The sequence below is a fragment of the Janthinobacterium sp. FW305-129 genome (assembly GCF_020858115.1).
Classification (GTDB): domain Bacteria; phylum Pseudomonadota; class Gammaproteobacteria; order Burkholderiales; family Burkholderiaceae_D; genus Janthinobacterium.
This window is the reverse complement of the sequence record NZ_JACYMM010000013.1, coordinates 1-55,855: the sequence shown is the minus strand read 5'-3', so window position 1 is coordinate 55,855 and position 55,855 is coordinate 1. Positions and strand designations below refer to the sequence as shown.

The 55,855-nt window shown below is 64.7% G+C and carries 54 protein-coding genes (1 of these 54 cut by a window edge); 32 read left to right on the top strand and 22 right to left on the bottom strand.

What is annotated here, in order from left to right:
- From fliS to IGS61_RS23850, 10 genes are all read left to right on the top strand, one after another.
- Nucleotides 1–136 carry the 3' portion of a flagellar export chaperone FliS gene (fliS, locus tag IGS61_RS23895; protein ID WP_072454561.1) on the top strand. It extends 254 nt beyond the left edge of the window, so 136 of the gene's 390 nt are visible here — the last part of the coding sequence; its start codon lies off the left edge, out of view; its stop codon occupies nucleotides 134–136.
- Nucleotides 137–203: 67 nt separating this feature from the next.
- On the top strand, nucleotides 204–446 hold the full coding sequence (locus tag IGS61_RS23890) for a hypothetical protein (protein ID WP_230541895.1): 243 nt from the start codon (nucleotides 204–206) through the stop codon (nucleotides 444–446).
- Nucleotides 443–1,585, top strand: a complete 1,143-nt coding sequence (locus IGS61_RS23885; protein ID WP_230541894.1) for a flagellar hook-length control protein FliK — start codon at nucleotides 443–445, stop codon at nucleotides 1,583–1,585. The genes IGS61_RS23890 and IGS61_RS23885 overlap by 4 nt, the downstream gene beginning before the upstream one ends.
- Nucleotides 1,585–2,061, top strand: coding sequence for a flagellar basal body-associated FliL family protein (locus tag IGS61_RS23880; protein ID WP_230541893.1), 477 nt, complete (start codon nucleotides 1,585–1,587; stop codon nucleotides 2,059–2,061). Before IGS61_RS23885 ends, IGS61_RS23880 begins: the two co-directional genes overlap by 1 nt.
- Before the next feature lie 33 nt (nucleotides 2,062–2,094).
- Nucleotides 2,095–2,838: a FliA/WhiG family RNA polymerase sigma factor gene (locus IGS61_RS23875; RefSeq protein ID WP_230541892.1), complete on the top strand. Its 744-nt coding sequence runs from the start codon at nucleotides 2,095–2,097 to the stop codon at nucleotides 2,836–2,838.
- A 56-nt stretch (nucleotides 2,839–2,894) separates the two neighbouring features.
- Nucleotides 2,895–3,809 carry a flagellar motor stator protein MotA gene (gene motA, locus IGS61_RS23870; RefSeq protein ID WP_034757817.1) on the top strand — a complete coding sequence of 305 codons (915 nt, stop codon included), beginning with the start codon at nucleotides 2,895–2,897 and terminating at the stop codon, nucleotides 3,807–3,809.
- Complete coding sequence (locus tag IGS61_RS23865; RefSeq protein ID WP_230541891.1) at nucleotides 3,736–4,797, top strand: flagellar motor protein MotB; 1,062 nt, start codon at nucleotides 3,736–3,738, stop codon at nucleotides 4,795–4,797. Before motA ends, IGS61_RS23865 begins: the two co-directional genes overlap by 74 nt.
- 13 nt (nucleotides 4,798–4,810) lie before the next feature.
- Entirely contained in the window at nucleotides 4,811–5,101 is a 291-nt protein-coding gene (gene flgM, locus IGS61_RS23860) for a flagellar biosynthesis anti-sigma factor FlgM (protein WP_230541890.1), read from the top strand.
- Nucleotides 5,098–5,538, top strand: a complete 441-nt coding sequence (flgN, locus tag IGS61_RS23855; protein WP_230541889.1) for a flagellar export chaperone FlgN — start codon at nucleotides 5,098–5,100, stop codon at nucleotides 5,536–5,538. Before flgM ends, flgN begins: the two co-directional genes overlap by 4 nt.
- The gene (locus tag IGS61_RS23850; RefSeq protein WP_230541888.1) at nucleotides 5,525–6,286 is read left to right on the top strand and encodes a glycoside hydrolase family 73 protein; all 762 of its coding nucleotides are present in this window, start codon (nucleotides 5,525–5,527) and stop codon (nucleotides 6,284–6,286) included. The genes flgN and IGS61_RS23850 overlap by 14 nt, the downstream gene beginning before the upstream one ends.
- A 6-nt stretch (nucleotides 6,287–6,292) precedes the next feature.
- Here the strand turns inward: IGS61_RS23850 and flgA are convergent, their stop codons facing one another.
- Nucleotides 6,293–6,940 carry a flagellar basal body P-ring formation chaperone FlgA gene (flgA, locus tag IGS61_RS23845; RefSeq protein WP_230541887.1) on the bottom strand — a complete coding sequence of 216 codons (648 nt, stop codon included), beginning with the start codon at nucleotides 6,938–6,940 and terminating at the stop codon, nucleotides 6,293–6,295.
- A 254-nt stretch (nucleotides 6,941–7,194) separates the two neighbouring features.
- Between flgA and flgB the strand changes: the two genes are divergently transcribed.
- From flgB to IGS61_RS23780, 13 genes are all read left to right on the top strand, one after another.
- Complete coding sequence (gene flgB / locus IGS61_RS23840; RefSeq protein ID WP_034758109.1) at nucleotides 7,195–7,557, top strand: flagellar basal body rod protein FlgB; 363 nt, start codon at nucleotides 7,195–7,197, stop codon at nucleotides 7,555–7,557.
- A gap of 7 nt (nucleotides 7,558–7,564) precedes the next feature.
- Nucleotides 7,565–7,981 (top strand): flagellar basal body rod protein FlgC, encoded by a 417-nt coding sequence (gene flgC / locus IGS61_RS23835; RefSeq protein ID WP_034757795.1) that lies wholly within the window; start codon nucleotides 7,565–7,567, stop codon nucleotides 7,979–7,981.
- Between the two features lie 3 nt (nucleotides 7,982–7,984).
- Nucleotides 7,985–8,638 carry a flagellar hook capping FlgD N-terminal domain-containing protein gene (locus IGS61_RS23830; RefSeq protein WP_230541886.1) on the top strand — a complete coding sequence of 218 codons (654 nt, stop codon included), beginning with the start codon at nucleotides 7,985–7,987 and terminating at the stop codon, nucleotides 8,636–8,638.
- 57 nt (nucleotides 8,639–8,695) lie between these two features.
- Nucleotides 8,696–9,874, top strand: a complete 1,179-nt coding sequence (locus IGS61_RS23825) for a flagellar hook protein FlgE (RefSeq protein WP_230541885.1) — start codon at nucleotides 8,696–8,698, stop codon at nucleotides 9,872–9,874.
- 26 nt (nucleotides 9,875–9,900) lie between these two features.
- Nucleotides 9,901–10,629 (top strand): flagellar basal-body rod protein FlgF, encoded by a 729-nt coding sequence (flgF, locus tag IGS61_RS23820; RefSeq protein WP_230541884.1) that lies wholly within the window; start codon nucleotides 9,901–9,903, stop codon nucleotides 10,627–10,629.
- 32 nt (nucleotides 10,630–10,661) lie between these two features.
- Nucleotides 10,662–11,450 carry a flagellar basal-body rod protein FlgG gene (gene flgG / locus IGS61_RS23815; protein WP_170909686.1) on the top strand — a complete coding sequence of 263 codons (789 nt, stop codon included), beginning with the start codon at nucleotides 10,662–10,664 and terminating at the stop codon, nucleotides 11,448–11,450.
- Nucleotides 11,450–12,124 (top strand): flagellar basal body L-ring protein FlgH, encoded by a 675-nt coding sequence (gene flgH / locus IGS61_RS23810; RefSeq protein WP_230541883.1) that lies wholly within the window; start codon nucleotides 11,450–11,452, stop codon nucleotides 12,122–12,124. The genes flgG and flgH overlap by 1 nt, the downstream gene beginning before the upstream one ends.
- A gap of 9 nt (nucleotides 12,125–12,133) precedes the next feature.
- Nucleotides 12,134–13,246, top strand: a complete 1,113-nt coding sequence (locus IGS61_RS23805; protein WP_230541882.1) for a flagellar basal body P-ring protein FlgI — start codon at nucleotides 12,134–12,136, stop codon at nucleotides 13,244–13,246.
- Nucleotides 13,246–13,650, top strand: a complete 405-nt coding sequence (locus IGS61_RS23800; RefSeq protein WP_230541881.1) for a rod-binding protein — start codon at nucleotides 13,246–13,248, stop codon at nucleotides 13,648–13,650. The genes IGS61_RS23805 and IGS61_RS23800 overlap by 1 nt, the downstream gene beginning before the upstream one ends.
- A gap of 81 nt (nucleotides 13,651–13,731) precedes the next feature.
- Nucleotides 13,732–15,093, top strand: a complete 1,362-nt coding sequence (gene flgK, locus IGS61_RS23795) for a flagellar hook-associated protein FlgK (protein WP_230541880.1) — start codon at nucleotides 13,732–13,734, stop codon at nucleotides 15,091–15,093.
- Between the two features lie 10 nt (nucleotides 15,094–15,103).
- Nucleotides 15,104–16,015, top strand: a complete 912-nt coding sequence (gene flgL, locus IGS61_RS23790) for a flagellar hook-associated protein FlgL (RefSeq protein ID WP_230541879.1) — start codon at nucleotides 15,104–15,106, stop codon at nucleotides 16,013–16,015.
- 5 nt (nucleotides 16,016–16,020) lie between these two features.
- Nucleotides 16,021–17,064: a hypothetical protein gene (locus IGS61_RS23785; protein WP_230541878.1), complete on the top strand. Its 1,044-nt coding sequence runs from the start codon at nucleotides 16,021–16,023 to the stop codon at nucleotides 17,062–17,064.
- Nucleotides 17,065–17,183: 119 nt separating this feature from the next.
- Nucleotides 17,184–18,305 (top strand): glycosyltransferase family 2 protein, encoded by a 1,122-nt coding sequence (locus IGS61_RS23780; protein WP_230541877.1) that lies wholly within the window; start codon nucleotides 17,184–17,186, stop codon nucleotides 18,303–18,305.
- A gap of 28 nt (nucleotides 18,306–18,333) precedes the next feature.
- On the opposite strand, the gene IGS61_RS23775 is transcribed toward IGS61_RS23780, so the two are convergent.
- Both IGS61_RS23775 and IGS61_RS23770 read right to left on the bottom strand, forming a co-directional pair.
- The gene (locus IGS61_RS23775) at nucleotides 18,334–20,496 is read right to left on the bottom strand and encodes a putative bifunctional diguanylate cyclase/phosphodiesterase (protein WP_230541876.1); all 2,163 of its coding nucleotides are present in this window, start codon (nucleotides 20,494–20,496) and stop codon (nucleotides 18,334–18,336) included.
- 107 nt (nucleotides 20,497–20,603) lie between these two features.
- Complete coding sequence (locus tag IGS61_RS23770; RefSeq protein WP_230541875.1) at nucleotides 20,604–21,053, bottom strand: hypothetical protein; 450 nt, start codon at nucleotides 21,051–21,053, stop codon at nucleotides 20,604–20,606.
- 206 nt (nucleotides 21,054–21,259) lie between these two features.
- Between IGS61_RS23770 and IGS61_RS23765 the strand changes: the two genes are divergently transcribed.
- A complete protein-coding gene (locus IGS61_RS23765) occupies nucleotides 21,260–21,727 on the top strand; it encodes a PACE efflux transporter (protein ID WP_070291265.1) in 468 nt (155 codons plus the stop codon).
- Here the strand turns inward: IGS61_RS23765 and IGS61_RS23760 are convergent.
- Nucleotides 21,703–22,584 carry a LysR family transcriptional regulator gene (locus tag IGS61_RS23760; RefSeq protein WP_230541874.1) on the bottom strand — a complete coding sequence of 294 codons (882 nt, stop codon included), beginning with the start codon at nucleotides 22,582–22,584 and terminating at the stop codon, nucleotides 21,703–21,705. The two genes, IGS61_RS23765 and IGS61_RS23760, sit on opposite strands and share 25 nt — an antisense overlap.
- A gap of 68 nt (nucleotides 22,585–22,652) precedes the next feature.
- On the opposite strand from IGS61_RS23760, the gene IGS61_RS23755 reads away from it, so the two are divergent.
- Nucleotides 22,653–22,856: a DUF3460 family protein gene (locus IGS61_RS23755; protein WP_230541873.1), complete on the top strand. Its 204-nt coding sequence runs from the start codon at nucleotides 22,653–22,655 to the stop codon at nucleotides 22,854–22,856.
- Between the two features lie 124 nt (nucleotides 22,857–22,980).
- Here IGS61_RS23755 and IGS61_RS23750 read toward each other — a convergent pair whose 3' ends face one another.
- Both IGS61_RS23750 and IGS61_RS23745 read right to left on the bottom strand, forming a co-directional pair.
- Complete coding sequence (locus tag IGS61_RS23750; RefSeq protein ID WP_373633025.1) at nucleotides 22,981–23,730, bottom strand: YcbK family protein; 750 nt, start codon at nucleotides 23,728–23,730, stop codon at nucleotides 22,981–22,983.
- A gap of 99 nt (nucleotides 23,731–23,829) precedes the next feature.
- The gene (locus tag IGS61_RS23745; protein ID WP_230541872.1) at nucleotides 23,830–24,657 is read right to left on the bottom strand and encodes an EAL domain-containing protein; all 828 of its coding nucleotides are present in this window, start codon (nucleotides 24,655–24,657) and stop codon (nucleotides 23,830–23,832) included.
- 234 nt (nucleotides 24,658–24,891) lie between these two features.
- On the opposite strand from IGS61_RS23745, the gene IGS61_RS23740 reads away from it, so the two are divergent.
- Nucleotides 24,892–25,704: a class II glutamine amidotransferase gene (locus tag IGS61_RS23740; RefSeq protein ID WP_230541871.1), complete on the top strand. Its 813-nt coding sequence runs from the start codon at nucleotides 24,892–24,894 to the stop codon at nucleotides 25,702–25,704.
- Nucleotides 25,705–25,770: 66 nt separating this feature from the next.
- Here the strand turns inward: IGS61_RS23740 and IGS61_RS23735 are convergent, their stop codons facing one another.
- A complete protein-coding gene (locus tag IGS61_RS23735) occupies nucleotides 25,771–26,301 on the bottom strand; it encodes a GNAT family N-acetyltransferase (RefSeq protein WP_230541870.1) in 531 nt (176 codons plus the stop codon).
- Between the two features lie 302 nt (nucleotides 26,302–26,603).
- Between IGS61_RS23735 and IGS61_RS23730 the strand changes: the two genes are divergently transcribed.
- On the top strand, nucleotides 26,604–27,659 hold the full coding sequence (locus IGS61_RS23730; protein WP_329958088.1) for a sulfate ABC transporter substrate-binding protein: 1,056 nt from the start codon (nucleotides 26,604–26,606) through the stop codon (nucleotides 27,657–27,659).
- 57 nt (nucleotides 27,660–27,716) lie between these two features.
- Here IGS61_RS23730 and IGS61_RS23725 read toward each other — a convergent pair whose 3' ends face one another.
- On the bottom strand, nucleotides 27,717–28,202 hold the full coding sequence (locus IGS61_RS23725) for a hypothetical protein (protein ID WP_230541869.1): 486 nt from the start codon (nucleotides 28,200–28,202) through the stop codon (nucleotides 27,717–27,719).
- Between the two features lie 173 nt (nucleotides 28,203–28,375).
- On the opposite strand from IGS61_RS23725, the gene IGS61_RS23720 reads away from it, so the two are divergent.
- Entirely contained in the window at nucleotides 28,376–28,594 is a 219-nt protein-coding gene (locus tag IGS61_RS23720; RefSeq protein WP_034757699.1) for a TOBE domain-containing protein, read from the top strand.
- Between the two features lie 64 nt (nucleotides 28,595–28,658).
- Here IGS61_RS23720 and IGS61_RS23715 read toward each other — a convergent pair whose 3' ends face one another.
- Entirely contained in the window at nucleotides 28,659–29,408 is a 750-nt protein-coding gene (locus tag IGS61_RS23715) for a LytR/AlgR family response regulator transcription factor (protein ID WP_230541868.1), read from the bottom strand.
- Nucleotides 29,405–30,658: a sensor histidine kinase gene (locus tag IGS61_RS23710; protein WP_230541867.1), complete on the bottom strand. Its 1,254-nt coding sequence runs from the start codon at nucleotides 30,656–30,658 to the stop codon at nucleotides 29,405–29,407. The genes IGS61_RS23715 and IGS61_RS23710 overlap by 4 nt, the downstream gene beginning before the upstream one ends.
- Before the next feature lie 416 nt (nucleotides 30,659–31,074).
- Here IGS61_RS23710 and IGS61_RS23705 point away from each other — a divergent pair, with 416 nt between their 5' ends.
- Nucleotides 31,075–31,953, top strand: coding sequence for a serine hydrolase (locus IGS61_RS23705; RefSeq protein WP_230541866.1), 879 nt, complete (start codon nucleotides 31,075–31,077; stop codon nucleotides 31,951–31,953).
- On the opposite strand, the gene IGS61_RS23700 is transcribed toward IGS61_RS23705, so the two are convergent.
- Nucleotides 31,954–32,886, bottom strand: a complete 933-nt coding sequence (locus tag IGS61_RS23700; RefSeq protein WP_230541865.1) for a DMT family transporter — start codon at nucleotides 32,884–32,886, stop codon at nucleotides 31,954–31,956.
- A 110-nt stretch (nucleotides 32,887–32,996) separates the two neighbouring features.
- On the opposite strand from IGS61_RS23700, the gene IGS61_RS23695 reads away from it, so the two are divergent.
- Complete coding sequence (locus IGS61_RS23695; protein WP_230541864.1) at nucleotides 32,997–33,896, top strand: LysR family transcriptional regulator; 900 nt, start codon at nucleotides 32,997–32,999, stop codon at nucleotides 33,894–33,896.
- Between the two features lie 7 nt (nucleotides 33,897–33,903).
- On the opposite strand, the gene IGS61_RS23690 is transcribed toward IGS61_RS23695, so the two are convergent.
- Nucleotides 33,904–35,841, bottom strand: coding sequence for a methyl-accepting chemotaxis protein (locus tag IGS61_RS23690; RefSeq protein WP_230541863.1), 1,938 nt, complete (start codon nucleotides 35,839–35,841; stop codon nucleotides 33,904–33,906).
- A 199-nt stretch (nucleotides 35,842–36,040) separates the two neighbouring features.
- Here IGS61_RS23690 and IGS61_RS23685 point away from each other — a divergent pair, with 199 nt between their 5' ends.
- On the top strand, nucleotides 36,041–36,703 hold the full coding sequence (locus IGS61_RS23685) for a thiol:disulfide interchange protein DsbA/DsbL (protein ID WP_230541862.1): 663 nt from the start codon (nucleotides 36,041–36,043) through the stop codon (nucleotides 36,701–36,703).
- Nucleotide 36,704: 1 nt separating this feature from the next.
- Here the strand turns inward: IGS61_RS23685 and recD are convergent, their stop codons facing one another.
- The 5 genes from recD to IGS61_RS23660 all read right to left on the bottom strand — a co-directional run bounded on the left by recD (nucleotide 36,705) and on the right by IGS61_RS23660 (nucleotide 49,905).
- Nucleotides 36,705–38,663: an exodeoxyribonuclease V subunit alpha gene (recD, locus tag IGS61_RS23680; RefSeq protein WP_230541861.1), complete on the bottom strand. Its 1,959-nt coding sequence runs from the start codon at nucleotides 38,661–38,663 to the stop codon at nucleotides 36,705–36,707.
- A complete protein-coding gene (gene recB / locus IGS61_RS23675; protein ID WP_230541860.1) occupies nucleotides 38,653–42,336 on the bottom strand; it encodes an exodeoxyribonuclease V subunit beta in 3,684 nt (1,227 codons plus the stop codon). Before recB ends, recD begins: the two co-directional genes overlap by 11 nt.
- Entirely contained in the window at nucleotides 42,333–45,767 is a 3,435-nt protein-coding gene (gene recC / locus IGS61_RS23670; RefSeq protein WP_230541859.1) for an exodeoxyribonuclease V subunit gamma, read from the bottom strand. The genes recB and recC overlap by 4 nt, the downstream gene beginning before the upstream one ends.
- A gap of 75 nt (nucleotides 45,768–45,842) precedes the next feature.
- Complete coding sequence (locus IGS61_RS23665; protein WP_230541858.1) at nucleotides 45,843–48,872, bottom strand: CHASE domain-containing protein; 3,030 nt, start codon at nucleotides 48,870–48,872, stop codon at nucleotides 45,843–45,845.
- Between the two features lie 142 nt (nucleotides 48,873–49,014).
- Entirely contained in the window at nucleotides 49,015–49,905 is an 891-nt protein-coding gene (locus IGS61_RS23660; protein WP_230541986.1) for a LysR family transcriptional regulator, read from the bottom strand.
- Nucleotides 49,906–50,013: 108 nt separating this feature from the next.
- Here IGS61_RS23660 and IGS61_RS23655 point away from each other — a divergent pair, with 108 nt between their 5' ends.
- Nucleotides 50,014–50,994, top strand: a complete 981-nt coding sequence (locus IGS61_RS23655; RefSeq protein ID WP_230541857.1) for a cyclase family protein — start codon at nucleotides 50,014–50,016, stop codon at nucleotides 50,992–50,994.
- 1 nt (nucleotide 50,995) lies between these two features.
- Here IGS61_RS23655 and cobA read toward each other — a convergent pair whose 3' ends face one another.
- The 5 genes from cobA to iolB form a co-directional block, all read right to left on the bottom strand.
- A complete protein-coding gene (gene cobA / locus IGS61_RS23650; RefSeq protein ID WP_230541856.1) occupies nucleotides 50,996–51,760 on the bottom strand; it encodes a uroporphyrinogen-III C-methyltransferase in 765 nt (254 codons plus the stop codon).
- 14 nt (nucleotides 51,761–51,774) lie between these two features.
- A complete protein-coding gene (locus tag IGS61_RS23645; RefSeq protein ID WP_230541855.1) occupies nucleotides 51,775–52,965 on the bottom strand; it encodes a CmpA/NrtA family ABC transporter substrate-binding protein in 1,191 nt (396 codons plus the stop codon).
- A 157-nt stretch (nucleotides 52,966–53,122) separates the two neighbouring features.
- Complete coding sequence (locus IGS61_RS23640; protein ID WP_230541854.1) at nucleotides 53,123–53,761, bottom strand: ANTAR domain-containing response regulator; 639 nt, start codon at nucleotides 53,759–53,761, stop codon at nucleotides 53,123–53,125.
- 75 nt (nucleotides 53,762–53,836) lie between these two features.
- Complete coding sequence (locus IGS61_RS23635; RefSeq protein WP_329958087.1) at nucleotides 53,837–55,336, bottom strand: CoA-acylating methylmalonate-semialdehyde dehydrogenase; 1,500 nt, start codon at nucleotides 55,334–55,336, stop codon at nucleotides 53,837–53,839.
- A 14-nt stretch (nucleotides 55,337–55,350) separates the two neighbouring features.
- Nucleotides 55,351–55,855: 5-deoxy-glucuronate isomerase (gene iolB, locus IGS61_RS23630; protein ID WP_230541853.1), on the bottom strand; the 505-nt coding region annotated here is incomplete at its 5' end.

Below are 55,855 nucleotides of genomic sequence, written 5' to 3'. Positions count from 1 at the left end.
GCGCCTGTACGACTATTGCGTGGCGCGCCTGTACACGGCCGGCATCAAGCTCGACCCGACGCTGATCGATGAAGTGACTACCTTGATGACCACCATCAAGCGCGGCTGGGTGGGCGTCCAGGCCAATAATGCCTAGGCGCGCTGCGCTGCAGCAGCTGAGCCGGCATTTGAGCGCGGCTGTCGCCCAGGCAGACTGGGAGGCGATGGAACAAATCTCGGCCAGCCTGGCGAAAAACATCCCGCTGCTGGCCGAACGCGGCGCATGGAATGCGCTGGAACAAACAGAATTGTTGCAATTGCGCAAAATTCACGCGCAAGCGGTTAAAATTTGCTCTGCGGAAAAAGAACGCCTGGGTCAACACCTGGGTGCATTACAGGCAAATAAGGAAGGTTGGGTCGCCTACGCCGCACTCGGCGAATACGACTCGGACGGGAATCAAGCATGATCATGAACTTCAACAAGGCGCCGGCCGCTCCGGCAGCGACGGCCAATGCGGCACCGGCACCAGCCTCGGCGCCAGCGCCGGCACAGGCGGCCGCCTTGCCCGGCACGCCAGGCTATGGCAGCAACGGTGCCGCGCCCTCCGCCCTGCCCCTGTTTGCGCAGGTGCTCGATGTGACAGGCACGCAGACGGCCGATGGCGATACGCCCGCGCCCGCCAAGGATGGCGACAGCGACAGCCAGGCCGACAGCGGCCTGCCCGCCATGGCCGCCCCTGTCATCGGCTTGCCGCTGACGATGCTGCCGCAAACGGACGCGGCCGCAGCCGAGGCGCGCGCCGCCGCGCAGGCACAGGCACAGACACCCGCGCAGGCGAATGTGGCGCAAGCCAACCCGGCACTCAACATCAGCCTGCATCCGGCGGCGATCAGCCTCAGCGCACAGGGAACGGCGCAGCCGGCAGGCCGCGATACGCGCGAACCGCTGGCAGCAGCCATCCCGGCGAGCGCCGCCAAGGGCAGCGCGCCGGCCCAGCCTTTCGAGTCGCTATTGCAGCAAGGCACGCCGGTGACGGCCGCCACTCCTGCCGCTGCGGCGCGCGAAGGCGAACGCGGCGCTGCAACGCCAACGCCACCCAATCTGGGCCTGGCGGGCGCGGTCGGCAATGCCGCCACGGCGGCCCCGGCCGGCGATACCATCAAGCTCAACGGCCCTGCCCAGCAATGGCAGGAACCGCTGCGCGAAGCGCTGGGCGAACGCCTGCAGACGCAGCTCGGCCGCAACAGCGAACACGCGACGATCCGCCTCGACCCGCCCATGCTGGGCCGCATTGAGATCTCCATCCGCCATACGGCCGGCGCGCTGCAGGTGAACGTCACGGCATCGAACTCGGAAGTGTTGCGCCAGTTGCAAGGCATCGGCGAAAACATGCGCAGCGACCTGGCGCAGCGCCAGTACACCGAGGTGGCCGTCAATATCAGCGCCACCCCGCGCAGCCCCGCCGCCCAGGCATTTGCCGAAGGCGATGCGCGCGGCCAGCGTCAACCGGGCCGCCAGCAGGACGATGCCGAACCGGGCCGCGCCCTGTCCGATGGCACAGCCTCCAGCACCACGTACGCCATGCATGAGCGAGAAACCACCTGATGACTATGAAAATGAAACTGATAGGCGGCTTTATCGCCGTGGCGGTGCTGGCCGCCGGCGCGGCAGGCGGCGCCATGTGGTACCTGGCCAAGCCGGTCGCCGGCCATGCCGATGTTGCCGAAGCGAAAGCCCCGCCACCGCCCGCCACGGGCAAGAAGGCGCGCAAATTCATTACGCTTGACAAGGTCATCGTGATGCTGCGCCGCGCTCCCGGCGAAGGCGAAACGCATTACCTGTCGGCCGACCTGGTGATCGCCACCACCGAAGAAAAGGAAAAGCTGACCAAGGACCACTTGCCGCTGATGCGCTCGATCGCCGTCAGCACCCTGTCGAGCTTTCCACTGGACAAGGCGCAAACCATGACCGTGGACCAGTATGCCGAGCAGATCAACAAGGCATTCAATGTCAGCTATGAACGCGAGCAGATGGAAAAGCCGTTCACCGAAGTCATGGTCGGCAAGCTGATCATTGAATAAGCCAACACGCCAGCCGACCTAGTGGGAGACCCTGTGGCTTATGCAGAGCAATACCAGGAAGCGTATGGCGCCGGAGAATATGCGGCCGCCAGCGCTTGCGCGGCCGTGCTCAGCGTTGCTGAAGAGCAACAACATCTGGTGGCGTACGCCCCTTTGGTGAAACGCATCGTGCGCCAGCTCAATTCGCAGGTATCGGGCGCCATCGACCGCGACGACATGGAGCAGATTGGCCTGATGGGTTTGCTCGAAGCCTTGCGCCGCTACGGCGTGCCGGATCAGTCTTTCGGCAGCTATGCCAGCCTGCGCATCCGTGGCGCCATCCTCGATGAACTGCGGCGCCAGGACTGGCGCCCGCGCGCCGTGCGCCAGGAAAGCCACCGCCTGCGCGACAGCGTGCGCGCCCTGACCCGGCGCCTGGGACGCGAGCCGCAGGAGGCGGAAATCATGGCGGCCCTGAAGCTGACGCCGGAAGCCTTCCAGGAATATCAATTGGCTGAAAACGCCGAGCTGATCGCCAGTTTCGACGAAGTGCTGCAGGAAAGCCTGGGACAGGCCGACAGCGCACCGAGCCCGGAAGAGCAATTGATGGTGCGCCGCAGCCTGGAGCAAGCGTTGCGCGCGCTGGACGAACGCGAGCAGCGCGTGATCCAGATGTATTACGAATTCGAACTGAGCTACAAAGAAATAGCCGCCGTGCTTGACCTGAGCGACGCCCGCGTCTGCCAGCTCAACAAGACGGCACTGGGCAAGATGAAAGCCATGCTGCAAGACGCATAAGTTTCAGCACTATCCATCAAATTGACGCAGCACAATGACGCAGAAAGGCAGTTGACATGGTAATTATCGGTATCTTAATCGTGATGGGGTGTGTATTCGGAGGCTTCGCCCTGATGGGCGGCACCGTCCACGCGATCTGGCAACCGGTCGAGTTGATCATCATCATCGGCGCCGCCGTCGGCGCCCTGGTGCTGGGCAACCCCAAGCATGTACTCGGTGAAATGCTGCACCAGATGCGCAAGATCGTCACGCACAAGAAGCAAGGCTCGGAATTCCAGCGCCAGTTGCTGCTGCTGATGTACGAACTGCTGCAAACGGCCGCCGGCGGCCTGAAGGCGCTCGATGCCCACGTCGAGGCACCGCGCGAAAGCGCCCTGTTCCAGCGCTATCCGCTGGTGCTGGAAGAGCCGAAGCTGCTCGCTTTCATCGTCGACAACTTCCGTTTGATGGCGATGGGCAAGATCAACGCGCATGAGCTCGAAGGTGTGCTGGAACAGGAACTGGAAGCCATCCACGACGAATTGCTGCAACCGTCGAAGTCGCTGCACAAGATCGCCGAAGCCATGCCCGGCTTCGGTATTCTGGCCGCCGTGCTCGGTATCGTGATGGCCATGAATTCCGTGGCCGACGGCGCCGATGCGGCGGAAATTTCGGAAAAAGTGGGCGCCGCCATGGTCGGTACCTTCATCGGCATCTTCTTTTGCTACGGCGTGCTCGATCCGATGTGCAACATGATGAAACAGCTGGTGGGCGAGGAAGGCTCGACCATGGAATGCGTGAAGGTCGTGCTGGTCACGCACGTGGCGGGCAAACCGCCTCTGCTGGCCATCGATGCGGGCCGCCGCCTGGTGCAGTTGAACATCAAGCCAAGCTTCGCCCAGCTGGAAAGCTGGATCAATGCGCTGGAAGATGGCGGCGCCGAACAAGAGCAAGGCCAAGGCCGGGGAGGCCGCCGTGCTAAAGCCGCATGAGAAACATGAACAGGCCATCATCAAGCGGGCTGGCCGCAAGCACGACGACGACGGCCACGGCGGCGCCTGGAAAGTAGCGTTTGCCGACTTTTGCCTGGCCCTGCTGTCGCTCTTCCTCGTGCTGTGGCTGATGGCCGCGCGCGAGCAGCAGGCGATGAAGGAAATCATGATGGATGCCAGCGCCGGCAGCCGCCAGGGCGAAGGCCAGGGCGTCATGCCGGAACAGAAAGGCGGCCCCCGTGGCAGCCTGATCGAGCGCTTCCCCATGCCCCGCAAGGGCACGGGCGACACGCGCACGGAAGGCAAGCAGATGCAGGATGGCAAGGCTGGCGCCGCGCCGCAAAACCAGACCAAGATCAGCTACCAGTCGCCGGAAGACCTGCTGAGCCTGTCGCGCGCGCTCGACAAGCTCAGCGATGAAGCTGGATTGAAAAGCAACTTGCAATCGGTGATCACGCCCTACGGCTTGCGCGTCATGCTGCACGATACGGACAAGCAAGGCATGTTCGTGCGCGGCAGCGCCGTGCCGACCGACCGCTTCCGCAAGCTGCTGCGCCAGATGGGCCCTGTTTTTGCCCAGATGGACAACCAGATGCTGATCGTCGGCCATACCGATTCGATGCAATACGCCAATACCGGCTATGAAGGCTTTTCGAACTGGACCCTGTCGGCCAACCGCGCCATGTCGGCGCGCGCGCAATTATTGATCGGCAGCATGAGTCCGGACAGCGTGCTGCAAGTGGTGGGCATGGCCGACCGCGCGCCGCTGGACGTGAAAAATGCCAGCGCCGGCATCAACCGCCGCATCGAACTGTTAATATTGACGCGTGGCCAGGCCGACAGCATCGCCGCCATGTTCGGCATGGCCGGGCAAAAGCCGCAAGGCGAAGAGTTGCAAGTGGGTGAACCGGACTCGGGCACCTTGCAGCGCCTGCGTGATAAGCTGGGCCTGCCCGCAAAGAAGGAACGGGACGAGCATGCAAATTAAAGGCAAACAACGTATGAAAATCTCCTCCGGCAATACCGGCGCTGCCGTGCGCAGCAGCGCCGTGGCGCCGGCCGAGGCGATCGCCGAGCACGCGGGTGCCGCAGGCGCCATGGGCGGCTCGTCGGCCGGGGCGGAACTGCAATCGGCCGTGCTGCAACCGGCCATGGCCGCCCTGCGCGCCATGCCCGAGATCGATCACGAGCGCGTGGCCATGCTGCGCGATGCGCTGGCCAAGGGCGAATTGCCGTTCGATCCGTCGAAACTGGCTGGTCTGATCCAGCGTTTCCACGGCGGCGAATCGTGACCGCGCCGCGCAAGGGCATCACGCGCCAGGAAGCCATGCGCCGCGTGCTGCAAGGCATGACGGACGACCGCGCCGGCTACGCCGCCCTGCAAACCTTGCTGGAAGAACAATTTCAGGCCACCCTGCACCACCAGAGCGCGCAGCTGACGGCGCTGGCCGACCAGGTCGTCGCCGCCGTCGAGCCACTCGATGCGCGCCGCCGCCAGCGGGTCAGCCTCGTCACTGCCCTGCTGGGCCCGCAAGGCGATATGCCGCAATTGTTTGCGTTATTACAAGAAGACGCGCGCAGCAAGGCCCAGGCTGATTGGGCCTTGCTGGAACAGATGGTGCTTGAATGCAAGCGCCTGAATGCCCGCAACAGCGATTTATTAACAGAGCAGTACAGCATCATGCAGCGCGTGCTGCATGGCGAGGAAGATACGTATGCGCCAGGCTGATTTCCTGACCACCCGCGCCACGGCGGCGACGCCATCGACGGCGGCGACCCATGCCGTGCAAAGCAATATGCGCGCCACCGACGCCACTGGCGCCACTGTCTCCGGCGGCAGCTTTGGCAGCGTGTTCCGGCAAGTGCAGGGCGAAGTGGCCCGCTTCATCGAACAGGGCGGCGGCAATGCCACCAGCCTGAGCCCGCAGGGCCGCGCCTACCTGGAGCAAAGCCAGCCTGTCAACGTCCTGGGCAGCATCAACCAGGGCGGCGAGATCGGCGAAACGCAGCAGCAATTCCTCGCCTCGATCAAGCCGTGGACGGAAGAAACAGGCGCGCGCCTTGGCGTGGCGCCGGAAATCGTCGCCGCCCACGCGGCGCTGGAATCGGGCTGGGGCCAGCGTCCGCTGCGCCAGGGCACGGGCGCGGACACGAATAATTTGTTCGGCATCAAGGCCGGCGGCAAATGGCAGGGCGACGTGGCCAGCAATGTCACCACCGAATACGAGGCGGGCAGCGCTACGGCCCTGAAAAAAACGGAACGCTTCCGCAGCTACCCGGATCAGGCCAGCGCCTTCCGCGACTATGCGCAAGTGCTGCTCGACAACCCGCGCTACCGCGCCGCCCTGAACACGGGCGCCGACGCGGGCGCCTTCGCGCAAGGCCTGGCGCGCGGCGGCTATGCCACCGACCCCAACTACGCCGCCAAGCTGACGCAGCTGGCGACGCGGCTGCAGCGCACGGCCGCCGCCGACTGATTTTTCTTAACGGCCAGCAATATCGGCCGGCTCCACCACACCCGCATCGACCACCCTGGCACGTATCACCGTGCCGCTGGTGGCGTTGCGCACGCGAATCACCTCGCCCAGCGCGCCCGGATCCAGCGCTTCGCCGGCCATGCTCACCTCCACCTGCTCCTTGCGCGCCACGATATTCACCGCACTGCCCCGCTTGATCAACACGGGCGAGGCCAGTTGTCCTTGCCGCAACACTTCGCCGGCACGCAAGCTGCGCCGGCTCGACAGGCCAACGGCGCCGGGCAAGGAGGCAATGCTGTCGGGCACCATCGTCACGTCGCGCCGCGCCATCGTCACGTCGCCCGCCTGCAAGGGCGTATTCGCCGTGACGGGGGCGCTCGTCACCGCCACCTGGGCCGTGATGCTGCCGCGCGCCAGCATTTCATAGCGCCAACCGTTGCTCCCAGGACACACTGCAACAAAGCGCATGCGCTGCGCCGAACGGCTGTCCGCCGTTTCCAGCGCGACGGGCGCCGCGCACGCCGGCATGGGGCGCGTGCTTTTCACCACGGCCACCTGGAACTGCGGCTCCAGCAATCCCGCCGAGGCTGCCTGCTGTGCCAATTGCTCGCGCGCCAATTGTTCCACACGCGAAAATATATTGTCGGCTGGCAATTCTGCGCGTCCTGCACTACTATATAGGCTGGTCAGTAAAAATAGGCTTGGCAATAGTATGTGACGACCTTGCGCCTTGTTCCACATCATGGAATAGTTCTCAAAATAAATCATTGCTAACCTTAATCAAAGATACTGAAGCGGCATGACCTTACCATGCGTCAACATGACCAGGCTGGGATTTTACCTCTGCACCATCTATTTTCTAGCCCGAACCGCAAAAAGCACGATCGAATTCAATACAAAGGATGACCATGGGGATTAATTTCAAGGATGCGCTGGGCGTGCACGCCGATGCGCTCGCGCTGCGCGCCGACCGTACACGCGTGCTGGCGGCCAACATCGCCAATGAAAACACGCCAGGCTTCCAGGCCATGGACATGGATTTCGGCAGCGCCCTGCAGCAGTTGCAGGATAACGAGGCCGGCCTGCTGTCGACCGATGACGATGCCAGCGCCCTGTACCGCGTCCCCTACCACCCCAGCCGCGACGGCAACACCGTCGAAATCGGCGTGGAGCAGGCGGCGTTCTCGCAGAATGCCACCGACTTCCAGACCAGCCTCACTTTCGTCAACATGAAACTGAAGGGTCTGTCCAAGGCCATTTCCGGACAATAAGGATCACATGAGCTTCCAGGATATTTCCAAGATCGCCGGTTCGGCGATGGCGGCGCAAACCGTGCGCCTCAATACCATCGCCAGCAACCTGGCCAATGCCGATTCCGTGGCCGGTTCCGAAGGCGAAACCTACCGCGCGCGCAAGCCGGTGTTTGCGGCCGTGATGGATGGCCCCGGTGCCAGCGGCGCCGGCGGACGAGTTCAAGTACTCGACGTGGTGCAAAGCGATGAGCCGCTGCGCAAGGTGTATGAACCGGGCCATCCGATGGCCAATGCCGATGGCATGGTGTTCTACCCCAACGTCAACCAGGTCGCCGAGATGACCGACATGATGTCGGCCTCGCGCGCGTTTGAAACCAATGTCGAAGTTCTGGGCCGCATCAAGTCGATGCAGCAATCGCTCCTCAAATTAGGTGAAGCATAATCCATGGAAACCAATCTCTTTACAAACAACACCAGCGGCAGCGGCAGCAACAGCAATGCCGTCAAGTCGCAAAGCAATGCCACCCAGGATATGTTCACCAAATTGCTGGTCGCGCAGATCAAGAACCAGGATCCCCTCGCGCCGACCGATCCGAGCCAGTTCGTCAATCAATTGACGCAGCAGGCGCAGACGGAAGCGATGCAGAACCTGTCGGCGCTGACCAGCGCCAATGCCAGCGTGCTGCAATCGATGCAAGTGCTGGCCCTGGGCGCGCAAGTCGGTTCCGAAGTCATGGTCAACAGCGAAACGGTGCAGCTCGACAAGAGCAAGGTCAGCGGCAGCATCGCGCTGGCGTCCGGCACCACCAAGACCACCGTGACCCTGAAAGGCATCGACGACAAGGAATACAAGATCGAACTGGGCGCCAAGGCGGCCGGCACGGTGCCGTTCACCATCGATCCCGTCGCCCTGGGCTTGCCTGCTGGCACCTACAGCATGAAGGTCACCACCAATGGCACCGAAAAGCCGACGGTCGATATCGCGGGCAAGCTGAACAGCGTGCGCCTGTCGGCCGGCGGCAGCATGATTCTGAGCGTGTCGAACCTGGGCGAAGTCAACCCTGGCGCGATCACCGGCTTTAACGGTAAGACGGCCTGATCCGCTCTCCCCTTCGTTCCTGAACACTAATCTCCTCCTTCACTAAAGGAAGTCAACATGAGTTTCGACATCGCCCTGTCCGGTATCCAGTCCATCAACCAACAGTTGAACAGCACCAGTAACAATATCGCCAATGCCGGCACCTACGGTTTCAAGAGCAGCCGCGCCAACTTTTCGGCCATGTACGCCGGGTCGCGCGCCACGGGCACGGAAATCGGGTCGCTGACGCAAAGCATGTCGCTCAATGGCGGCGTGCTCAACACGGGCCGCGCGCTCGACGCGGCCATCGACGGCCGCGGCTACTTCGTCACGCGCGATGCACAGAACACCATGATCTACAGCCGCGTCGGCATCTTTTCGGCCAGCAATGATGGCAAGCTGATCGACTCGAACGGCCGCCTGGTGCAGGGCTACGCCGCCGTCAAGGGCAGCACCACTCTGGGCACCATGGGCGACATGAACATTCCGACGGGCCAGATTCCCGCCGTGGCAACGACCAAGCTGGCGTATGCCGCCAACATGTCGTCCGAATGGACCGTGAAAACCCCGCCGTTCAGCAAGACCAACGAACTGAGCTACAACAGCGCCAAGTCCTCGATCGTCTACGACTCGCTGGGCGCCAAGCACTCGCTGGGCCAGTACTTCGTCAAGACGGCAACGGGCGTGGACGTGCACTACACCTTCGACAACGCCGATGTGACGCCGGTGACGAGCATGACCTTCGACACGAACGGCAAGCTGTTGACGGGCACGACCGCGTCGCCAGTGCTGCCGACGCCGGCTGGCGCCGCGCCGATGACGGTCGCCATCGACTACGCGGGCACCACCCAGTTCGCCGGTGAAGCCACGACCTCGACCGACCGCGCCGACGGCTATGCCTCGGGCACCTACATGGGCGTGGAACTGGCCGATGACGGCTCCGTCGTGGCGAAATACACGAATGGCCAGAAACAAAGCATCGGCGTGATCGCCCTGGCAACCTTCCCCGACGAAGGCGCCTTGACGGCCGTCAACGATACCAGCTGGGTCGCCTCGACCACCTCCGGTACCGCCATGTATGACCGTCCGGGCGTGGGCATGGCCGGCAAACTGGTGACGAGCTCGCTGGAACAGTCGAACGTCGACATCACTTCCGAACTGGTGGGCCTGATGACGTCGCAGCGCAATTACCAGGCGAACTCGAAGGTCATCTCGACCGAGAACGCCATGCTGCAATCGCTGATGCAAGCGCTGTAATCCACGATACGCAAAGGTAAAGAGCAATGGATGCGCTGATTTATACCGCCATGAGCGGGGCCGACCGTGCCCTGCGGGCACAGCAGGTACACGCCAACAACCTGGCCAACATCGAAACGGGCGGCTTCCGCGCCAATCTCGAGGTATCGACGGCCCAGCCGTTGCAGAACGGCTATGGCTACGACGACCGCCACATGACGCAGACGCAGTCGAGCGCCGTCGGCACGCGCACCGGCGCCATCAAGGAGACGGGACGCGAACTCGACGTGGCCATCACGGGCAACGGCTTTCTCGCGGTGCAGTGGCAAAACGGCGAAGCCTACACGCGCGCCGGCGCCATGGACCTCGATGAAACGGGCGCGCTGACCATCAACGGCCGGCCCGTGCTGGGCGAAGGCGGCCCCATCACGATTCCCGAACACACCAGCCTGTCGATCGGCGCCGATGGCACGATTTCCATCCAGGTGCCGGGCACCGCGCAAATGCAGACGGTCGACAAGCTCAAGCTGGTCAATGCCGAAGCGGGCGAGCTGACGAAGAACGAGGCGGGCCTGATCGTGGCGCGCGGCGGCGAAGACTTGCAGGCCGATCCGACGGTACGCCTGCGCGACCGCCACCTGGAAGGCAGCAACGTCTCTGCCGTCGAGGAAATGGTCGCCACCATGAGCCTGAACCGCAGTTTCGAGATGCAAATGAAAGTATTCAAGGCCAGCGATTCCATGACGGAATCGGGAAACCGCCTGCTGGGCGCCTAAGCCCCACGCCAACCAATTACCAGGAGTAAATCATGAATCCAGCAATGTGGATCAGCAAGACCGGCGTGCAGGCGCAAGATGCCAAACTGCAAGCCATCGCGAACAACCTGGCCAACGTCAATACCGTTGGTTTCAAGCGCGACCGCGTCGTCTTCGAAGACCTGTTCTACCAGGTCGAGCAGCAGCCGGGCACGCAGCGCGCCGACAATACCCTGTCGCCGTCGGGCGTACAGCTGGGCAACGGCACGCACATGGTGGGCACGCAAAAGGTGTTTACCACGGGCAGCCTGCAAACGACGAGCCGCGAATTCGACGTCGCCATCACCGGCAACGGCTTTTTGCAAGTGCTGCGCCCGAACGGTGAAGCGGCCTACACGCGCGCCGGCCAGCTGGGCATCAATGAAAACGGCGTGATGGTCAACGCCCAGGGCTTGCCGCTGGTGCCGCAGATCACCGTACCGAACAATGCCACGGCGATCACCATCGGCGAAAATGGCATGGTTACGGCCACCGTGCCGGGCAATGTCAACGGCACCCAGCTGGGCCAGCTGAACCTGACCAGCTTCGTCAATCCGACGGGCTTGCTGGCACTCGGTGAAAACCTGTTCCAGGAAACGGCATCGAGCGGTACGCCGACGGAAGGCCGTCCCGGCGAAGGCGCACTGGGCAAGCTGAAACAGTTCGCGCTGGAAGGCTCGAACGTGCAGGTGGTGGAAGAAATGGTCGACATGATCGCTGCCCAGCGCACCTATGAAATGAATACCAAGGTGTTGTCGGCCGCCGACAATATGCTGCAATACCTGGCGCAAGCGGCACGCTGATGACGGTCGCCATGAAAGCCACGGCGGCCCTGCTGCTGGTGTCGATCGCCGGTTGCGCCAGCCAGCCGGCCGCACCAGTGGCGCCCAGCTTTTCCGATACGCCGCTGCCCGTGGCGCCGCGCAGCGCTGCGCGCGGCGGCGTGGGCGGCGGCGTCTTCAATCCCGATGCGGGACTGGACCTGATCTCGGACAGCCGCGCCTTCCGCGTGGGCGACGTCGTCACGGTGGCCCTGCAGGAAACCACGCAAGCGAGCAAGAAGGCCGGCACGTCGTTCAACAAGGGGGCGTCCGTCGGCGTGAATGCGGCCAACATCCTCGGCAAGACCTTCCCCAAGACGGGCATCGACCTGTCGGCCGACCGCAACTTCGCCGGCGACTCGACCAGCACGCAGCAAAATGCGCTGTCCGGCGCCATCACCGTGATCGTGCAGGAAGTGCTGCCGAACGGCTTGCTGCGCGTACAGGGCGAAAAAACGCTGACCCTGAACCAGGGCGAGGAATTCGTGCGCCTGCGCGGCTACCTGCGCGCAGCCGACATCGATTCCAACAACCAGGTATCGTCCTTGCGCATCGCCAATGCGCAAATCGCCTATTCCGGCCAGGGCACCCTGGCCGAAGCCAATACACCAGGCTGGCTGACGCGCTTCTTCGTCGGCCCATGGATGCCGTTTTAAGGTGACCTCATGAAATTTCGTTCCGCCCTGCCCCTGGCAGCCATGCTGGCCGTGCTCTCCGGCTTAGCCCTGCCCGCCAGCGCCGCGCAAGTGCTGCGCAACCTGGTCAGCATCGAGGGCGTGCGCGACAACCCGCTGGTCGGCTATGGCCTCGTCGTGGGCCTGAACGGCAGCGGCGACACCACCCAGGTGAAGTTTTCCAGCCAGTCCGTGGTCAACATGCTCAAGCAGTTCGGCGTGAAGATGCCGGACGGCGCCGAAGCGAAAAGCAAGAACGTCGCCACCGTCATGGTCAGCGCCGTGTTTCCGCCTGGATACCGCCGTGGCCAGTCCATCGACGTCACCGTCTCCTCGCTGGGCGATGCGAAAAGCTTGCGCGGCGGCACCTTGCTGCTGACGCAACTGCGCGCGGCCGACAATGAAACGTATGCGCTGGCGCAAGGCAACGTGGTCGTCGGCGGCCTCAACGCCACCGGCAAGAGCGGCTCGTCCGTCACCGTGAATACGCCCACCTCGGGCCGCATTCCCAACGGCGCCAACATCGAGCGCGAGATTCTCAGCGACTTTTCCACCAAGCCTTCCGTCACCCTGAACCTGCGCCACCCGCATTTCGAGACGGCCATCAATATCGTCGAAGCCGTGAACCGCCGCTTCGGCGCCGTCGCCACCACGCGCGACGCCACCAGCGTGGACGTGCTGGCGCCGGAAAACCCGACCCAGCGCGTGGCGTTCATGGCCAAGCTGGAAGCCTTGAGCGTCGATGTGGGCGTCGACACGCCGAAAGTGGTCTTCAATTCGCGCACCGGCACCGTGGTCATCGCCGAAGGCTTGCGCGTGAAAGCGGCCGCCGTCACGCACGGCTCGCTGAAAGTGGTCATTTCCGAGAGTTCGGCCGTCAGCCAGCCGGCGCCGTTCGGCCGTGGCCAGACCACCGTCACGCCGCAATCGAAGGTGTCCGTCGACCAGGGCAACGGCAATATGTTCAAATGGCCGGCCGGCGCCAAGCTGCAATCGATCATCGACGTGGTCAACAGCCTGGGCGCTTCGCCCGATGACATCATGGCAATTTTACAAGCCCTCGACCAGGCCGGGGCCATCGAAGGCGAACTGGTGGTTATCTGATGCTTAATATAAATGACAGCAGCAGCGCCCTGCCTTCGGCGCTCGACGACAAGACCCCCGCCGCCGCCACGCCGGCTGATCCCCGCTATGCGGCCAAGGCCACCGAGGCGGCCGTCAAGTTCGAAGCCTTCTTCATCTCGCACATGCTGCGCCAGATGCGTTCAGGCACGCGCGAGATGGCGGGCGAGGACAGCGTCTTCAAGGACCCCATCAACAGCGACATGCTGGAAATGGCCGACAACCTGGTGGCCGACAAGATGGCCGGCCAGCGCGCCTTCGGCATCGCCGACGCCATCCTGCGCCAGCTGCTGCCGGCGGCCAGCGCACCCGTTTCGGCCAACGTCACTGGCAAAAGCGCTATCAAAACCGACAATATTGCAGCGCCGCTTAATAAATCGGCCTGAAGCGTCGCCTGTACAAGGTAACAACGATTCAATGCCTGCCCACCCGCATGCGCCACACTCTTCACGAAAGAAACTTGCCCAATGAGCATCATCAGCAATGCATTGTCAGGCAGCATCGCCGCCCAGGCCGCACTCAATGCGGCCAGCCAGAACATCGCCAACCTGCAAACGGCGGGCTATACCCGTCAAGGCGTGCTGTTGTCCTCGCTTGGCGCTAGCGCCGGCGTACGCTCGGCCGGCAATGGCGTGGAAGTGTCCGCCCTGCTGCGCTTTGCCGATGCTTATAAAAGCCAGCAAATGTGGCGCGCCGCGTCCGACCAGGGCGCCCGTTCGCAGACCCAGCCTTATCTGACGCAGCTCGAACGCGTGATGGGCGACGATGCCTCCAGCATCAGCAACGGCATCGACGGCTTTTTCGCCGCCCTCAACGCCTCGGCCGTCGACCCGACCTCGACGCCGCTGCGCCAGCAGATCATCACCTCCGCCGACGCCATGGCGCAGCGCTTCAACAGCATCAGCACCGTCATGGGCAACCAGTTGCTGTCGGTGCAGCAACAACGCGCAGCGATCGTGCCGCAAGCCAATACTGCCCTGGCCAATATCGCCGCACTGAACCAGCGCATCAGCGCCTCCACGGCCTCGGGCACGAACGTGTCGTCGCTGATGGATGCACGCGACCAGCTGATCGATGGCCTGGCCTCGCAAATGGGCATCGACGTGCTCGACCAGCCGGACGGCTCGCGCAATGTCTCGCTGAAGTCGGGCCAGCCGCTGGTCATCGGCAGCCTGGCCGGCACCTTGACCAGCACCATGACGAACTCGGGCGAGCAAACCCTGAGCCTTGATTTCGCCAAGTCGACGTACACCCTCGATCTGGCAGCCATCGGCGGGCAGATGGGCGGCCTGGGCGAATTCGAAAAAAATACCCTGAAACCGCTGCAACAGTCGCTGCAAGACATGGCCACCCAGCTGACCAGCAAGGTCAACGCACAGCTGGCACTGGGAAAAACCATGGCCGGTACCCCCGGTGGTCCACTGCTGGCCTACGCGAATGGCAAGCTGAGCATTACTCCAGGCTTCAACGCCAAGGATCTGGCCCTGTCGTTGACGGGCGCCGCCGGCGACAGCGGCAACTTGCAAAAATTGATCGATATCAAGAATCAGTCGATCAACGTCAGCTGGGTGGGTGATGTTTTGATGAGCGACGCGGATACGCAGCTGGTCGGCAAGCTGGGCATCTACAGCCAGCAGAACCAGGCCTTGCTGAAAACGGCCACCACGGTGCGCGCGCAAGCCATCGACGACTGGAAATCCACCAGCGGCGTAAACAAGGACGAGGAAGCGATGAACCTGGTCGAATTCCAGAATATGTACCAGGCAAACATGAAAGTCATTTCCGTGGCAAATACCTTGTTTGATGCCACTTTGCAAATGATGGGTTAAGGAGAAGATCATGCGTGTCGCCAGCAGCCAGTACCAATCGCTGATCAATATTTCGCTTCAGCAAAACCAAGAACGCATCAACTTCCTGACGCAGCAGATGTCGTCGGGCTTGCGCATCCAGCTGCCATCGGACGATCCGATCGGCAACGTGCGCATTTCGCGCCTGACGCGCGAGCAAGCCATGGTGACCCAGTACCAGGACAATATCGCCACGGTCAAAGTGCGCCTGCTGAAAAACGAAAACTACCTGTCGAGCATGGTCACCGACATGGGCGAGGCGCGCGACCTGCTGGTGTGGGCCGCCGACGGCAGCAACACGCCCGGCGACCTGAATGCGATGACGCAATCGCTGACCGCCATGCGCGACAGCGTGCTGTACACGGCCAACCTGAAGGACCAGGAAGGCCGCTACATGTTTTCCGGCACCGCTACCGACCAGCCCGCGATCAAATACGACTCGGCGGCAAACGCCGGTTCGCGCTACAGCTACATCGGCAATACCGACACGCAAACCGTGGTGGTGGGCAACGGCGTGTCGCAGGCGGCCAACGTCGACGTGAAGAACCTGGAGGTGTGGCTGAACAAGATCGATAAGGTCATCGCCACCCTCAGCGCGCCGGGCGTCAATCCCAACGACCCTGCCGTGCGCGCCATCGTCAGCGACGGCCTCGGCGGCACCGATGATGGCATGGATTTGCTTTCCGGCAAGATCGCCATCTTCGGCGGCGCGCAAAACATCCTCACTACGCTCTCCGGCAACCTGGCCAATGTCTCGCTGTCGAACAATTCGGCCCTGCTGGACCTGAAAAAGACCGACATGGGCGCGGCCGCCATCGACCTGACCGGCTACCAGACGGCCCTGCAGGCAACATACAAGGCTTACGCCAAGGTTGGCACCATTTCCCTGTTTGATCTTCTCTGACCATCATGCAAATCGTTCAGACCTCCTCCTCTTCCGGCGTTGCCGCCAAAGGCGCCGGCACCGCCCGCGTCGTCGATGACGCGTCCGCCGCGGTCAAAGGCAGCGCCAGCGCGCGCAGCGAGGCGCCGGCAGCGAGGAGTTCGACGGCGAGCCTGCAGCGTGGCCTGAGCAACTGGGATCACCAGTTGCAGGGGGAAATTTCCAACGCGCAACAAACCCTCGACTACCTGGAACGCAGCAGCAGCCAGCTGCAAGCGCTGAAAAGCGAACTGGCGGCCAAGCTGGCCGCGCGCCAGGGCCGCGAGGGGCAGGTCGAGGCAAGAGTACGCCAGTTCAGCAATACCTGGCGCCAGCGCGCCAGCGCCTCGGGCGGCACGCTCGACGCGCAGCTCAGCTATACCAGCCCGCAGGCGGCACAGCAGAACTTCAGCATCCGCGGCCTGACCATGGCCAGCCTGCAGGAAGGCCCGCAGGAAGTGCTGGCCTTTTCCGTCGGCGGCGCGAACCAGGCCTTGCGCTCGGTGAATATCGAACCTGGCCTGAGCGCGAACGACATCGTCTCCCGCTTCGACCGCGCACTGATGCCCTCAGGCATAGGCGTGAAGCTGGGCGAGAATGGCGAGCTGGTGTTCAGCACCTCGGAAGCCGCCTGGGCCAACGTGCGCGACAGCCTGTCCGTGCGCGGCAACGGCATCCGCTATCCGACGGGCCAGATGAGCCGCGTGCGCACGGATGTGGAGCCAGCCGCCATCGCCCCGGAAGAATGGCATACGGGCGACACGGAAGCCCTGCGCGCCACCTTGCAGCAAGTGGTGCAGGCGCTGGCGCAGTTGCAGGCGGCGCGCAGCGCCGTCAGCCTGGCCCTGGCGCAAGCCACGGGAAGGGTTGCCCGCGCACAACCGGTGCAAGTGGCCGTCAGCATGGATACCCTGGCGGAAAACTTCACGGAAAAGGCCAGCCAGCCCGGCTATGAATCGCTGCTGGCGATCAGCTCGGCATTGGTAGGCATCAGCCGCGAACGAGTCGTCGCCCTGCTGGGCCTGGAATAAGCCTGGTCCGGCGGCGCAATTGCCGGACGCATGCGGCATAATAGTTACGGCAGGAAATTTCATTTCACAAAAACAAGAAATTCAGTCAAGATAGCGCCACTTCCATTGCGCACCTATCCATGACCGACACCATCTCGCTAAGCCTCATTGTTCCTGCATACAATGTCCAAGACTATATTCGCGCCAGCATCGTGGCCATTGCCACGCAAATGCGGCCATGCCATGAGCTGATCGTCATTGATGATGGCTCCAGCGACAGTACGCTGGCAGAGCTGCGGCGCTTGCAGCAAGAGTTCGAACACTTGCGCATCACTATCTTCGAGCAAAGCAACCAGGGGGTCGCAGCGGCCCGCAATCAGGGCCTGGCGCTGGCACGCGGCGACTATATCGCCTTCGTCGACAGCGATGACATCCTGCTGCCCGCTTCCCTCGATGCCCTCGATGACGTGATACGTCAAGCGCGCCCCGATGTCATCGCCTGCGACCTGCAATTCTGGTATCCGCAACGCGAGTCGAAAAACAAGCGGATCACCACGGCCTTTGCGCCGCATGTCTTGACGACAAGTAAAGACGAAATACTCAATACCTATTTTGACGAATGTCATATGTTCGTCTGGTCGAAGATTTTCCGACGCGAAATTTACTTGCGGCAGACGGCCCCCGTCTTTCCACAAGGGCGCGTCTATGAAGATGTGACTGCGTTGCCGCAACTGCTCGACAGCTGCGACAACCTGTATTATTTGCCGCATTGCATAATCAACTACCGCCAGCGCGACGGCAGCATCAGCAAGACAAGCAGCGTCAAGTCGTTCCGCGAACTGTCCACCGCCCTGCTGCCGGCGCGCCGCCACTTTGCCGAGAGCGGCCTGAACGCCGGCAGCCGCCTGTATTTCGACGTGGCGCTGTGCCACGTCTTCATCGGGATCGTCAAGGACACCTACAATCTGCCATTGCTGCAGGGCCGCCGGCTGCGCAAGGAAATCCGGGCGACCTTGCTGGGGGCGCTCTTCCATCCTTGGCAGGACGTGCTGGCGGCCATGCCGCTCCCCCGGGACAGCCAGGGCGGGCGCGATGCCGCCGCGGCACAGGAACGCAGCGAGTTCCGCAAGAAGCAGGCAAGGCAATTGCGCCAGGTGCTGGGCGGCAGTATCGCCTTTGACGTGAAACAGACCGTCAGCCGCACCGTGCGTGCCTGGCGCAACAAGCTGAGGATGGGCCTGGGCCGCGCCGCCGTGTCCTGAGCATCCCCCGTGCCTTGAGCATCCCTTGTCAGGCCGCGATCAAGGCGGCCAGTTGCTGCGCCGGCAGCGCGCGGGAAAAGAAGTATCCCTGCGCATAATCGCAGCCGGCGGCGCGCAGCACATCGCGCTGCGGCGCCGTCTCCACGCCTTCGGCCACGACTTTCAGCCCCAGCCGATGCGCCAGTGCAATGATCGCTTCGCACAGCCCCTGCCCGGCGCCGTCGCGGCCCAGTTCGGCGACCAGCGAGCGGTCGATCTTGAGAAAGTCGATATCGGCCTTCTTGATGCACGCGAGCGACACCTGGCCGCTGCCGAAATCGTCGAGCGCCAGGGCCAGGCCCATGGCGCGGAACTGGCGCAGGCGGTCGGCCACCTGGCGCGCCTCGTCGAGCAGCACCGCTTCCGTGGTTTCGATGACGATGGCGCCCGGCGCCAGGCCCGCCCGCGCCAGGGCATTGCCCCAGTCCTGGTACAGCGCGGCATCGCAGCGGAACTCCACGGCCGACTTGTTGATCGATATCTGAAATACGGCGCCTAGCTCGTCCTGCCACTGCCGCGCCTGGCGCACGACCTGGCGAAACACCCACTCGCCGATATCGACGATCAGGCCGTTCGCCTCGGCAAAGGCGATGAAGTCGGCGGGCACCAGCAAGCCGCGCAGCGGATGGCGCCAGCGCAGCAGCGCTTCAGCCCGCTCGATGGCGCCATCGCGCAGGCGGATGATGGGCTGGTAATGCACTTCGAACTGGTCTTGCGCCAGCGCCAGGCGCATCTCGCGCACCATGTTGCGGCGCAGTTCGGCAGCCTGCTGCAAGGCTGGCGTGAAATAGCGGTAGCCGTTGCGCCCCCCGCTCTTGGCCGCATACATGGCCTGGTCGGCATGCCGCAGCAAGGCGTCCGGCACCTCGGCGTCGGCCGGATACAGTGCCACGCCCACGCTGGCCGACACTTGCGCCGTGTCGCCGTCAAGCAGGAAAGGCAGGGCCAGCGCGGCCGTCAGCTCCTGCAGCACGCGCTCAATGCCGCCCAGCTGCCCCACGCCGGCCAGGATGACGGTGAATTCGTCGCCGCCCAGGCGCGCTACCGTATCGGTGGCGCGCACGTGCTCGCTGATGCGCCGTGCCGCCTGGCGCAGCAGCATGTCGCCCTTCTCGTGGCCCAGGCGGTCATTCACCTGCTTGAAATGGTCGAGGTCGATGAACAGCAGGGCAAGGCACCCGCCCTCGCGTTTGGCATGGGCCGCCTCGTGCTGCAAGCGGTCGAGAAACATGTGGCGGTTCGGCAAGCCCGTCAGCTGGTCGAAATTGGCTTGCCGCCAGATGCGCTCGGACGCCGCGCGCTGCGCCGTGATGTCGCTGACCAGCGCCAGCGCGCCCAGATAGCTGCCGCCGGAGTCGAAGATGGGATTGGTGGCCAGGGTGGCCCACAGGGTGCTGCCGTCACGCCGCAGGAACTTGAATTCGTGCCGCTCGACAATGCCATCCTGGCGCCGCGCAATGTTGCGCTCCAGGATGGCGCGCCCCTCCTCATCCATGAAGGCAGCCAGCGGCTGGCCCAGCATATCCTCGATCCGGCAACCGAGCATGTGCGCCATCTTCGGATTGACAAAGCTGGTCAGCGCCTGCGCATCGATTTCCCAGATGCCTTCCTCGGCGCTGTGCACGATACGCCGGAAACGCTCTTCGCTGCGTTCGAGCACGGCCAGCTTCCCCTCGGCCTGCTCCAGCACCAGGCGCAGCGCCTGGCCATTCGGATCGGCGCTGCCCAGCAGGCTGACGGGCAAGCCGGCCTCGCGCGCGCCGGGACGCGGCGGCGGCAGCTGCACCTGCAGCTGGATGCGCTCGGGCTCGCTGCTATTAAGCACGCGCTGCACGAACCGCTCGTAATCGTGGCGGAAGGCTTCGTGCACATAGGAACGGAACAGCACGTGGCCAAGGCGCTCGCGCGCCAGGCCGAACAGCTCGGCCGCCACCAGGTTGACTTGCACGATCGCGCCATCGAGGCCGAGCACGAAATAGGCGACGGGCGCCAGCAGGTATAAATCGTTGAAATAGGCTTGCTCGCGTTCGGCCTTCACCCGCTCCGGGCTGAAGACGCCATCATCAAGCAGGGGCGCGGCATGCCGCGGCACGCCGTCGTGGACGCGCGGGGAGGAATCCGGAGCAGGTACCGCTAGCGGTGGTGTGTCCATGGCTGTCCTTTGCACCGCCGCCCAGGCAACAAGGTGGGTGCAGTAGCGAGACTAGCACGCGCCACGCGCAGTGTCGAGCCATGGATAACTGTTCTGCAACAAGCCGCTCAGCGGCCCAGCCCCATGCCGCGCCGGCGCAAGCCGAAATCATGGCCGACCACCAGCAAAGTGCTGGCGACCAGGCTGGACAGTCCCACGATGAGCTGAATCAGCTTATCGTCAGGCAATATCCACAGTGACGAGTCCGGCGTCTCGCAGCCCGTGGCCGCGCTGATCAGGGGAGCGACCCAGGCCGCGTCCGGCGTCACGTCGAGCACGACGGCGCCGTCGGCGCTGGTCTGCATATAGATATCGCCCCCTTCTGCCAGGGTAAAGCAGATGCCCACGCCCGTTTCCGTGGCTCGGATATTGTCCTGCATGCTGCGGTTATGTTCTTCGATCCACACTTCCACGTCGTACGGCGTTTCCAGGTGTTCCCACGGACGGGGGCGGAAACGGGGACGTTCGTCCGCGCTGGCGGGGGTGTCGGGGATGTTGCTGTCTGCTGCGCCTTGCATGCTCGTTGCCTTTTCTGCGGTGATGTTCTGTGGTGATGTTCTGCGGTGATGCAGGGGAGCGTTCGCCCGCCAGCCGCCATTATCCCCCGTTCCCGGGCAACATGCGATTATGCGCATCAATGCATCAGAAAAACTGACAGCTATTAACTTTTAACATCAGCATGACTGACTTAAAATACGCGCCATCTCTTCTTTACAGGTTTTACATGCAAGGCATCAAACGCAAAATCGTCTACGTCACGGCCTTTGAAATCATCGGCATGGCCATTTCCACGGCCTGGCTGACCCTGCTTTCGGGCGAATCGCCCACCAGCACGGGCCCGCTGGCCATCATGATCACCACCATCGCCGTGATCTGGAATCTGCTCTACAACACGGCTTTCGAATATTGGGAAATCCGGCAAGTGTCGCGCACGCGCACGGTCTGGCGCCGCATCCTGCATGCGATCGGCTTCCAGATCACCCTCGTCATCTACCTGATCCCGCTGATCGCCTGGTGGCTCGACATCAGCCTGTGGCAAGCCTTCGTGCTGGATTTCGCGCTGATGCTGATCATTCCCTGCTACAGCTTCATCTTCAACTACTTCTTCGACGGCCTGTTCGGCGTGCCCCTGTCGGCGCAGCAGCCGAAGGAAGAGCCTGCAGACGTTCAGGCCGCTTCGCTGAGCAACTGAAGAAAGGACCGCGCCGCCATGCCCAGCGGCCGGTCCTTCATCCACACCAGGTGGATGGGCACGACCAGGCCATTGCCCGTATTCTTGAACGCCACGCGGCGCACCCGCCCCGCCGCCAGAGAATGGGCGATGGCCGAGGCGGCAAAGTTGCCCCAGCCCAAACCTGCTTCCACCATCGCCAGCGCCATCGGCAAGCTGTCCGTGCGCCAGTAGGACAGCCCCACCACGGGGCGCGCATCGGCCAGGTCGAGTTCGCGGCTGGCGACGATGATCTGGCGCAAATTCACCAATTCCTCGATATACAGGGGCCGGCCCGCCGCGTCGGGCGGATGCTGGGTGGAAATAATCGCCAGCAAGGCATCGCTGCCCACCAGTTGGAACTGTTCCTCGTGATTGATGCGCCCGCCAGCGAAGGCCATGCAGGCGCTGATGCGGCCCCGGTGCAGCATGTCGAGCACGTCGTCCTGCGGCGCCGTCAGCACTTCGATGTCGAGCAGCGGATGGCGCTGCGACAGCGCCCGCACGGCAGCGAGGAAGGGCGTATGGTCGAGTTCGGCCGCGATGCCCAGCGAAATGCGGCTTTCCAGCCCCTGCGACAATTCCTGCACGTGCAGGTGCAACTGTTTCAACTGCTCGGCGATCAGGCGCGCGTGGGGCAGCAGCGCCATCGCGGCCGGCGTGGGCACGGCTTCGCGCGCGCCCCGGTCGAACAGGGCGATACCCAGTTCCGCCTCGATGTTGGCCATCGCCATGCTGACGGCCGACGGCGCCCGGCGCAAGGCGCGCGCGGCGGCCGAGAACGAGCCGCCGTCGATGACGGCCAGAAACAGTTCGATGTTATGGCTGGAGAGTTTCATGGAAGAGAGCGCGGCACTTTTGCGTGCGCCAGAGGTCAAAAGCCAGGCCAGGCAAGAAAGGAGCAGCCATGCCGCATCGACTTCCCTACCGCCGCAGCGGTTATGTATCGGACTTTACGCGCTTTATCGACGGCTATCTGCAGGCGCACCCGGAGGTGCAGGCCAGCCAGCGCCTGGGCTGGCGCATTTTCTGGGAGCGCCCCGTGAATTTCGACGCATGGCGGCGCGCCGGCACCGATAGCGTGCCGGAGCCGCCGTATCACTATGACTGATCAAACAAACGCCTGGCAAAACCGTAGCGAGCGACAGTGATTTGTGGTCGAGACGCGCAGCTGTGCTATAGCACAGCGAGCATCGCAAGCCGCAAAGCACGCCAAGCGAGGTTTGGTCAGGTGTTTAACCTTTCCAGACGCGCTGCAATCCCGTATCGGCATGTATCCAGCCGCCACGGGGGCCGGAGCGGTAATAGAAGCCCACGCCGCCCTGCTTGAAGCTGCGCACGAGCGAACCGAGCACTTCCGCGTTCAGATTCGCCACGCGGATGTCGGCGGCGCGGCCCGAGATGTGCAGCGACTGGCGCGCGGCCGGCACGCCCGCTTCGCGCAGCTTGCCGTTCGATTCGGCCGTGCGGTAGCCCGACAGGATTTCCAGCGGCTGCTCGATGCCATAGCGGGCCACGAACGCTTGCGTGCCCCACAGGGTTTCCAGCAGTTTCGGGTCGATGGGGGCCGTCTTCTTGCCGTTCACGTCGCGCAGCAAGTGGCACAGTTCCTGGTAGGCCGAATCGATGACTTCGCCATCTTTCCAGTACAGCAATTTCGCTTTTTCATTGCTGGCCGGGCGCACCACTTCCAGGGTGCGGGGCTTGAGCCAGAATTCCAGGTCCAGCGCCTGGGCATCGAAGATGTCGGGTGGCGGTTCCATTTCCGTGATCGCCTGGCGCGACTGCGAGGTGATCGAGCGGTCGACGCTGGCCAGCTGCGTGGGCTGGGGCGGCACGCCCGTGCGCGGAGCGCGCGGCTTGGCGCTGGCCGAAGCCGAGGCGGGAGCGGCCGTGCGCGAGGCGCAGCCGATGAGCGGGGTGGCTACCAGGCCCAGCGCGGCCAGGCCCATACCGTGGTGTAGAAAATTTCTGCGCGATGCCATAGTCAGTCCAATGTAACGATGGGAATACTATAGCGTATTGTGCTGCGAAGAAAAACCCTCAATGCCTATCGTGCCGCCCTCATTTCGACATCTGGCCCCCTAGGCGGTGGCGGCAACGTCCCGATTTGCCTGCGCCAGCGCCGTCAAAGGCTTGTCGAGCAGATAACCCTGGGCCACGATGGGCAAGCCCGTGATGGCGGCGACGCGCTGCAGCGCGGCCAGCGCGGCCGGCGTGTCGAGGCGCTTGAAGACGACGCGGATCTTCGCCGCATGGCACACCGTGACGAAGCTGGCAACGGCTTGCTCGTCGCTGAGGTTGCCCGCGTCAAGCTTGAACGCATGCGGGTGCAGGCGCTCCAGCATGCCCGTGGCCTCCTGCACGCTGGCCACGTTGATGGCCAGGCGGAAACCGTTGCGCCGGTAATTGTCGGCCACGTAGTTGAGCAGCCAGCCCTGGTTCGGCGTGACCGTCGGCAATTGCAGCACGATGCGCTCGATGGGCAAGCCCAGCGCGTCGAGGATGCGCTGGAAGGCGTGCCCGTGATTGCTGCTGACGGCACTGAGCAGGCGGTCGTGCACGTTCAGGTACAGGTCGGACTGCTCCGCTTCGCCCTGGCGAAAAAAATTTATGGCGTGCAACATGCGGCACAGGCGGTCCAGCTCCACGGATTCGTCGTCGCTGGCCGCGTGATCGAGCAGGCGCCACAGCGACAAGCCCTCGTCCGCCTTCGACACGCTGCGCGCCAGCCCCTCGAACGCCACCAGCTTGCCGCTGTCGAGTTCGCGCAGCGGCTGGAAGGCGCTGGTCATGGTGCAATTGAAAAAACGCCCCAGCGCCCTGCCCTCGCCGTCGAGCCAGACGCTGGTGCCGGCCTGTGTCTGATGCGACAAACGGGCCAGGTAGTTTTTCAGGACGGGAAATGGCATACGTGCTCCTTCATCGGGCTGCGCCGCCGGCTCTCGTGGGGCAGGCGGCGCCAAAGTGTGCAGACTAAGGCAGGTCGAACCAAAGGAGAACGAATGGTTTCACCATTTGATATGCGTCCAGCGAATAAGGTCACGGCAACGGCCAGCGCATATCAATAGTCGGAAACATTCGTTCCAGCGCCCTGCCCCGGCCTTTACTGTGGGCGTGTACCGATACCATCAGGAAGGGCCGCCATGTGCCAGTTACTCGCAATGAACAGCAGCAAGCCGGCCGCGCTGGGCTTTTCCTTTGCCGGCTTTGCCGAGCGGGGCGGACGCACGGACGAGCACCGCGACGGCTGGGGCATCGCCTATCATTCCAGTAGCGGCTGCACCTTGCTGACGGATCACCTGGCGGCCATCGATTCGCCGCTGGCCGCCACGGTGCAGCGGCATCCTGTGAAGGCGAAAAACATCGTCGCCCACATCCGCAAGGCCACGCAGGGCCGCATCGCGCCGGAAAATACCCACCCGTTCGCCCGCGAACTGTGGGGCAAGACCTGGTCCTTCGCCCACAACGGCGACCTCAAGACGTGGCGCGCCCCCGCCAATGCCCACTACCGCGCCAGCGGCGACACGGACAGCGAGCAGGCCTTCTGCCACCTGCTGGCCCGCTTGCGCGCGCAGTTTCCCGCCGGCGAACCCGCGCGCGCCGCGCTGCGCGCCGCCATCGCCGAGGTCGCCACGGAAATCGCCGCGCACGGCACGTTCAATTTCATCCTGTCGGACGGCGAACTGCTGTTTGCCCACTGTTCCACGCATCTGCACTATGTGATACGCGAATACCCGTTTTCCGTGGCGCAACTGATCGACTGCGAGCGCAGCATCGATTTTCGCCAGCACAACCACCTGGACGACCGTATCGCCGTCATCGCCACGCATCCGCTGACGCAAAACGAGGACTGGCTGGCATTCGCGCCCGGCGAACTGAAACTGTTTGCGAACGGCACCTTGCTGCAGGCGAGCGATGGCGCGCAACAAGGCGTGTATATCCAGATCAGTTACTGAAGGGAAATATTCAAAGGAAGGAAATGGCCCGCCGCCGGATGGGCGGGCTGAAGTGCAGAAAAGCCGTCAGGCCGAATTGCAGTTGCAAAAACGCTTGCGCTTGGGGTCGCCGCTGGAGATACCTGCGGGATCAATCTGTTTCCAGCAAAAAATCGTTTCCACGCCATACGGCGAGCGCACATTGCCCGCCTCGATATAGCCCTGCTTGACGAAAAAGGCCTGGCTGCTGGCCGTGCTGTGCAGTTGCAGGGCCTTGATGCCCCATTCGCGCGCCTGCGCTTCCAGCTGCGCCACCAGCGCCTTGCCGGCGCCCCGGCCTTGCGCCTCGGGCAGCAGGTAGCACAGGGCCAGCTTGCCGGCGCGCGTCAGCAGGCCGACGCCGACGACGGCGCCCTGCTCGACTGCGACCAGCGAAAAATTGGTAGGCGACGCAAACCAGCACGCCACCATCTGCGGTGTTTTATTGCCCAGCCAGGCTTCCAGGATGGCCGGATCGTCCCGATGATCGAGGCTGCAGCATTCGACGATGGAGCGTCGTAATACATTGCACGCCTCGAAAGCGTCGGTCGATGTTGCAATACGAATTTCAAGACTCATGTACGCTCACAAAATATTCCAGTTGCCGATGCAGGCGGTTTTACCCCTGTATCGCGCGATTCGACTATACACCAAGCGGCGCAATCGGGTTTTTTCGCGCCACGCCACGGGGCGGATTTGCCTATGGCGCCCTGCCTGCAGACTAAGTGCTGATGCGCATCTTGCCCACGAATGTTTCCAGAAATCGATATCTGTTTTTTAGCGCAAACGGGAATCGGATCTAAGCATATTACGAAAAATTCGTTTCTTTTCCGGCCGGAATTTTAGACTATGACTGTCTATTCTCACAACAAGAGTTCAACATGACCCATTCCAACGCCGTATCGACTGCCGCAGCGACACTCACCCAACGCTCGCGCCGCTGGTTCCTGGCCAGCGCCCTGGCCGCTTCCGCTGCCGCCATGAGCCTGCCGATGGCCGCCAGCGCCGCCGAACCTGTGGTCTTGCTGAACGCCTCGTACGACGTGATGCGCGAACTGTTCAAGGATGTGAATCCCGCATTTGTTGCTGATTGGAAAGCCAAGACGGGCGAAACCATTACCATCAAGCAATCGCACGGCGGTTCCAGCAAGCAGGCGCGCTCCGTCGCCGATGGCCTGGAAGCGTCCGTCGTGACCATGAACCAGGCGAATGACATCGACATCCTCGTCGACCGCGGCCTCGTGGTGGCCGACTGGGCCAAGAAATTCCCGAACAATGCGGCGCCGTTTTATTCGACCATGGTGTACCTGGTGCGCAAAGGCAACCCTAAACACATCAAGGATTGGGACGACCTGGCCAAGCCGGGCATCAAGGTCATCGTGCCGAACCCGAAAACCTCGGGCAACGGCCGCTACACCTACCTGGCAGCCTGGGGCTATGCCGTGAAAAAAGGCGGCAGCGAAGCGCAGGCGCGCGAGCTGGTGACCAAGCTGTTCAAGAACGTGCCCGTGCTCGACGGCGGCGGCCGCGGCGCCACCACCACTTTTACGCAGCGCGAAATCGGCGACGTGCTGGTGACGTTTGAAAACGAAGTGCAACTGGTGCGCGCCGAATTCGGCGACAACTTCGAAGTCGTGTATCCAAGCATCTCCATCCTGGCCGAGTCGCCGGTGGCCGTCGTCGACAAGGTGGTCGACCGCCGCGGCATCCGCAAGGAAGCCACGGCCTATCTGCAATACCTGTACTCGGAGCCAGGTCAGGAACTGGTCGCCAAGCACTATTTGCGCCCCCGTTCGGCCGCAGTAGCGAAGAAATACGCGGCCAGCTTCAAGCCGATCACCCTGTTCACCATCGATGACGTGTTTGGCGGCTGGAAACAAGCGCAAAAGAAACATTTTGACGATGGCGGCGAGTTCGACAAGATTTATCAGAAATAAGCTTGCGCCACATCAATAAAAAACCGGGATGAGTCCCGGTTTTTTATTGCCGCCGCGTCACTGCTTTTTCAGCAGCAGCTTGAATTGCGGCAGCCAGCGCCCGTCCACCTGCATCTCGCTGGCCGCCTCGTAGGCATCGCCCGACGGCGTCCAGCGCACGCGGTAGGTCAGCGCCTTGCCGCTGGCACCCACGTACTGCGTGGCGGGAAAGTCGAGGCCGCCGTCCGCCGGCAACATCGTGCCGCGGCTATGGCCGCCGCTGCTTTCCACATACAGGAAGGCTACCTTGCCTTCGGCGGCATCGTGGTAATACGTGGTTTCGCCCACGTAATCGGGCTTGCCGGGGCTGCGCACCGTGTGCACGTCGCGCAGCATCCGGCCGCCATACAGCCACTGGAAACAGTGCTCATCCGTCTGCTTGCCACCAGGGAACTCTCCCTTCCAGCAATGCCCGGCCAGGAAAGCCATCGGCTGCAGGGCAGCGACCGGTTGCGCCAGCACGGCAAATGAGGGCAACAGCAGCAGCAAGGGCAATGGGCGCATGGCAAACCTCCTGGTCAATGCAAACGAGTATAGGCGAATAATATGCTTGCGCCAGCGCTGCCGCACACTTTGCGCATATCGATATGCGCATCGATTCGTGGTCAAAACCACGCGCGCGCCGTACTCTGGCCATGTCGCGCCGCACGGCGTATTACGGGCACAAAGGAAACATCATGGCTATCTCGGAAGTGAATGTACGCAACCAGTTTCGCGGCAAGATCAAGGAAATCATCTTTGGCCCCGTGGTGTCCGAAGTGGACGTGGAAACGCCGCACGGCATCGTCACCTCGGTCATCACCTCGCGCTCGATCAAGGACCTGGACCTGAAAGTGGGCAGCGAAGTCATCGCGCTGGTCAAATCGACGGAAGTGTCGATCGCCAAGATCCAGTAGGCGCGGCGCCGCCTCCATCACCACCCCCGCCCCGCCCCCAGATGCGGGGCGTTTGCCTTGCGGGCTAGTCGCGAAACAAATGCGTAAACGTGCGGCTGACGGGCAGCTTTTCCGTGCTGCCGCGCAGCAGTACCTGCATGCGCTCGGCGTCGATGCGCTCGGCCGCTTCGATGGCTTTCACGTTGACCATGGTGCCGCGGTGAATTTGCCAGAACTGTTCCGGATCAAGTCCCCCCAATAAATCCTTCAGCGGCGTGCGCACCAGCGCTTCCGAGCCGGCCAGCACCACGCGCGTGTACTTGGTGTCCGCCTGGAAGAACAGCACGTCGTCGATGTCGATCAGGCGGATCTGCTTGCCCACGCTGGCCTTGATCCATTTCAGTTTTTCGCGCGGCGGCGCCGGCAAGGCGGCGCGCAGCGACTGCAGCAAATGGGCCATGTCGGCCGGCTGGGCGCCGAGTTTGTCGCGCAGGCGGGCCAGCGCCCGCGCCAGCCGTTCGCCCTGCACGGGTTTCAACAGGTAGTCGACGGCGCCCGCGTCGAACGCGTCGACGGCGTACTGGTCGTAGGCCGTGACGAATACCACGTGGGCCCGCGTGCCGATGCGCTCGGCCACTTCCAGGCCCGACAGGCCCGGCATGCGGATGTCGAGGAAGACCACGTCCGGCTCATGCTCGAGGAAACCGTCCCAGGCATCGTTGCCGTTTTCCGCCACCAGCACGACGCGCGCCTCGGGCCAGGCTTGCGCCAGCAGCATTTGCAGGCGCTCGCGCATCAGCGGTTCGTCTTCGGCGATCAGGATGGTGGCGTTCATGCGGCGGAGTCTTTCAGGCTGGATGCAATTTTGATGGGCAACACTATTTCAGCGATCACGCCGCCCTCTTCGCCGCCGCGCAGGCTCAAGCTGGCGGACGGATCGGACAGCAACAGCCGGCTGCGCACGTTTTCCAGGCCCAGGCCGCCTCCGGGCGCGCTGCCCACGCCGTCTTCCGGCAAGCCCATGCCGCTGTCCTGCACGCGCAGGCGCAGCCTGCCATCGCCGGCGAGCGCGGCCGACATACCGATCTCGCCGCCACGCAACGATGGCTCGATACCGTGCTTGATGGCGTTTTCCGCCAGGGTCAGCAAGATCATGCTCGGTATCGTCGCCTGCGCCAGCTCTGCCGGCAAGTCCAGGCTGAAGCGCAAGCGCGAGCCCAGGCGCGCCTGCATCACGCGCAGGTAGGCGGCCACCATCTCGAATTCGCTTTGCAAGGGCACGTGCTCGCTGCGCATTTCCGCCAGACTGGCGCGCAGGAAGGCGATCAGGTCGGACGTCAGCGCCGCGGCCCTGGGCGCGCCCTGCTCGGCCAGCTGCTGCACGGCGCCCAGGGTGTTGAACAGGAAATGCGGCTCGATCTGCGCGCGCAGCAGGCGCAGCTGCGATTCGCTCAGCTCGCGCGCCAGGCGGTCGCGCTCGGCATCTTGCTGCAACTGCAGGGTCAGCGCTTCGTACTGGCGGTTGCGCCAGAGAACGACGATGGTCATCGGCACCATGTAGACCAGCCCTGTCGTCAGCGCGGCCCAGCCGCCCACGCGCACGCCGTGCTCCAGCGCCGGACCGATGGAACTATCACCTTCCAGCATGGCGCGCAGGACGCCAATCGCCACACCTGCCAGGGCGGGCACCAGCAGCAGTAACAGCACCTTGAATTTCTTTTTCGCCAGCTTGCGGTAATTGAACCAGACCCCCAGCACGCCCCAGGCCATCGCCAGGCCGAGAATATTGCTGAGCACCAAGGCCTTGCTCCAGCCTACCCTGTCCGGCAGCAGCAGGTGCAGCGCGACGCCGAGAATGCTAAACAACAGCACCAGCCTGACCGCAGCCAGGTAAAAGCCGGCGCCCCGGTACTTGAGCATGAAGGCGTGGAATTGCTGGCGCTCGATCGGCGTCAGCGTGGCCAGCCGCAACGCCACCCAGCGCCGCCAGCCCTGCGGCAACTGGGCCGCCGTGTCCGGATGCGCAAGCACCCTGAGGGTTTCATCGTCGTAACAGCGATACCATCCGGCAAATTTTTTCCACATGCTGCGTTCTCCTTGTCGTATCAATCAGGCATGAACGCAGTCTACGGCGCCCCGGTTGCGGGACCTAGCGCGGGGCGACGAAGCACGAAGCGGCAGGCATCAACGACGACGCGCGCCGTGCCTGCCCGGCCAAGGCTGCCAATCTTGCTGAAATCATACGAAGTTTCCAAGATGAAATCAACAATTGCGCAACAATTTTCACTACGGCAAGAATAGCCCCATTTATTTGCCAAATTGGCCGCAACGCCGCCTGTGGCGCCCTGATTCCGTAGACATCGCTTGATCTTTAATGGTATTGTTTAAGCTTGGCAAATATTGCCTCCGAGATACACGCCGCGTCCCCGCGCGGCCCGCTTCCGGATTTGCGCGCAGCGCCCACGATGGCGCCCCAAAACTGCTTTCCCACATACAATCCCATGCTCAAAAAAATGTTCGCCGCGGTGCTGATGACGCTTTCGACAGCGGCCATCGCCGTGCCCTTCGGTTCACAGTCGATTCTGGTGGTCGAAGACGGCACAGGCAAAGTCTTGCTTGAAAAAAATTCCAACGTGGTAGTGCCCATCGCCTCGCTGACCAAACTCATGACAGCCATGGTCGTGCTCGACTCCAAGGCGAATATGCAGGAAGAGATCAGCATCGACCGCGAGGACGTCGATATCTTGAAACACAGCACTTCGCGCGTGCCAGTGGGTGCCACCCTGAGCCGCCACGACGTGCTGCAACTGGCGCTGATGTCGTCCGACAACCGCGCCGCCGCCTCGCTGGCGCGCACCTTCCCCGGCGGCCCGACGGCGTTTGCCGTGGCCGTCAACGCCAAGATCAAGGCACTGGGCATGCGCCAGACCGTGATCGAAGAGCCGACGGGCTTGTCGCCGAACAACCAGTCGACGGCGGCGGACCTCGTCAAGATGGCCGTGGCCGCCTCGCGCTACCCGGAAATCAGCCGCATCACCACCGATTCGAAGGACGTGATCCAGATCAAGGGCCGCGACGTGGAATACCACAACACGAACCGCCTGGTGGGCGCCAAGGGCTGGGATATCGGCCTGTCGAAGACGGGCTACACGAATGAAGCGGGCCGCTGCCTGATCATGCGCATCAAGTCGGCCGGCAAGTTCGCCACCATGATCCTGCTCAACGCGCGCGCCAATTCCGTGCGCGCCATGGATGCCGTCAACATCCGCCGCATGCTGGCGGCCGAAAACGGCATCGAAGAGCCGAAAGTGATGCGCGCTTCCGTCAGCCGGCATAAAAAAGCGCCGGCGAAGCCTTCGAAGCGCCGCCGCGCCAAATAATTACTTCGCTTGCCGGTTGGTCATCACCACGCCGGCTATCGTCACCGCGCCGCCCACCAGCATCGACGCCAGCACCGGCTCGCCCAGCAGCCCCGCCGCCAGCACGATGCCGAACACGGGCACGAGGTTGTTGAACACGGCCGTGCGCGACGGGCCCAGCGCCTTCACGCCTTCGTAATACCAGACAAAGCCGATCACCGTGCCGAACACGCCCAGATAGCCGATGGCGGCCCACACTTGCCAGCCGAAGCTGTGCCACGGCACCGTCGGGAATTCCACCACCGCCCCCACCAGCAAGAAGGCCAGGCCCCACATCGACGCGTACGTGGTGGCGGCAATGGGCGAGAGGCCCTTCAGCGCCACTCTGCCGATCAGGGTATAGGCGGCCCAGCTGGAAATGCCGCAAAACATGAACACTTCGCCCATGCCGATGCCGCCGCCCGTGCCGTGCAGCACGCCGGCCAGATCGCCGCGCGTGATGACGATGGCCGTGCCGCAAAACGCCAGCATGATGCCCAGCCACTTGAACGATCCCAGCCGTTCGCGGAACAGCATGGCCGAGGCCAGCGCCGTGACGATGGGGTTCAGGGCCACGAACAGGGCCGTGCGCCCGGCCGGCATGCGCGACAGCGCCGCCAGGAAGCACAGGTTGTATAAGAAGATGCCCGTCAGGCCCAGCGCGGCCGTCGTTGCCAGCTGCTTGCGGTCCAGGCGCGGCAAGCCCCCTTCCAGTTTCCACGCCAGCACGACGAGCAGCAGCACGGCCACGCCGAAGCGCCCGCTGGCAGCCGTCATGGGCGGCATCTGCTGCGCCAGCACGCGGCCCGCGATAAAAGTGCCGCCCCAGAACAGGGCGACGAAAATCAGTTTGAGGTAGACGAGCGGCGATTGCGCGGCAGGCAAGGCGGCAGAGGGCAAGGCGGATGAAGACATGGAATTTCCTGTGAGGCCGTTTGCGCGGCGGGTGGTGTACACTTATATATTAATACTAATATCAACTCATGAAATAATGAGCAAAAACTCATAGCACAGGAAAACCACAGATGACCTTCACGCAACTGGAAATCTTTACCCTGGTGGCCGAGCTGCACGGCTTCTCCGCCGCCGCCGCGCAGCTGGGCATCAGCCAGTCGGCCGTCTCGCACGCGTTAAAAGCGCTGGAAAGGGAGATGGGCGTGGACCTGATCGTGCGCCACCAGGCGTCGGCCGAGCTGACGGAAGTGGGGCGCCAGCTGCTGGTGCGGGCGCGCGAAATCCTGGGGCTATCCGAAGCCATGCGCCAGGAAGCGGCCGACGTGCTGGGCCAGCGCCAGGGCAGCCTGCGCATCGGCTCCTTCGGCCCCACTTCGTCGTTGAATCTGCTGCCGGCCATCACGGCGCAGTTCCGCCTGCGCTATCCGGGCATCGCCCTGCGCATCGACGAAGGCGCCGACCATGAAGTGATGCAGTGGATACGCGAACGCCGCGTGGATGTCGGCTTCGTCGTGCTGCCCGACGAGCGTTTCGATACGGCGCCGCTGGTGGAAGACCAGATGATGGCGCTGCTGCCGCGCAGCCACCCGCTGGCCAGCGAAACGGCCATCACCCTGGCGCAGCTGTGCGAAGGGCCGTTCATCATGTCCGAGGCGGGCTGCGCCTGCCTGATCGAACCGCTGTTCGCCAACGCGGGGCTGCAGCCCAATGTCCCCTACCGCATCAGCCAGGTGATTACCATCCTCGACATGGTCAGCCGCGGCGACGGCGTCTCCATCGTGGCCGAACTGGCCCTGCCGCAGCGGCTGCGCGAACAGTATCCGGAGCTGGTGGCCCTGCCGTTAAATCCGCCCGTCAGCCGCAAGGTGGGCCTGGCCGTGCGCGACCGGCGCCAGAACACGCCGGCCACCAACGCCTTTTTCGAGGTGGCGAAGCAGATGGCGCCGACCCTGGCGCCCCGGCGCGCCTGAACGCTGCTTAAAAGGTTTCCCACTCCTCGCTCGCTTCCGGCTTGCGCTGCGCCGCGGCCCTGGACGCTGGCGCCTGCGCGATGCGCGCCGGAGCCGGCGCGCGCGCCACGGGCCTTGCGGCATGCGGCACGGCCGCCGGAGCCTGCCCGTCATCGAGCTTGAACACGCCCACCACCTGCGCCAGGGTGCTGGCCTGGTCTTGCAGGCTTTCCGCCGCGGCGGCGGCCTCTTCCACCAGGGCCGCGTTCTGCTGCGTCACCTGGTCCATTTGCGCGATCGCCTGGTTCACCTGTTCGATGCCCGAGCTTTGCTCGACGCTGGCGGCCGTGATCTCGCCCATGATGTCGGTCACGCGGCGCACGCTGTCGACGATTTCCTGCATCGTCGCCCCCGCCTCGTCGACCAGGCGCGCGCCCGAATCGACCTTGCCCACCGAATCGTCGATCAGCAGCTTGATTTCCTTTGCCGCCCCCGCGGAGCGCTGGGCGAGGCTGCGCACTTCCGTCGCCACCACGGCAAAGCCGCGTCCCTGCTCGCCCGCGCGCGCCGCTTCCACGGCCGCATTCAGGGCCAGGATATTCGTCTGGAAGGCGATGCCGTCGATGACGCTGATGATGTCGACGATCTTCTTCGACGAGTCATTGATCGAGGCCATGGTGTCGACCACCTGCGCCACCACCTGCCCGCCCTTGCTGGCCACGCCGGACGCCGATTGCGCCATCTGGTTGGCCTGGCGCGCATTGTCCGCGTTCTGTTTCACGGTGGACGTCAGCTCTTCCATCGAGGCGGCCGTCTCTTCCAGCGAGCTCGCTTGCTGTTCCGTGCGCGACGACAGGTCCTGGTTGCCGGCGGCGATTTCCGACGACGATACCTTGACCGATTCGCTGGCCGTGCGGATTTTCACGAGCACGGCGGCGATCTTGTCGATGAAGCGGTTGAAGGCATCCGCGATCTGCGCCAGTTCATCCACGCCGGAAGCGTCGAGGCGGCGCGTCAGGTCGCCCTCGCCCGAGGCGATGTCGTCGAGCGCGTCGCGCACCAGTTCCAGGCGCTTGAGCATTTTAAAGACCAGCAGCGACAGCAGCACCGCGGCCAACCCCGTCAGCAGCACGGCCGTGACGGTGGCCGTCGTCAGCATCGTCTGCAAGGCTTGCATGGCTTCCTGCTGGTCCAGCACCACGGCCAGCAGCCAGTCCGTGCCCGCCACGCGCGTGACGTACAGCTTGCCGTCGCGGTCATTCAGGCGCACGGCCTCGCTCGCGCGCGTGCTTTCCAGGCGGTTCACCTGCGCGGCCGACAGCGCCGCGTCGAGTTTCGCCACCGGCTGCAGGCTCAGTTCCTTGTCCGCATGGGCGATGATGGTGCCGCTCTGGTCGACGAGGAAGGCAAAGCTGTGCGGCGTCGGCTTGATCGCCACCACGTTGGCGATCACCGTATCGAGCAGCACGTCCGCGCCCGCCACGCCCAGCAGCGCCTCTTTCGGCCCGACGGGCGCCGTAAACGACACCACCAGCTTGTGGCTGGCCGCGTCCACGTACGGCGGCGTCAGCATCGGCACGCCCGCCTTGACGGTGTCCGTGTACCAGGCACGCGCCGTGGGATCGAAATCGGCCGGACGGCCCGGATGGGTAAACACGGAGCGCTTGTCCGCGTAGCCGATGAACACTTCGGCAAAATCGCCGGCCTTTTCCGCGATCTGGAAGGCGCGCAGGGGATCGGGCGTCTCGGCCGACATGACGACGGAGGCCATGACCTTTTTCTTGCCGTCGACCCATTGCGCCAGCACGGCCGACTGGCTTTGCAGCAGCTGCTGCATCTGCTGGTCGGCCGACGCCAGCATGCTGTTGCGCGTAGTGACGTAATTGGCGACCGACAAGGCCAGCATGGACAGGACGACGATGGAGACGCAAATCAGCACCAGACGCGTGCGCAACGATGAAAACATGGTGTACTCCTTTGTGGTGGTTTTTATGGTGTGAATCAGCGGCCTTGCCACGCACACTCTGCTGCCATTTTCACACAAAAATTGGAACGATATTATTCAATATTCGGAATAATAAATGTTTATTACATCAAAGCAACACCATCAGACGTTGACTCCCTACAATGATTGCCTCATAGTCAATCTTTTCAAAGGAGCTTCCATGCGTTTGCACCACGTCGTCCTGGCCTGCGCCAGCTTCGCCATCTCCAGCGCCTTCGCCTCGCCGCAAGCGCCCGTGCCGGGCAAGGAGTACCAGGTGCTGGCCACGCCGCAGCCCGTGCAGGCGGCGCCAGGCAAGGTGGAAGTGATCGAGTTTTTCATGTACCACTGCCCCGCCTGCAACGCGCTGGAGCCGGGCCTGGCGCGCTGGCTCAAGGACAATGCCGCCACGGTGTCGTTCCGCCGCATCCATTTGCCGCACACGCCGGCAAACGATCCGGAAGCGCATCTGTTCCTGACCCTGGAAGCGCTGAAGAAGGAAGAGGCGCTGCACGCGCAAGTCATGCATACCTGGCATGTGGAGCGCAAGCGCCTCGCCAGCGACAGCGATAACCTCGATTGGGCGCTGAAAAATGGCCTGGACAAGGCGACCTTCGAAGGCGCCTACCAGTCGTTTGGCGTGCAGACCAGGCTGAAAAATCTGCCCCGCCTGGCCGCCGGCTACCAGGTCGACAGCACGCCCACCCTGATCGTGGGCGGGCGCTACCTGACCAATCCATCGCTGGTCGCCGGCGCCAACCCGGGCTTGCCGCGCCAGGACGTGGAGCAAGCCACCCTGCAAGTGGTGCAGGCGCTGGTGGCCAGGGCGAAGCTGGCGAAGTAAATCAGCCGATCAAGCCCCGCAGCCCGCTGGCGCGCTGCGTGCGGCGCAGGATCGCGTCGAACAGCACCGCCTGCGTGGGCGAAACGAGGGTGAAGAAATCGCGGGCGCGCGTGATGCCCGTGTAGACCAGTTCGCGCGCCAGCATGGCGCCGCCCTCCTGCGGCAGCACCAGCACAGTATGGCGGAATTCCGAGCCCTGCGACTTGTGCACCGTCATGGCAAACGCCGTCTCCACGTGGCGCAGGCGCGTGGCCAGCACGCTGCGCACATTGTCCCCTTCCAGGAAGTACACGCGCAATGATCCCGGCCGCGCAGGGTCGTGCAAGGTCAGGCCGATGTCGCCATTGAACACGCCCGTGCCGTAGTCGTTGCGCGTGACCATCACGGGACGGCCCACATACCACTCGCTGCGGCGTATCAGCCCTTCCTTTTCCAGCCGCAGCTCAATGGCCGTGTTCAGGCCCGCCACGCCCCACTCGCCTTCGCGCACGGCGCACAGGATGCGGAACGACTCGAAAGCGTGCAGCACGGCGCGCACCCAGTCGTCATGTTGCGCGTAACCTTCGCCACCGGCATTCACCAGCGCCAGGTAGGGCTGGTAGCCGCCCGGCGCATCAGGACGTCCGCGCAAGGCCAGGCGCAGCACGTCTTCCTGCTGCGCCGGCACGCTCCACGCCAGCTGGCCGCCGCTGTCGGCGGCAAAACACGCCTTGGCCAGATCGGGCCTGCCGCCATTCACGGCCAGCGCCAGTTCGCCGATCGGACCGCTGAAACGGTGGCTGTGGCGCAGCATCACCGTCTGCTGCGCCAGCGCGCCCGCCGCGCCCGCAAAGGCAGGTGGAATGGCCACGCCGCTGGCCGCCTGCGCATATGCGATGGTGTCGGCTGTGTAGCCGCCCGCCTGCGCGTCGTGGCACAAGTCGCCCAGCACGGCGCCCGCTTCCACGGACGCCAATTGATCCTTGTCGCCCAGCAGGATCAGGATCGCCGTGGGCGGCAAGGCGTCGAGCACGGAGGCCATCATTTCCAGGTGCACCATCGACGCTTCATCGACGATCAGCACGTCGACGTCGAGCTGATTGCCCGCGTGGTGGGCAAAGGCGCGCGTGTCAGGCCGCGCGCCCAGCAAACTATGCAGGGTGCGCGCCGCGCCCATGCGCCGCGCCAGTTCCAGCAGGGGCAGCGCGCCGCCCGCCTTGGCCGCCAGACCTTCGAGCGCCTTGTCGATCGACTGTTTTAATCGCGCGGCCGCCTTGCCCGTCGGCGCGGCCAGCGCGATGCGCAGCTGCTCCGGCTGCGGCGAGACGGCAAACAGCAGAGTCAGCAAACTGGCCACCGTGTACGTCTTGCCCGTGCCCGGGCCGCCCGTGATGATGGCCACCTTGCCGCGCAGGGCGACGGCGCACGCCACCTTTTGCCAGTCCGGGCCACCATCCTGCGTGGGCTGGTCGAACAGGATATCGAGCCATTGCCGCACCTGCGCCAGCGGCGGATTCGTCAAATCCTGCGCCCGCACGGCGATCTTTTCACCGACCAGTGTCTCGTCGCGCCAGTAGCGGCGCAGGTAGAGGCGGTCGCCGTCGAGCACCAGCGGCTGTTTCACGTCGGCCGCACCGACCCGCCACACCTGCGGCGCGCCGGCCAGCAGCGCGCGCCAGCCGGCGGCGCTGTCCGGCAGCGGGCCGGAAACGGCCAGCACCCCATGCCACAGCTCCTCGCTCCAGCCCAGCAGCTGCGACGGTTCGCTGGCAAGGTCCGCCAGCATCAGGCAGCTGTGGCCCCGTCCTTCCAGCTCGGACAGCACCACGCACGCGACGGCCACGGCGGGCGCATGCGGCGCCCCCTCGTCCAGGCTGGCGATGAAGCGGGCAAAGGCGGCGCTCAGGCGGCGCAGATGGCCATCCCCGGCGATGCCGTCGACATGGGTAAACAAAGCGTCCATCTGCGCGTCATGCTGCATGGTGTTCCGTTTCTTCTAACAGTTGATCGAGGCCGTCCAGCAGTTCCAGCTGCGGCGCCAGCCAGTAGCAGCCGTGCGTATCCGCGTTCGCTATGCCGCGCAGGAACAGGAAAATGGCGCCGCCCAGGTGTTCGGCCGGGTCGTAGGCGTCGCCAAGCCGGCTTTTCAGCAGCCGGTGCAGGGCCAGCATGTAGATGGCGCCCTGGATGTCGTAGCGGTGCTGCGCCATGCCGGCCGCCAGCGCCTGCGTGTGGTAGGCGGCGTCGCTGGCGCCCAGCGCGTTCGACTTGTAGTCGAGCACCCAGTAGCGCCCCTCCCTTTCGATGACCAGGTCGGCAAAGCCTTTCAGCATGCCGTGCAGCTGGCGCCGCGGCAGCACGGGACGCGGCGCGCCGTCGAGCAGCAAGCGCGTGCACAGCTGGTCGAGCGCGCCCGTGGACAAATGCTCGCTGGGGAACCAGAACTCCATCTCGGACAGGGTGCTGTCCAGTTGCGACAGCGATGCATCGAGCAGCGGCAGCGGCGTGACGGCGATTTCCCGGAGCCAGGCGATGGCGTCTTCCTGGCGGTGGCCCCAGCCCGCCCGTTCGCAGCGCGCGGCCAGGCGCATGTCGAAATTGGCATCGTGGACGCCGTCAAAGCCTTCGCTGCCCATCCACTCGAGCTGCTCGTGCAGGAAATTGCCGGGCACGGAACCGCGCGGGAAGCGGTGCCAGGGCGCGTCGCCCATAGGCGTCGGCGCGGCCACTGCCACAGCCGTGCCATCTTCCAGCAGGGTCTCTTCCAGCGCCCGCTGCGGCACGTGCGCGGCCGCCACGGCGCCGATCTGGCGCGTCAGCGAGGTAAAGCTGCCCACCGACCAGTCGCGCTCGAATTCGCCCGTGAACACGGGCGCGGGACGCAGCTCGGGACGCCGCTCGATGCGGTCGAGCACCGTGCAGGCATCGGGCTGCGCCAGGGAACTCACGTAGATGGCGTCGCAATCGCCCGCCACCTGCTGCCAGCGCAGCAGCAGCTGCTCCGCCGGCAGCTTGTCGCCGCCCGTCAGCAAATAGCCGAGCGCCGATTCGTGCAGGGTGTTCTCGCCCGCCTTGCGCGCCGCCTGGGCGGCCACGCCCAGCCACAAAAAGTGGCGCGCGCGCGTCAGGGCCACGTACAGGAGGCGCAGGTCTTCCTCGATGCGCGCCTCTTCGACCGCCGCCATGGCTTCGTCGGACAAGGACAGGTCGAGGCGGCGTTCGCCATCCTCGCCCGCATACTCGAAGAAGCTGCGGTTGCGTTTATCCACCTTGCGCGCCGTGACGGCGAACGGCAGATACACGAGCGGGTATTCGAGGCCCTTGGATTTGTGCACGGTGATGACTTTCACCAGCTCCGCATCGCTTTCCAGGCGCAGCACGCGCTCGTCGCCGCCCTCGCCTTCGCCGGCGATCTGCTCGGCCAGCCAGCGTATCAGCGCCTGCTCGCCATCGAGCTGGCGGCTGGCCGATTGCAGCAATTCGGCCAGGTGCAGCAGATTCGTCAGGCGCCGTTCGCCGCCCGTCTGCTGCAGCAGCATGGCGGGCAATTGCAGTTCGTGGATGAAGCGGCGCAGCATGGCCAGCACGCCCTGGCGCTGCCAGATCAGGTGCAGGGCCTTCAATTGCTCGACCCGGCGCTCCCACTCCAGTTCATCGCTGGACAGGCGCGCCAGCTCGCCCAGCGACAGGCCGATGGTGCGCGTGGCAAACGCGGCGCGCGCCAGGCCGCCGTCGAGCGGGTTGGCCAGCGCCGCCAGCCAGCGCAGCACGTCTTGAGCTTCCTCGCTGTCGACGACGGAATCCTTGTCGGACAGGTAGACGCTGGCGACCCGGCGGCGCGCCAGCGCGCGGCGGATGGCGGCAGCTTCCTTGCGGTCGCGCACGAGGATGGCGACGTCGGCCGGCTGCAGGCGCGTAAAACCGTCGGGGCCGTCGAAACCGGCTTGCGCATCGCCCAGCATGGCGACGATATGTTCGGCGCAATGCTGCGCGAAATACTCGCGGTAGCCGTCGCCGCGCAGCCCTTCATCGCTGGCGCAGGCGGCCAGCAGCGCCGGCAGCGGGCCGCCGGCGTTCACCAGCCATTCGTCGCGGCCCTTGGCGTCGACGGCCTCGAACGGCAGCGGATTCTCGCCGTTTTTGCGGTAGCGGAAGGCGCCGGCCGGCACTTCGGCGCGCTCGGCGTGCAGGAACAGCTGGTTGACGGCCGCCACCAAGGGCGCCGTCGAGCGGTAATTGGTGCCCAGCTGGTAGTGGCGGCCCGTGGTGGCGCGCCGCGCCGCCAGGTAGCTCTGGATATCGGCGCCGCGAAAGCCGTAGATCGACTGTTTCGGATCGCCGATCAGGAACAATCCTTGCGCGGGATCATTCTCCGCAATGCGGTACAGCAAATTGAAGATCTGATACTGTGCAGGGGCCGTATCCTGGAATTCATCGACCATGGCCAGCGGGTACTGGTCGACGATGCGCTGGCGCAGCGCTGCGCCATTCTCGCCGGCCAGCGCATCGTGCAGGCGCTGCAGCATGTCGGCAAAGCCGAACTGGCGCGACTGGCGTTTTAACTGATCCATGCGCCGCGCGATGGCCGCCGCCGCATGCAGATGCAGCTTGTGCGCCAGCGGCGTGATGGCCGCCAGGGCCGTCCCCAGCGCTTCCGTATGTTCGAAGCACTCGGGCACTTGCGCCGTGAAACTCTTGGCGAACGCATCCTCGATGCCGAACGGCGTCAGGCGCTCCCACGCCTTGGCCGTGATGGCGGGCAGCAGCAACAGCGGATCCTGCGCCCAGCGGCGCAAGCCGTCGAACCACTTTGCCAGGTTCTCCGGTTTCATCTTGACGCCGTTAAAACACTTGGGATTGGCGGCGCGGTGGTCGTTGATCCACACGGCCATCTGCTCCGTGCGCTCGACCCAGCCCGCCTTCAGGGTGGCCAGCTGCGCGGCCAGCGCCCGCTGTTCGCGCGCGATCAGGGCCGATAAGGGCTCATCGTCGGCCATCTGCACGCTGCCGGCGCGGCGCGCCAGTTCGCGCGCGCCCTTCTTCAACGCCCCGACGTCGGGCCAGCAGGCCAGCAGCACGTCGAGCGCCTGCGGTGCCAGCGGATAGACTTGCTGGCGCCAGTAATCGTGGGCCGCATCCTCGAACAGGGCTTGTTCGTCGCTGACCAGTTCTTCGTCGAACAGGCTGCCGCTGTCGAAGGCGTGCTCGCGCAGCATGCGCTGGCACCAGGCGTCGATGGTGAAGATGGCCGCTTCATCCATCGTCTCGGCGGCCAGCATCAGCCGGTGCGCGGCCTTTTGCCGTTCGCTCTCGTCAGGATAGGATTCGAGCAAGGCGTCGAGAAACGGGTCGCCGCCGCCGGATTCAATGCCAGATTCGTGCCGAAAATAGGCGGCCGCCTCGATCAGGCGTTCGCGCACGCGGTTCGACAATTCGCGCGTGGCGGCGCGGGTAAACGTCATCACGAGGATGTCGGCCGGCAGCAGCGGGCGGGTAAAAGCCGTGCCTTCGCCGCCGTGGCCCACGCCGTGACCAAGTACGAGGCGCACGTACAGCGCGGCGATGGTCCAGGTCTTGCCGGTGCCGGCGGACGCCTCGATCAGGCGCGAGCCGTGCAGGGGGAACGCCAGGGGGTTGAGCAGATGGCTCGTCATTGTTCTTCTCCCGCGCCGTCATCGGGCGCGCTGATCGGGTCGATCGTAATGTGTTGTTGCAGCCAGTCGGCCAGCGGACCATACAGCTCGCGCGTGCAGTCCTGCCACGCTTCCTCCGCGGCCAGCGCGGAAAACTCGGGCCACAGGCGCGCCAGGCACAGTTCATCGCGCTCGCCAGACAGTTCAAAACCGCCGTCATACACGGCGCGCGGGTCGCCCTGCTGCACCAGCGCCAGCCCCGTCTTGCACGCCGTGGGCAGCGGATGGTTCATGCCTTCGCGCCACAGTGCCAGCAGGGTCGCCAGCGCGTCGCGCGAACTGGCCGGATCGAGCGGCGCCATGCTGACGATGGCGTCGCGCGCCACCAGATAGCCGGTGACGGGGAAGCCGAGGGCGGCGGCGGCCAGCTGGCGCAGCCACATCAGCATCAGCTTGTCGCCGCGCGCCAGGCCGTTCTTGTCCGTCACCTTCGAGGAAATCTGCATCAGCCAGGCCGTCTCCTGCCCGTTGCTGCGCAATTTGTCGAGCCAGTCGTCGATCTGCAGCTCGCCGAACGGCAAATTGATGGCACGCTTGTCGGCCGCGTACGGGAACGAGGCACGCAGCGACAGCCATGCGCTGCGCACGGGCACCAGCGCCTCGACCAGCTGCGCCTGCACTTGCCGGCCGATCAGGCCGATGGGCAGCACGCCTTCGCGCGCCAGCTTCTGCGCGCGCGCTTCCAGGCTGGCGCGCACGTCGTCCAGCGCTTCGACGGCGCCGCCGTCATCGAGCATGGTGTCTTCCAGCAGGTAGCGCTCGAGCGCATTCAGGCCGAACGGCTCCTCATCCTCGCCCAGCATGGCCGCATCGGCAAAATACACGCTCAGGCGGCGGCGAAAGAAGTACTTGACGGGCTGGCGCAAAAAGCTGGCCAGTTCGCCCAGTTTCAGGCGCGTGCCGGGATCGAGCTCGTAGGGCCCCAGCGGCAGCACGGCGGCCTGCGTCTCCGCGTCCGCCGCATCGGCATCGGTATGGACTACGCGCCATTCGCGCGCATAGGTGAGCAGGCCGCCCGCCTCGAAATAGCGGCGGCTGAACGGCTGCAGCGCGTGTTCGGTGGTGAGCGACGCCAGGTGCCGGTCCAGCGACCAGCCGGCGGCCAGGTAGTCGCGCAGCTGCGACACCAGCACGGACGGCGGCTGTTCGGAATTGTCGCGCACGTTGCGCCCCACCCAGCTCACGTACAGTTTGTCGCGCGCGGCCAGCAAGGCTTCGAGCATCAAGTAGCGGTCGTCGTCGCGGCGCGAGCGGTCGCCCGGGCGCGCCATGCCGGGCAGCGCCAGCAGGTCGAAATCGGCCTTTGGCGCGCGGCGCGGGAAATCGCCATCGTTCATGCCCAGCAGGCATACCACGCGGAACGGCACGGCGCGCATCGGCATCAGGGTGCAGAAGGTCACGCCGCCGGAGACGAATTGATGGTTCAGGGTCGGCTCGTCCAGCGCGCCCAGCCACGCCACGCGCAGCACCGACAAGGGCACCTGCTCGACAAAGCCCGCGTGTTCGCAGGTTTCCAGCCAGCCTTGCAAGGCGCCTTCCAGCTGCGCCAGGGTCAAACGGTCGCCTTCGTCGTCGGCGTCAAAGAAGGCCGCCAGCAGCGCGCGCGCCTGTTCACCCCATTCGGCGGGCGTGCGCGCGCCGGCCAGCACGGTGCGCCAGTGCAGCAGCGCCTCGACCAGCTGCGCCAGCGAGCCCGCCAGCGCCGCATCGAGGCCGCCTACTTCCGCATACGGCTCGATGCCGCCAAAGCTGGCGCCATCGCCGCTGGCATAGCCAAGCAGCATGCGCCGCACGCCGAAGATCCACGCATTCTGTTCCCCGGCCGCGCCCAGCCCCAGGCCGGCGCGGTGCGCCTGGTCCAGGCCCCAGCGCACGCCCGCCCCTTCGATCCAGGCGCCCAGGGTGGCCAGATCGTCCGGCTGCAGGCCAAAGCGGGCGGCCAGCGCGGGCACGTCGAGCAGGTCGCGCACTTCGCTCTGGCGGCAGCGCTGCTGCGGCAGCTGCAGCAGCCACTCGAGCGCGACGAGCAGCGGGTTGACGCTGCGGTCCTTCACGTCGCCGATCTCGAACGGGATGAAACGCTCGTCGTTGCGCCGGTACTGGCCGAAGACGGCGTGGATGGCGGCCGTGAAGGTGTCGATGTCGGGCACCATCACCACCACGTCGCGCGGACGCAAGCCCGTCTCGGCGCTGTGCGCGAACATGGCCAGCAGCTGGTCGTGCAGCACTTCCACTTCGCGCTGCACGCTGTGCGCCACGTGAAATTCGATCGAGCGGTCGCCGGCGCCGGGCGGCGTTTGCTCATGTTCGGCCAGCGGACGCAGTTCGCGGATGGCCACCTGCACCTGCTGCAGCAGGGTTTCCCCCGTTTCCTCGCCAAACAGGTCGATGCGCAGGCTGTCGTCGCGCCCTTCGGCTTGCGCGTGTTCGTCGAATTCGTCGAGCATGCGGATGAAGTCGCGCCCTTGCCTGCCCCAGCTGGCCAGCAGCGGATGGCTGTGCGCATGCAGTTCTTCCAGCGGAATCTGCGCCAGGTCGGTGCCGTTGCGCTGCCGCTGGCGCTTGTTTTCCGCGCGCAGCAGGTCGCGCCCGTCGATGATGTCGCCCCAGTAGAACTGGCATGGATTGGGCACGGCCAGCACCACCTGCGTGTGGCGCGCCAGCGCAGCCAGCGCCTGCAAGGTCTGGTACGGCAGGGCCGACACGCCGAACAGCACCACCCTGCGCGGCAGCTTGCCAACGGGGGCGTCGCCGGCGGCGATCGCCGCCAGGAAGGCGTCGTGGATGTCGGCGCGGCCCGTGTCGCGCTCCAAAGCCTCGACATCGGCCGCCACGGCGCGCCACAACTGCGCCTGCCAGCGCTGGTCTTCCTTCAGTGCGATGGCTTCATTGCGGGCCGTGCGCAGCTGGTCGCGCCCGGCCGCCCAGTCGGCCAGCCAGTCGGCGCGGTAGACCTGGTACTGGTCGAACAGGTCGGCCAGGCGCTCGGCCAGCTGCAGCCGGCGTTCGCTATCGCCATCGGCCAGGAAGTAGCGCAGCGGCGCGAAGACCGGGTCGGACAGCAAGGACGGCAACAGGCGCATCAAACGCCACGTCAGCGGGGATTTATCGAACGGCGACACGCGCGGGACGCGCTCGCGCCCCAGCATGCCCCGGTAGCTTTCCCACAGCAGGCGCGCCGGCAGCGCGATGCGCGTGGCGGCGCATACGCCCATTTCCTCGGCCAGGGCGATCTTCAGCCACTCGGCCACGCCGTTCGACTGCACCAGAAAGATATCCGTTTCCAGCGGTGCCAGCGGGTGCTGGCGCAGCCACTGGAAGACGGCGGCGCGCAGCTGTTCCAGCTGGTTGCCATGCAGGATGAGGAGGCCGGGCGTGACGGGAGTATGCATGCTGATCCGATGGGTTGCCGCGCCTGCGGCCGGGTGGCCGCAAACGTCAAACGCCTATTATCGCCGCTGCCTGCGTCAGGGGGCGTCGCTGGCGGCAAATTCCATGGAAATTTGTTCCGCCACCTGCGCCAGCGCCGGCCCGAGCGCCGTCAGCAAGGCGCGCGCCTGCTGCAGGTCGCCGCCCCGGCGCAAGCCTTCGATCGACATGCACAGGCCGGCAAATGCATGGGCGCCCACGGCCAGCGCCGACGATTTGCTGCGGTGGCCCAGGTCGGCCAGCCGTCCCAGGTCTTCCAATGCCATGGCTTGCTCCATTTCGGCGATGCCGTCGCGCGCCGTGTCGAGAAACAGCTGGGTGTACTTGCGCATCTTCACGGCATCATTGCTGAACGTGAGCGCCAGGGTGGCCAGGTCGAGGATGGCCGTGTCGCGCGGCTCCGGCGAGGCGTCCGACGGCGGCGCTTTCGGCGCGGCCACCAGCCTGTCGCCCGCGCGCGCATGGCCGATGCCTCCACGCAAACGGAACCATTTCGCCAGCAGGTGAAACAGCAGATTCGGAGCGATCGGCTTGGTCACGAATTCATCCATGCCCGCCGCCAGGCAGCGGGCGCGGTCTTCGCTGCCGGCATTGGCCGTCATGGCGATCACCAGCAGGCCGGCTAGCTGCGGGTCGGCGCGGATGCGGCGCGTCGCCTCGAAGCCATCCATCTCCGGCATCTGCACGTCCATCAGCACGCAATCGTAGCGCCGATGGGCCAGCAATTCCAGCGCTTCGCGGCCATTGCAGGCGACGCAAACGGTGGCGCCGGCGTCTTCCAGCAATTCGCAGCCCACCTGCTGGCTGAAGACGTTGTCTTCCACCAGCAGGATGGACGCGCCGCGTATCACCCCCAGCACTTCCGGCTCCACCTCGGCGATGCGCTCGTCGCTGGCCTGCGCGCTTTTCTCCAGGCGCGCCGTGAACCAGAAGGTGCTGCCCAGGCCCGGCTGGCTGTACACGCCCACCTTGCCGCCCATCAACTCCACCAGCTGCTTGCTGATCACCAGCCCCAGGCCGCTGCCGCCATACTTGCGCGTGGTCGACGGGTCGGCCTGGTGGAAGGAGCGGAACAGCTGCGCCACCTCTTCCTGGTTCATGCCGATGCCCCGGTCCTGCACCTCGAAGCGCAGCATGCTGTGGCTGGCGCGCTCCTCGGACTGGCGCACGCGCACGAAGATGCTGCCATTGTCGGAAAACTTGATGGCGTTGCTGGCCAGGTTCAGCAAGACCTGCTCCAGGCGCAGCGGGTCGCCGCGCCAGCGCTGCGGCAGCTCCGGCGCGATATCGAACTGCAGCGCCAGGCCTTTGACGGCGGCCGCATCGCCGAGCTGGCTGGCGATGTTCGCCAGCAGGGTGTCGAGACGGAAGTCCAGCACCTCCAGCTCCAGCTTGCCCGCCTCGATCTTGGAAAAATCGAGGATGTCATTGATCAGGCCCAGCAAGTGCTGGCCCGAATGGAAGATTTTCTGCAGATAGTCGCGCTGGCGCGCATCGGCCACCGATTTCAGCGCCAGGTGCGCCATGCCGATGATGCTGTTCATCGGCGTGCGGATTTCATGGCTCATGTTCGACAGGAAGTCGCTCTTGGCCTGGCTGGCCGCGTCGGCCTGCTCCTTCAGGCGGTGCAGTTCCGTCACGTCGGTGGACAGGCCGATCAGGCCCGTGACGGGACCGGGCAAGCCCAGCGGCACCTTCACGCTCCACAGGTGATGCACCTGGCCCTGCGCATCGACGAAGCGCTCCTCGCCGACGAACTTGGCGCCGCTGTCGAACACCTGGCGTTCGGTCAGCTGCGCGGCGGCGGCCGCATCGCCGAGCATCAATTCACCATCCTGGCGGCCGATCAGCTGCTCCGCCGGGCGGCCCAGTATCTTCGCCGTGCGCGCATTCACGTAGCGGTAGCGCAGGTCGGCGTCCTTCATGTAGACATAGGCGTCGACGCTGTCGAGCACCGTGTCGAGCAGGGTGCGCTGCGCCACCGCGCTGCGGCGCGAACGGTACAGGGTAAAGATATAGCCATAACCGAGCAGCGTGCCGGCCACGCCGACGGCCAGCGCCAGCCACGGGAAATAGCGGTCGAAAGGGCTGTACAGCTCCGCCTTGCGCACGCGGAAATGGGCTTTCCACAGGCCGCCCTGGTAAGCCACGGGCAGCACCTGGTCGAAATACGCGGCATCGCTGCCCGGTTGCGGCGGCGCCGCCGCCAGGTCGCCATCGTCGTTGAACAGCAGCCGGTCCTGCGGCGCAATGGCCAGGGTCCCGCTGGCCGGCAACGGGTCGGCGGCGCTGTACAGGGTCAGGTGCAGCGGTTCCAGGGCGCTGCGTTCGAGCGCGCTGTGCACCAGCTGCGCCACGCCGAAGCCGATGCCGACGGAGCCCTGGTAGGCGGCGCGGCGCTCGGCCACGCTGCCCTGCGGCATGCCGTTGCGGTACACGGGCAGGCGCATGCCCAGGCCCACGTGCGCGGGCGGCCCCTTGATCATGATCACCTGCCCCGACGCGCTGACCTCGCCGCTGTCGCGCGCCTGCGCCAGGGACTGGGCCACCAGCGGGTTGGCGCCGATATCGACGCCCATGCGCTCGCCCAGCAGGGAATCGGGCTCCAGGTAAGTGAGCACCGTGTATTCGGGCCGCTCGCCGGGCGGGCGGAGGGTAAAATCGGGATAGCCGCGCGGTGCCAGACTGGTGTCGCGGCGCACGGCCTCGATGAAGGCGGCGCGCTGCGCCGACGGGACGGCCACCGCGTAGTTGACCGATTCGATGGCGGGAAACTGGCGCGCGATATCGAGGCCGGCCACGTAATCGTGGAACTGGCGGCGCGTCAGATGCTCGCTGGTGCGGAACAGGGCTTCGAGGCCGCGCAGCAGGTCGGAATAGCTTTTTACGCGCGTGATCAGGCTATGCTGGGCGCCATGCGTGAGATTGTCGAAACGCTGTTCGGCGTCGTCATTGACCGTGCGCGCCGCGCCCGCATACAGCGCGCCGCCCACCGCCAAGGCCAGCAGCAGGCCACCCGCCCAGATTCTGATACCCGCTGCCGTCCCGCCCTTGCTCAAAGTGTGCATTGTCGATCGCTTATTCCGGTTTCCTCGAATGTGCGGCGCCCCGCCGCCCAGCAAGTACGAGGATACTATCAAAGCCCTTGCCAGACGCATCTATGCATGAAAAAAAGCGCGCATGATGGTTGCCCTGGAAAACACCTGGCGCCTAGGCCCCCTGCAGCGCCCCGGCCAGGAAGTCGCAGAAGGCGCGCACCTTTTCCTGCACGTGGCGTCCATCGGGCATCAAGGCATACACGCCGCGCCTGGCCATGGCGTGCGACGGCAGCACGCGCACCAGGGCGCCGCTGGCCAGCAGCGGCGCGGCGACGAACGACGGCAACGCGCCCACGCCGATGCCCGCCACCAGCATGTCGGCCAGCAGCAGGCTGCTGTCGGCGGAAAAGCGCACGGGCAGCACGATGCTGCTCGCCCCTTCCGGGCCGGCCAGCTGCCAGACGCCGGGACTGTCGGCCAGCCGGTAGGCCAGGCAGTCGTGGCCGTGCAGATCCTGCGCCTGGCCCGGCGTGCCGCGCCGCGCCAGGTAGGCGGGCGCTGCGCAGATCATTTGCTCGACGTCGCCCAGGCGGCGCGCCACCAGGGACGAATCGGCCAGCGCGGCACGGATGCGCAGCGATACGTCATAGCCCTCGCCCACCACGTCGCGCAGGCGGTCGTCCAGAGTCATCTCGATCTTGACGTCCGGATAACGGGCCATGAAGTCCGGCAGCAGCGGCGACAGCACCTTCAGGCCAAACGACAGCGGCGCATTCACGCGCAGCCGCCCCGCCACCTTGCCGGTGCAGCCGCGCGTGGCCAGTTCCAGCGCGTCGATTTCATCGAGCAGGCGGCAGCATTCAAGATAGTAGGCACGCCCGCCGTCAGACAAGCTCATGCGCCGCGTCGTGCGCACCAGCAGCACGGTGCCCAGATGCGCCTCCAGCTGGCGCACCTGCTTGCTGATGGCCGCCGCCGACTGGTTCAAGTCCAGCGCCGCCTTGCTGAAGCTGTCGCGCTCGACCACCTTGCGAAACACGCGCATGTGCGCCAGGACATCCATCATTCTTTCCCTCCAGTTGAATATCTTATTATTTTATCGCTGATTATCATTGAAATAGAAAACAATATGATGACGGCTTCTTCATTCATGTCACGCAAGGAGCACCCCATGTTCAAACCATCCGCCACCCTGACTGCCCTGCTGCTGGCCCTGCTGGGAGGGACAGTGCAGGCCGCCCTGCCCGAAGTGGGCATCAGCCCCTGGGGCCCGAAAGACGAGATCGGCCGCCTGAACCTGATGACGGCGGCCTCGCGCGCCGCCATCCTGGCCCGCATCGACGGCGGCAAGAGCTACGACCTGGCCGTCGATTTCTATATCGGCATGCCCAGCTGGCAAGCGGCCGGCGACCCGCCCTACCAGATGTGGATGACGCACACGCCGAAGGGCAACGTGGTGGCCGATTCCATGCACGTGGGCGAACAGATGAACCGCCACGTCAGTTACACGGGCTCGGCCGTGTCCATGTATGCGCACATGGGCACGCATATCGACGCGCTCAACCACTTCGGCCTGAACGGCAAGATCTGGAACGGTTTTACGGAAGAGCAACATCTGGGCGACCGGGGCTGGACCGTGACGGGCGCGGAGAAACTGCCGCCCATCGTCGCGCGCGGCGTGCTGATCGACGTGGCCGTGGCCAAGGGGCTCCAGCAGCTGCCCGACAATTACCGGGTCACGCGGCAAGATTTGCGCGCGGCACTGGCGCAGCAGAAGGTGACGCTGGAACAGGGCGACGTGGTGCTGATACGCACGGGCCGCATGCAGCACTATGAGCAGGCGCAAGCCTACATGGCGAATCCGCCCGGCCTGTCGCTCGATGCGGCGAAATTCCTCGTGGAAGATGGCGGCGCCATGGTGGTGGGGGCGGACAACCTCAGTTTCGAGGCGTTTCCCTCCGAAGTGGCGGGCAATTACCTGCCTGTGCACACCTATCTGCTGGCGCAGCAGGGCGCGCCCATCCTGGAGCTGGTCGACCTGGAAGGCTTGTCGCGCGACAAGGTCTACCAGTTCGCCTTCATCGGCGCGTCCTTGAAATTCCGTGGCGGCGACGCGGCGCCCATCCGTCCCGTGGCCCTGCCGATCCGCTAAATCACACGGCCGCGGCCAGCAAGGCGCCATGGTCATCCCAGGCATCGGCGCAGCGCACCACATCGCCCACGACGATGATGCTGGGACTGCCCAGGCCGCTGGCCTGCAAGTGGTCGGGCAGCTCCTGCAAGGTGCTCAGCAACTGGCGCTGCGCCGGCAAGCTGGCCGATTGCACCACGGCCACGGGCGTGCCGGGCGCCATGCCGCCGGCCAGCAAGCCCGCCTGGATGGCGGCCACCCTGGCCACGCCCATGTAGATGACCAGGGTCAAGCCGCTTTGCGCCAGCGCAAGCCAGTTCGGCTCCGAGGCGCTATCCTTGCCATGACCGGTAACGAAGATCGCGCCCTGGCTCCAGCTGCGGTGCGTCAGCGGCACGCCGATGCTGGACGGTGCGGCAAGGCCGCTGCTGATGCCGGGGATCACGTCGACGGCCACGCCGTGGCTGCGCAGGTAGGCGCGCTCTTCGCCGCCGCGGCCGAACAAATACGGGTCGCCCCCTTTCAGGCGCACCACGTGCAGGCCGGCGCGGGCCTCGGCCAGCATCAGGCGCTCGATGAAGGCTTGCGGCGTGGAAGCGCAGCCGCCCCGCTTGCCCACCTCGACCACGCGCACGCCTTGTGCCGCATGGGCGAGGATGGCCGGGTTGACGAGGTCGTCGATCAGCACCACGTCGGCCCGCGCGATGGCTTTTACCGCCTTGATCGTCAGCAAGTCCGGATCGCCGGGACCGGCGCCCACCAGGGTTACGCTTCCAAGTTGCGCCATGATGACATCTCCCATTAAAAAAAGTGACCGATGGCAAACGATGCCGCATACGCTTCCGGCGCGCTGCCGTCCCACACGGCGCCGTCGCACAGGGTCGAACTGCGCATGGGGGCCTTTGGTACGGGCGTGGCCGTCATTTCCGCCGCCTGGCGGTACAGGTCGATGCGGTTGACTTGCCTTGCCACCGCCAGGTAATCGGGTTCGTCGCGCAGCAAGCCCCAGCGCCGGTGCTGGGTCATGAACCACATGCCGTCGGACAGATACGGAAAATTGACGGCGCCTTCGCCGTAAAACTGCAAGCCGTGCGCCTCGTCCCAGGTCTTGCCCAGGCCATCCTGGTAATGGCCAAGAACACGCGGCGCCAGCATTTCCTGCGGCGTATGCAGATAAGCGGGCTCGGCCAGGATGGCCGCCATGGCCAGCCGGTTGGCATCGCTGGCGTCGATCCAGCGGCCCGCCTCGAGCACGGCGGCGATCAGGGCGCGGCAGCTGTTCGGATGCGCGTGCGCAAACGCGGCGCTGGTGCCCAGCACCTTGCCCGGATGGTCGGGCCAGATGGCGCCGCTGGTGGTGGCCGTCACGCCCACGCCATCGACGATGGCCTTGTAGCCCCACGGCTCGCCCGCGCAAAAGCCATCCATCTGGCCCGTGCGCAAGGCCGCCACCATCTGCGATGGCGGCACCGTCAGCACGCGCGCGTCGCGCAGCGGATCGATGCCATGCGCGGCCAGCCAGTATTGCAGCAGCATCGCGTGATTGCCGGTCGGGAAAGTATGCGCAAACGCAAACGGCCGCGATGCGGCCCGCAGGTGGCGCGCCAGCGAATCGCCATCGTGGGCGCCGTCGCGCGCCAGCGCCGCCGACAGGGTCACGGCCTGGCCGCTGTGATTGAGGTTCATCAAGACGGCCATGTCGTGCCGCTGCCCGCCGATGCCCATCTGCACGCCATACACGAGCCCGTACAAGACGTGGGCCGCATCGAGTTCACCACTGTTCAGCTTGTCGCGCACGCCGGCCCACGACATTTCGCGGCTCAGTTCGATCTTGATGCCGTATTTTTCATCCAGGCCCAGCTTCGACGCCATCACCAGCGAGGCGCAATCGGTCAGCGGCAGGTAGCCGATGCGTATCGTCTGTTTTTCTGGCTGCAGGGTCCGCAACACCTGCGCGCCCTGCCCTGTCTCTTTGCCCATTTGCTCTGTCATACCATTCCTTGCTGATAAATACTGTTTTGCCGCGCCGCCATGGGCAAGGTCATGCTGTTCCAGCAGCAAGGACCGTGCCCGTGCATGCCCGGTTGATGGCGGCGGGAAACGCACCGCGATGGTGCATTGCACCAGCATGTATCAGGAAATGAACGATTCATCCCAGCAAGTCCTCCACGTCGAGGATGCGCTGGGCGATGTCGGCCAGCTTGAGTTTCTTGTTCATGGCCATGCTGCGCAAGCGCTGGTAAGCCTGCTCTTCCGTCAAGCCGTGATGCGTCATCAGCAAGCCCTTGGCCCGCTCGATGACCTTGCGTTCCAGCAACTTGTGCCGCGTGTCGAGCAATTCGGCGCGCAGTTTTTCTTCCTGGCGAAAGCGCGCCAGCGCCACGTTCAGCACCGGCTGAATGCGCTCGGCCTGCAAGCCGGCCACGATATAGGCGGATACGCCGGCCGCCATGGCCGCGTCGATGCTGGCCGTGGCGCCGTCTTCCGTGAACAGGACGATGGGGCGGCGCTCGTCGCGCGTGGCGATGACGATGTGTTCGAGCACGTCGCGCGCATCCGATTCCGCGTCGATGATGATGAGATCAGGCTGCAACTGCGCGATGCGCTCGGGAAGGTAGAGGTCGGCTGGAAGCGAGGCGACGATGTCGTACCCAGATTCCAGCAAGCCGATGCGCAAGGCATTGCCGCGCTGCACCTGGGCAGCCAAGGCCGCATTCTCGTGCACGCCATGCTCGACAATAGTGTTGACGACAACGATGCGCAAAGGCTGGGTACGGCTGGACGTCATGGGAGCGATCTGCAATGGCTAAATAGTTAACCATTGCAGCAAGCAAGAAGCGAACCAGCGGGTTTTACAGCGGGATTACTTCAGGGTCGGCATGGCAAACTCGGCCCCGGCAGCCGTCGAGGCCGGCCAGCGCTGGGTGACGGCCTTCTGTTTCGTGTAGAAACGCACGGATTCCGGGCCGTGCGCATGGTGGTCGCCGAACAGGCTGCGCTTCCAGCCGCCGAAGCTGTGGAAGGCCATCGGCACGGGGATCGGCACATTCACGCCCACCATCCCCACCTGCACCCGGTGCGTGTATTCGCGCGCCGTGTTGCCATCGCGCGTATAAATCGCCGTGCCGTTGCCGTACTCATGCGCATTGACGAGGTCCAGCGCGGTGGCAAAATCGGGCACGCGCACGATGCACAGCACGGGACCGAAGATTTCTTCCTTATAAATCGTCATCTCGGGCGTGACGTGGTCGAACAGGCTGCCGCCGAGGAAAAAGCCGTGCTCGTGGCCGGGCAAGACGAAGCCGCGCCCGTCGCAGATGAGCTTGGCGCCTTCCTTGACGCCCGTAGCGATATAGCCGGCGATCTTGTCCTTATGTACCTGCGTCACCACGGGCCCCATTTCCGCTGCTAAATCCATGCCCTGCGTAATCTTGAGTGCCGCGATGCGGGGCACCAGCGCTTCCACCAGCTGGTCCGCCACATTACCCACCGCCACGACGACGGAAATGGCCATGCAGCGCTCGCCGGCCGAACCGAAGGCGGCACCCATCAGGGCGTCCACCGTCTGGGGAATGTCCGCGTCCGGCATGACGACCATGTGGTTTTTCGCGCCACCGAGTGCCTGCACGCGCTTGCCCTGCGCGCAGCCGGTCGCATAGATATATTCGGCGATCGGCGTGGAACCGACGAAGCTGACGGCGCGCACGTCCGGGTGGTGCAGCAAGCCATCCACGGCTTCCTTATCTCCCTGCACCACGTTGAAGACGCCGTCCGGCAAGCCCGCGTCCGTCAACAGCTGCGCCAGCAGCAGGCTGGCCGACGGGTCGCGCTCCGACGGTTTCAGCACGAACGTGTTGCCGCAGGCAATGGCCATCGGGAACATCCACATCGGCACCATCACGGGAAAGTTGAACGGCGTGATGCCGACACAGACACCGAGCGCCTGGCGGATCGACCAGGCATCGATGCCGCCGGCCACCTGTTCCGAATACTCGCCCTTCATCATTTGCGGGATGCCGCAGGCAAATTCCACCACTTCGATGCCGCGCGTCACTTCCCCTTTCGCATCCGTAAACACTTTGCCGTGTTCACGCGTGATCAGCTCGGCCAGCCTGTCGGCGTTTTGCTCCAGCAATTCCTTGAACTTGAACATGACCCGCGCGCGGCGCAATGGCGAGGTCTGCGACCAGGCGGGAAACGCCGCATGGGCGGCGGCCACGGCCGCGTTCAGCTCGGCGGCAGTGGCCAGGGAAACCTTCGCCGTCACGGCGCCCGTAGCGGGATTGAAAACGTCGCTCGTGCGCTCCGAGCGCGAAGCCATGGGGTTGCCACCAATAAAGTGGCCAATCATCGGGGTCGTCATTGTCTTGTCCTTGGTTATTTCGTCATCAGCCAGTCATGGGCCGGGTCGTTTTTAAAGTGCCACACGCGTTTCGGGCCGGCCATCACGTTCAGGTAATAGCCGTCGTAGCCATACGGCACGGTGACGGGGTGGTAGCCCCTGGGCACCATCACCACGTCGTGGTTTTCCACGGCCATGGCTTCATCGATGGAGCGGTCATCCGTATAGACGCGCTGGTAGGCAAAGCCCTGTTCGGGATTGAGGCGGTGGTAATACGTTTCTTCCAGAGAACTTTCGGTTGGAATATTGTCGCTGTCGTGCTTGTGCGGCGGATAGCTCGACGAATGGCCGGACGGCGTGACGACTTCCACCACCAGCAAGCCGTCTGCTTCCTCCGTCTGCGGCAGGATGTCGCACACGTAGCGGGTATTCGCGCCCTGGCCCCGCACGGAGCGCGTCATGCTCGATGGCTCGATCAGGCGCGCCGGACGGTGGGTGGCGGCTGGCGCGCTGCACAGGGCCACCTCGGCAGCGCTCACG

Excerpts from the sequence above, each read along its gene's own strand:
- IGS61_RS23705 (WP_230541866.1), top strand. The coding sequence starts at position 31,075 with ATGCTCAAAAAAATGTTCGCCGCGGTGCTGATGACGCTTTCGACAGCG.
- IGS61_RS23635 (WP_329958087.1), bottom strand. The coding sequence starts at position 55,336 with ATGACGACCCCGATGATTGGCCACTTTATTGGTGGCAACCCCATGGCT.
- IGS61_RS23885 (WP_230541894.1), top strand. The coding sequence starts at position 443 with ATGATCATGAACTTCAACAAGGCGCCGGCCGCTCCGGCAGCGACGGCC.
- IGS61_RS23765 (WP_070291265.1), top strand. The coding sequence starts at position 21,260 with ATGCAAGGCATCAAACGCAAAATCGTCTACGTCACGGCCTTTGAAATC.
- flgH (WP_230541883.1), top strand. The coding sequence starts at position 11,450 with ATGACGGTCGCCATGAAAGCCACGGCGGCCCTGCTGCTGGTGTCGATC.
- IGS61_RS23695 (WP_230541864.1), top strand. The coding sequence starts at position 32,997 with ATGACCTTCACGCAACTGGAAATCTTTACCCTGGTGGCCGAGCTGCAC.
- flgF (WP_230541884.1), top strand. The coding sequence starts at position 9,901 with ATGGATGCGCTGATTTATACCGCCATGAGCGGGGCCGACCGTGCCCTG.
- IGS61_RS23825 (WP_230541885.1), top strand. The coding sequence starts at position 8,696 with ATGAGTTTCGACATCGCCCTGTCCGGTATCCAGTCCATCAACCAACAG.
- flgK (WP_230541880.1), top strand. The coding sequence starts at position 13,732 with ATGAGCATCATCAGCAATGCATTGTCAGGCAGCATCGCCGCCCAGGCC.
- IGS61_RS23770 (WP_230541875.1), bottom strand. The coding sequence starts at position 21,053 with ATGCAAGGCGCAGCAGACAGCAACATCCCCGACACCCCCGCCAGCGCG.
- motA (WP_034757817.1), top strand. The coding sequence starts at position 2,895 with ATGGTAATTATCGGTATCTTAATCGTGATGGGGTGTGTATTCGGAGGC.
- IGS61_RS23665 (WP_230541858.1), bottom strand. The coding sequence starts at position 48,872 with ATGCACACTTTGAGCAAGGGCGGGACGGCAGCGGGTATCAGAATCTGG.
- IGS61_RS23880 (WP_230541893.1), top strand. The coding sequence starts at position 1,585 with ATGACTATGAAAATGAAACTGATAGGCGGCTTTATCGCCGTGGCGGTG.
- IGS61_RS23640 (WP_230541854.1), bottom strand. The coding sequence starts at position 53,761 with ATGACGTCCAGCCGTACCCAGCCTTTGCGCATCGTTGTCGTCAACACT.
- IGS61_RS23865 (WP_230541891.1), top strand. The coding sequence starts at position 3,736 with ATGCGCTGGAAGATGGCGGCGCCGAACAAGAGCAAGGCCAAGGCCGGG.
- IGS61_RS23805 (WP_230541882.1), top strand. The coding sequence starts at position 12,134 with ATGAAATTTCGTTCCGCCCTGCCCCTGGCAGCCATGCTGGCCGTGCTC.
- IGS61_RS23890 (WP_230541895.1), top strand. The coding sequence starts at position 204 with ATGGAACAAATCTCGGCCAGCCTGGCGAAAAACATCCCGCTGCTGGCC.
- IGS61_RS23760 (WP_230541874.1), bottom strand. The coding sequence starts at position 22,584 with ATGAAACTCTCCAGCCATAACATCGAACTGTTTCTGGCCGTCATCGAC.
- flgC (WP_034757795.1), top strand. The coding sequence starts at position 7,565 with ATGAGCTTCCAGGATATTTCCAAGATCGCCGGTTCGGCGATGGCGGCG.
- IGS61_RS23725 (WP_230541869.1), bottom strand. The coding sequence starts at position 28,202 with ATGCGCCCATTGCCCTTGCTGCTGCTGTTGCCCTCATTTGCCGTGCTG.
- IGS61_RS23775 (WP_230541876.1), bottom strand. The coding sequence starts at position 20,496 with ATGGACACACCACCGCTAGCGGTACCTGCTCCGGATTCCTCCCCGCGC.
- IGS61_RS23660 (WP_230541986.1), bottom strand. The coding sequence starts at position 49,905 with ATGGATGTCCTGGCGCACATGCGCGTGTTTCGCAAGGTGGTCGAGCGC.
- IGS61_RS23755 (WP_230541873.1), top strand. The coding sequence starts at position 22,653 with ATGCCGCATCGACTTCCCTACCGCCGCAGCGGTTATGTATCGGACTTT.
- IGS61_RS23710 (WP_230541867.1), bottom strand. The coding sequence starts at position 30,658 with ATGTGGAAAAAATTTGCCGGATGGTATCGCTGTTACGACGATGAAACC.
- recB (WP_230541860.1), bottom strand. The coding sequence starts at position 42,336 with ATGACGAGCCATCTGCTCAACCCCCTGGCGTTCCCCCTGCACGGCTCG.
- IGS61_RS23720 (WP_034757699.1), top strand. The coding sequence starts at position 28,376 with ATGGCTATCTCGGAAGTGAATGTACGCAACCAGTTTCGCGGCAAGATC.
- IGS61_RS23785 (WP_230541878.1), top strand. The coding sequence starts at position 16,021 with ATGCAAATCGTTCAGACCTCCTCCTCTTCCGGCGTTGCCGCCAAAGGC.
- IGS61_RS23830 (WP_230541886.1), top strand. The coding sequence starts at position 7,985 with ATGGAAACCAATCTCTTTACAAACAACACCAGCGGCAGCGGCAGCAAC.
- flgL (WP_230541879.1), top strand. The coding sequence starts at position 15,104 with ATGCGTGTCGCCAGCAGCCAGTACCAATCGCTGATCAATATTTCGCTT.
- IGS61_RS23655 (WP_230541857.1), top strand. The coding sequence starts at position 50,014 with ATGTTCAAACCATCCGCCACCCTGACTGCCCTGCTGCTGGCCCTGCTG.
- IGS61_RS23730 (WP_329958088.1), top strand. The coding sequence starts at position 26,604 with ATGACCCATTCCAACGCCGTATCGACTGCCGCAGCGACACTCACCCAA.
- IGS61_RS23750 (WP_373633025.1), bottom strand. The coding sequence starts at position 23,730 with ATGGCATCGCGCAGAAATTTTCTACACCACGGTATGGGCCTGGCCGCG.
- cobA (WP_230541856.1), bottom strand. The coding sequence starts at position 51,760 with ATGGCGCAACTTGGAAGCGTAACCCTGGTGGGCGCCGGTCCCGGCGAT.
- flgB (WP_034758109.1), top strand. The coding sequence starts at position 7,195 with ATGGGGATTAATTTCAAGGATGCGCTGGGCGTGCACGCCGATGCGCTC.
- flgG (WP_170909686.1), top strand. The coding sequence starts at position 10,662 with ATGAATCCAGCAATGTGGATCAGCAAGACCGGCGTGCAGGCGCAAGAT.
- IGS61_RS23645 (WP_230541855.1), bottom strand. The coding sequence starts at position 52,965 with ATGACAGAGCAAATGGGCAAAGAGACAGGGCAGGGCGCGCAGGTGTTG.
- IGS61_RS23700 (WP_230541865.1), bottom strand. The coding sequence starts at position 32,886 with ATGTCTTCATCCGCCTTGCCCTCTGCCGCCTTGCCTGCCGCGCAATCG.
- IGS61_RS23735 (WP_230541870.1), bottom strand. The coding sequence starts at position 26,301 with ATGAGTCTTGAAATTCGTATTGCAACATCGACCGACGCTTTCGAGGCG.
- IGS61_RS23850 (WP_230541888.1), top strand. The coding sequence starts at position 5,525 with ATGCGCCAGGCTGATTTCCTGACCACCCGCGCCACGGCGGCGACGCCA.
- IGS61_RS23800 (WP_230541881.1), top strand. The coding sequence starts at position 13,246 with ATGCTTAATATAAATGACAGCAGCAGCGCCCTGCCTTCGGCGCTCGAC.
- IGS61_RS23780 (WP_230541877.1), top strand. The coding sequence starts at position 17,184 with ATGACCGACACCATCTCGCTAAGCCTCATTGTTCCTGCATACAATGTC.
- IGS61_RS23745 (WP_230541872.1), bottom strand. The coding sequence starts at position 24,657 with ATGCCATTTCCCGTCCTGAAAAACTACCTGGCCCGTTTGTCGCATCAG.
- recD (WP_230541861.1), bottom strand. The coding sequence starts at position 38,663 with ATGCAGCATGACGCGCAGATGGACGCTTTGTTTACCCATGTCGACGGC.
- IGS61_RS23685 (WP_230541862.1), top strand. The coding sequence starts at position 36,041 with ATGCGTTTGCACCACGTCGTCCTGGCCTGCGCCAGCTTCGCCATCTCC.
- IGS61_RS23715 (WP_230541868.1), bottom strand. The coding sequence starts at position 29,408 with ATGAACGCCACCATCCTGATCGCCGAAGACGAACCGCTGATGCGCGAG.
- recC (WP_230541859.1), bottom strand. The coding sequence starts at position 45,767 with ATGCATACTCCCGTCACGCCCGGCCTCCTCATCCTGCATGGCAACCAG.
- IGS61_RS23740 (WP_230541871.1), top strand. The coding sequence starts at position 24,892 with ATGTGCCAGTTACTCGCAATGAACAGCAGCAAGCCGGCCGCGCTGGGC.
- IGS61_RS23690 (WP_230541863.1), bottom strand. The coding sequence starts at position 35,841 with ATGTTTTCATCGTTGCGCACGCGTCTGGTGCTGATTTGCGTCTCCATC.
- flgM (WP_230541890.1), top strand. The coding sequence starts at position 4,811 with ATGAAAATCTCCTCCGGCAATACCGGCGCTGCCGTGCGCAGCAGCGCC.